This window comes from Cyanobium gracile UHCC 0281, from assembly GCF_034931305.1.
Classification (GTDB): Bacteria; Cyanobacteriota; Cyanobacteriia; order PCC-6307; family Cyanobiaceae; genus Cyanobium; species Cyanobium gracile_A.
Genome location: NZ_JAYGHY010000011.1, coordinates 1 through 56,472 on the forward strand (window position 1 = coordinate 1; position 56,472 = coordinate 56,472).

The 56,472-nt window shown below is 69.2% G+C and carries 49 protein-coding genes and 1 tRNA gene (1 of these 50 only partly in view); 21 read left to right on the plus strand and 29 right to left on the minus strand.

Going from position 1 to position 56,472, the window contains the following annotated elements; all coding sequences use genetic code 11:
* Positions 1–224 (minus strand): hypothetical protein (locus tag VB739_RS05260; protein ID WP_323356061.1); only part of this gene is annotated, 224 nt, incomplete at its 3' end.
* A gap of 67 nt (positions 225–291) precedes the next feature.
* On the opposite strand from VB739_RS05260, the gene VB739_RS05265 reads away from it, so the two are divergent.
* Positions 292–1,299, plus strand: a complete 1,008-nt coding sequence (locus tag VB739_RS05265; RefSeq protein ID WP_323356062.1) for a ribose-phosphate pyrophosphokinase — start codon at positions 292–294, stop codon at positions 1,297–1,299.
* Between the two features lie 11 nt (positions 1,300–1,310).
* Entirely contained in the window at positions 1,311–2,564 is a 1,254-nt protein-coding gene (locus VB739_RS05270) for a glycoside hydrolase family 10 protein (RefSeq protein ID WP_323356063.1), read from the plus strand.
* Here the strand turns inward: VB739_RS05270 and pepN are convergent.
* From pepN to VB739_RS05285, 3 genes are all read right to left on the minus strand, one after another.
* Positions 2,561–5,287, minus strand: coding sequence for an aminopeptidase N (gene pepN, locus VB739_RS05275; RefSeq protein WP_323356064.1), 2,727 nt, complete (start codon positions 5,285–5,287; stop codon positions 2,561–2,563). The two genes, VB739_RS05270 and pepN, sit on opposite strands and share 4 nt — an antisense overlap.
* Before the next feature lie 7 nt (positions 5,288–5,294).
* Positions 5,295–5,711 (minus strand): cAMP phosphodiesterase, encoded by a 417-nt coding sequence (locus VB739_RS05280; protein WP_323356065.1) that lies wholly within the window; start codon positions 5,709–5,711, stop codon positions 5,295–5,297.
* A gap of 113 nt (positions 5,712–5,824) precedes the next feature.
* Complete coding sequence (locus tag VB739_RS05285; RefSeq protein ID WP_323356066.1) at positions 5,825–6,382, minus strand: hypothetical protein; 558 nt, start codon at positions 6,380–6,382, stop codon at positions 5,825–5,827.
* A gap of 145 nt (positions 6,383–6,527) precedes the next feature.
* Between VB739_RS05285 and VB739_RS05290 the strand changes: the two genes are divergently transcribed.
* On the plus strand, positions 6,528–7,712 hold the full coding sequence (locus VB739_RS05290) for a histidine kinase (RefSeq protein WP_323356117.1): 1,185 nt from the start codon (positions 6,528–6,530) through the stop codon (positions 7,710–7,712).
* A gap of 64 nt (positions 7,713–7,776) precedes the next feature.
* Positions 7,777–7,849, plus strand: a tRNA-Glu gene (locus VB739_RS05295).
* Positions 7,850–7,966: 117 nt separating this feature from the next.
* Here VB739_RS05295 and VB739_RS05300 read toward each other — a convergent pair.
* Positions 7,967–8,437 carry an SRPBCC family protein gene (locus VB739_RS05300; RefSeq protein ID WP_323356118.1) on the minus strand — a complete coding sequence of 157 codons (471 nt, stop codon included), beginning with the start codon at positions 8,435–8,437 and terminating at the stop codon, positions 7,967–7,969.
* Between the two features lie 287 nt (positions 8,438–8,724).
* On the opposite strand from VB739_RS05300, the gene petH reads away from it, so the two are divergent.
* From petH to VB739_RS05330, 6 genes are all read left to right on the plus strand, one after another.
* On the plus strand, positions 8,725–9,897 hold the full coding sequence (gene petH / locus VB739_RS05305; RefSeq protein WP_323356067.1) for a ferredoxin--NADP reductase: 1,173 nt from the start codon (positions 8,725–8,727) through the stop codon (positions 9,895–9,897).
* Positions 9,898–10,060: 163 nt separating this feature from the next.
* Positions 10,061–11,584 carry a glucose-6-phosphate dehydrogenase gene (zwf, locus tag VB739_RS05310; RefSeq protein ID WP_323356068.1) on the plus strand — a complete coding sequence of 508 codons (1,524 nt, stop codon included), beginning with the start codon at positions 10,061–10,063 and terminating at the stop codon, positions 11,582–11,584.
* 70 nt (positions 11,585–11,654) lie between these two features.
* Positions 11,655–12,953 (plus strand): glucose-6-phosphate dehydrogenase assembly protein OpcA, encoded by a 1,299-nt coding sequence (locus VB739_RS05315; protein ID WP_323356069.1) that lies wholly within the window; start codon positions 11,655–11,657, stop codon positions 12,951–12,953.
* Positions 12,954–12,986: 33 nt separating this feature from the next.
* Positions 12,987–14,450 carry a cobyrinate a,c-diamide synthase gene (locus VB739_RS05320; protein WP_323356070.1) on the plus strand — a complete coding sequence of 488 codons (1,464 nt, stop codon included), beginning with the start codon at positions 12,987–12,989 and terminating at the stop codon, positions 14,448–14,450.
* Entirely contained in the window at positions 14,447–14,731 is a 285-nt protein-coding gene (locus tag VB739_RS05325) for an acylphosphatase (protein WP_323356071.1), read from the plus strand. The genes VB739_RS05320 and VB739_RS05325 overlap by 4 nt, the downstream gene beginning before the upstream one ends.
* Before the next feature lie 57 nt (positions 14,732–14,788).
* The gene (locus VB739_RS05330; protein WP_323356072.1) at positions 14,789–15,475 is read left to right on the plus strand and encodes a GAP family protein; all 687 of its coding nucleotides are present in this window, start codon (positions 14,789–14,791) and stop codon (positions 15,473–15,475) included.
* Between the two features lie 2 nt (positions 15,476–15,477).
* Here the strand turns inward: VB739_RS05330 and VB739_RS05335 are convergent, their stop codons facing one another.
* From VB739_RS05335 to crtE, 4 genes are all read right to left on the minus strand, one after another.
* Complete coding sequence (locus VB739_RS05335) at positions 15,478–15,795, minus strand: hypothetical protein (protein WP_323356073.1); 318 nt, start codon at positions 15,793–15,795, stop codon at positions 15,478–15,480.
* Positions 15,796–15,877: 82 nt separating this feature from the next.
* Positions 15,878–17,338, minus strand: a complete 1,461-nt coding sequence (locus tag VB739_RS05340) for an ATP-dependent DNA helicase (protein ID WP_323356074.1) — start codon at positions 17,336–17,338, stop codon at positions 15,878–15,880.
* On the minus strand, positions 17,335–17,880 hold the full coding sequence (locus VB739_RS05345) for a divergent PAP2 family protein (protein WP_323356075.1): 546 nt from the start codon (positions 17,878–17,880) through the stop codon (positions 17,335–17,337). Before VB739_RS05345 ends, VB739_RS05340 begins: the two co-directional genes overlap by 4 nt.
* The gene (gene crtE, locus VB739_RS05350) at positions 17,877–18,779 is read right to left on the minus strand and encodes a geranylgeranyl diphosphate synthase CrtE (protein WP_323356076.1); all 903 of its coding nucleotides are present in this window, start codon (positions 18,777–18,779) and stop codon (positions 17,877–17,879) included. Before crtE ends, VB739_RS05345 begins: the two co-directional genes overlap by 4 nt.
* Before the next feature lie 364 nt (positions 18,780–19,143).
* Here crtE and VB739_RS05355 point away from each other — a divergent pair, with 364 nt between their 5' ends.
* The gene (locus VB739_RS05355; protein WP_323356077.1) at positions 19,144–21,810 is read left to right on the plus strand and encodes an EAL domain-containing protein; all 2,667 of its coding nucleotides are present in this window, start codon (positions 19,144–19,146) and stop codon (positions 21,808–21,810) included.
* Here the strand turns inward: VB739_RS05355 and folD are convergent.
* The gene (folD, locus tag VB739_RS05360) at positions 21,790–22,668 is read right to left on the minus strand and encodes a bifunctional methylenetetrahydrofolate dehydrogenase/methenyltetrahydrofolate cyclohydrolase FolD (protein WP_323356078.1); all 879 of its coding nucleotides are present in this window, start codon (positions 22,666–22,668) and stop codon (positions 21,790–21,792) included. The genes VB739_RS05355 and folD overlap by 21 nt on opposite strands.
* Before the next feature lie 82 nt (positions 22,669–22,750).
* Between folD and VB739_RS05365 the strand changes: the two genes are divergently transcribed.
* Entirely contained in the window at positions 22,751–24,841 is a 2,091-nt protein-coding gene (locus tag VB739_RS05365) for an HDIG domain-containing metalloprotein (protein WP_323356079.1), read from the plus strand.
* On the opposite strand, the gene VB739_RS05370 is transcribed toward VB739_RS05365, so the two are convergent.
* From VB739_RS05370 to VB739_RS05380, 3 genes are read right to left on the minus strand one after another with little or no spacing between them, the layout of a single operon-like run.
* Positions 24,831–25,277 carry a CrcB family protein gene (locus VB739_RS05370; protein WP_323356080.1) on the minus strand — a complete coding sequence of 149 codons (447 nt, stop codon included), beginning with the start codon at positions 25,275–25,277 and terminating at the stop codon, positions 24,831–24,833. The two genes, VB739_RS05365 and VB739_RS05370, sit on opposite strands and share 11 nt — an antisense overlap.
* Positions 25,278–25,286: 9 nt before the next feature.
* Entirely contained in the window at positions 25,287–25,670 is a 384-nt protein-coding gene (locus VB739_RS05375) for a CrcB family protein (protein ID WP_323356081.1), read from the minus strand.
* Position 25,671: 1 nt separating this feature from the next.
* Positions 25,672–25,977 (minus strand): SemiSWEET transporter, encoded by a 306-nt coding sequence (locus VB739_RS05380; protein ID WP_323356082.1) that lies wholly within the window; start codon positions 25,975–25,977, stop codon positions 25,672–25,674.
* A 51-nt stretch (positions 25,978–26,028) separates the two neighbouring features.
* Between VB739_RS05380 and VB739_RS05385 the strand changes: the two genes are divergently transcribed.
* A complete protein-coding gene (locus VB739_RS05385) occupies positions 26,029–27,561 on the plus strand; it encodes a peptide ligase PGM1-related protein (protein WP_323356083.1) in 1,533 nt (510 codons plus the stop codon).
* Positions 27,562–27,605: 44 nt separating this feature from the next.
* Positions 27,606–28,100, plus strand: a complete 495-nt coding sequence (locus VB739_RS05390) for a hypothetical protein (protein WP_323356084.1) — start codon at positions 27,606–27,608, stop codon at positions 28,098–28,100.
* Positions 28,101–28,112: 12 nt separating this feature from the next.
* On the opposite strand, the gene VB739_RS05395 is transcribed toward VB739_RS05390, so the two are convergent.
* The gene (locus tag VB739_RS05395) at positions 28,113–28,949 is read right to left on the minus strand and encodes a carbohydrate ABC transporter permease (protein WP_323356085.1); all 837 of its coding nucleotides are present in this window, start codon (positions 28,947–28,949) and stop codon (positions 28,113–28,115) included.
* Positions 28,946–30,571 carry a 2-isopropylmalate synthase gene (locus VB739_RS05400; protein ID WP_323356086.1) on the minus strand — a complete coding sequence of 542 codons (1,626 nt, stop codon included), beginning with the start codon at positions 30,569–30,571 and terminating at the stop codon, positions 28,946–28,948. Before VB739_RS05400 ends, VB739_RS05395 begins: the two co-directional genes overlap by 4 nt.
* A 97-nt stretch (positions 30,572–30,668) precedes the next feature.
* Here VB739_RS05400 and VB739_RS05405 point away from each other — a divergent pair, with 97 nt between their 5' ends.
* The gene (locus VB739_RS05405; RefSeq protein WP_323356087.1) at positions 30,669–32,234 is read left to right on the plus strand and encodes a glycoside hydrolase family 57 protein; all 1,566 of its coding nucleotides are present in this window, start codon (positions 30,669–30,671) and stop codon (positions 32,232–32,234) included.
* A 7-nt stretch (positions 32,235–32,241) separates the two neighbouring features.
* Here the strand turns inward: VB739_RS05405 and VB739_RS05410 are convergent, their stop codons facing one another.
* The 10 genes from VB739_RS05410 to VB739_RS05455 all read right to left on the minus strand — a co-directional run bounded on the left by VB739_RS05410 (position 32,242) and on the right by VB739_RS05455 (position 45,477).
* Positions 32,242–32,991, minus strand: coding sequence for an amino acid ABC transporter ATP-binding protein (locus VB739_RS05410; protein WP_323356088.1), 750 nt, complete (start codon positions 32,989–32,991; stop codon positions 32,242–32,244).
* Positions 32,992–33,039: 48 nt separating this feature from the next.
* Positions 33,040–34,251: an amino acid ABC transporter permease gene (locus VB739_RS05415; RefSeq protein WP_323356089.1), complete on the minus strand. Its 1,212-nt coding sequence runs from the start codon at positions 34,249–34,251 to the stop codon at positions 33,040–33,042.
* 1 nt (position 34,252) lies between these two features.
* Positions 34,253–35,275, minus strand: a complete 1,023-nt coding sequence (locus tag VB739_RS05420; RefSeq protein ID WP_323356090.1) for an ABC transporter permease subunit — start codon at positions 35,273–35,275, stop codon at positions 34,253–34,255.
* The gene (locus tag VB739_RS05425; RefSeq protein WP_323356091.1) at positions 35,275–36,336 is read right to left on the minus strand and encodes an amino acid ABC transporter substrate-binding protein; all 1,062 of its coding nucleotides are present in this window, start codon (positions 36,334–36,336) and stop codon (positions 35,275–35,277) included. The genes VB739_RS05420 and VB739_RS05425 overlap by 1 nt, the downstream gene beginning before the upstream one ends.
* 68 nt (positions 36,337–36,404) lie before the next feature.
* Complete coding sequence (locus VB739_RS05430; RefSeq protein ID WP_323356092.1) at positions 36,405–37,454, minus strand: amino acid ABC transporter substrate-binding protein; 1,050 nt, start codon at positions 37,452–37,454, stop codon at positions 36,405–36,407.
* A complete protein-coding gene (locus VB739_RS05435) occupies positions 37,451–37,852 on the minus strand; it encodes a fasciclin domain-containing protein (RefSeq protein ID WP_323356093.1) in 402 nt (133 codons plus the stop codon). Before VB739_RS05435 ends, VB739_RS05430 begins: the two co-directional genes overlap by 4 nt.
* A gap of 10 nt (positions 37,853–37,862) precedes the next feature.
* Positions 37,863–39,173, minus strand: a complete 1,311-nt coding sequence (locus VB739_RS05440; RefSeq protein ID WP_323356094.1) for a CO2 hydration protein — start codon at positions 39,171–39,173, stop codon at positions 37,863–37,865.
* Positions 39,170–40,666: an NADH-quinone oxidoreductase subunit M gene (locus VB739_RS05445; protein WP_323356095.1), complete on the minus strand. Its 1,497-nt coding sequence runs from the start codon at positions 40,664–40,666 to the stop codon at positions 39,170–39,172. Before VB739_RS05445 ends, VB739_RS05440 begins: the two co-directional genes overlap by 4 nt.
* Positions 40,666–42,540: an NAD(P)H-quinone oxidoreductase subunit F gene (locus VB739_RS05450; protein ID WP_323356119.1), complete on the minus strand. Its 1,875-nt coding sequence runs from the start codon at positions 42,538–42,540 to the stop codon at positions 40,666–40,668. The genes VB739_RS05445 and VB739_RS05450 overlap by 1 nt, the downstream gene beginning before the upstream one ends.
* A 171-nt stretch (positions 42,541–42,711) precedes the next feature.
* The gene (locus VB739_RS05455; RefSeq protein WP_323356096.1) at positions 42,712–45,477 is read right to left on the minus strand and encodes a cation-transporting P-type ATPase; all 2,766 of its coding nucleotides are present in this window, start codon (positions 45,475–45,477) and stop codon (positions 42,712–42,714) included.
* A gap of 184 nt (positions 45,478–45,661) precedes the next feature.
* Between VB739_RS05455 and VB739_RS05460 the strand changes: the two genes are divergently transcribed.
* Positions 45,662–47,542, plus strand: coding sequence for an APC family permease (locus VB739_RS05460; protein ID WP_323356097.1), 1,881 nt, complete (start codon positions 45,662–45,664; stop codon positions 47,540–47,542).
* Positions 47,543–47,616: 74 nt separating this feature from the next.
* Entirely contained in the window at positions 47,617–49,437 is a 1,821-nt protein-coding gene (locus VB739_RS05465; protein ID WP_323356098.1) for an SLC13 family permease, read from the plus strand.
* A 21-nt stretch (positions 49,438–49,458) separates the two neighbouring features.
* Here VB739_RS05465 and VB739_RS05470 read toward each other — a convergent pair whose 3' ends face one another.
* The 3 genes from VB739_RS05470 to VB739_RS05480 are packed head-to-tail and all read right to left on the minus strand — an operon-like array spanning position 49,459 to position 52,016.
* Entirely contained in the window at positions 49,459–50,124 is a 666-nt protein-coding gene (locus VB739_RS05470) for a DedA family protein (RefSeq protein WP_323356099.1), read from the minus strand.
* A gap of 24 nt (positions 50,125–50,148) precedes the next feature.
* The gene (locus VB739_RS05475) at positions 50,149–51,156 is read right to left on the minus strand and encodes a polysaccharide deacetylase family protein (RefSeq protein ID WP_323356100.1); all 1,008 of its coding nucleotides are present in this window, start codon (positions 51,154–51,156) and stop codon (positions 50,149–50,151) included.
* The gene (locus tag VB739_RS05480) at positions 51,153–52,016 is read right to left on the minus strand and encodes a formyl transferase (protein WP_323356101.1); all 864 of its coding nucleotides are present in this window, start codon (positions 52,014–52,016) and stop codon (positions 51,153–51,155) included. The genes VB739_RS05475 and VB739_RS05480 overlap by 4 nt, the downstream gene beginning before the upstream one ends.
* A gap of 85 nt (positions 52,017–52,101) precedes the next feature.
* On the opposite strand from VB739_RS05480, the gene def reads away from it, so the two are divergent.
* The 4 genes from def to pyrC are packed head-to-tail and all read left to right on the plus strand — an operon-like array spanning position 52,102 to position 55,823.
* Positions 52,102–52,596 carry a peptide deformylase gene (def, locus tag VB739_RS05485; RefSeq protein WP_323356102.1) on the plus strand — a complete coding sequence of 165 codons (495 nt, stop codon included), beginning with the start codon at positions 52,102–52,104 and terminating at the stop codon, positions 52,594–52,596.
* The gene (locus VB739_RS05490; protein ID WP_323356103.1) at positions 52,589–54,160 is read left to right on the plus strand and encodes an NCS2 family permease; all 1,572 of its coding nucleotides are present in this window, start codon (positions 52,589–52,591) and stop codon (positions 54,158–54,160) included. Before def ends, VB739_RS05490 begins: the two co-directional genes overlap by 8 nt.
* 41 nt (positions 54,161–54,201) lie before the next feature.
* Positions 54,202–54,747: a YqhA family protein gene (locus VB739_RS05495; protein WP_323356104.1), complete on the plus strand. Its 546-nt coding sequence runs from the start codon at positions 54,202–54,204 to the stop codon at positions 54,745–54,747.
* 2 nt (positions 54,748–54,749) lie between these two features.
* Entirely contained in the window at positions 54,750–55,823 is a 1,074-nt protein-coding gene (pyrC, locus tag VB739_RS05500; RefSeq protein WP_323356105.1) for a dihydroorotase, read from the plus strand.
* 27 nt (positions 55,824–55,850) lie between these two features.
* On the opposite strand, the gene VB739_RS05505 is transcribed toward pyrC, so the two are convergent.
* On the minus strand, positions 55,851–56,472 hold the 3' portion of the coding sequence (locus tag VB739_RS05505) for an META domain-containing protein (RefSeq protein ID WP_323356106.1). Its footprint extends 362 nt past the window's final position; 622 of the gene's 984 nt are visible here — the last part of the coding sequence; its start codon lies off the right edge, out of view; the stop codon is at positions 55,851–55,853.

The following is a 56,472-nucleotide window of genomic DNA, read 5'->3' on the forward strand; positions in this document are numbered from 1 at the left end:
CCCGGATCCAGGGGCAGGGCGGCCAGCCACGGGCCCGTGACCGCCGTCAGGGCCGCCAGGCTGGTATCGGGATCCTCGGCGCCGGCCAGCTGCCGCAGAGGCACGCCTTCGGCGGCGGCCAGCCGCTCCGCCACCGCCGCCAGGCCTTCCAGCTCCTGCCGCAACCCCAGTCCCACCAGCAGCAGGCCGCCGCCGGGCTGCGTTTCGGTCCCTGAAACCGACATGGTTGTTTGCACTGCGCGGGCCGGGTCGCTTCTACCATCGTGCTGCGAAGCAACGCCGCCTGCGCCCTTGTCCACTTTCTCGACCGCTGAACGGGTGGAGCAGAGCGGGCAGCCGCCCCTCACCAGCCACGACCCTCGCCGGTTGCGGTTGTTCAGCGGCAATTCCAACCCCGGCCTGGCGCACGAAATCGCTGCCTACCTCGGCGTGCCCGACGGCCCGAGGGTGATCAAGCGTTTCGCTGATGGTGAGCTCTACATCCAGATCCAGGAGTCGATCCGCGGCTGCGACGTCTTCCTGATCCAGCCCACCTGTGCTCCGGTGAACGATCACCTGATGGAGCTGCTGATCATGGTGGATGCCTGCCGGAGGGCCTCGGCCCGCCAGATCACGGCCGTCATCCCCTATTACGGCTACGCCCGCGCCGACCGCAAGACGGCCGGACGGGAATCGATCACGGCCAAGCTGGTGGCCAACCTGCTGGTCAAGTCCGGTGTCGAGCGAGTGCTGGCCATGGACCTGCACTCCTCCCAGATCCAGGGCTACTTCGACATCCCCTGCGACCACATCTACGGCTCACCGGTCCTGGTCGACTACCTCTCCACCCGGGATCTGGGCGAGGTGGTGGTGGTCTCCCCCGACGTGGGCGGTGTGGCCCGGGCCCGGGCCTTCGCCAAGCAGATGAAGGATGCGCCTTTGGCGATCATCGACAAGCGCCGCTCCGGCCACAACGTGGCTGAAAGCCTCACCGTGATCGGTGACGTGGCCGGCAAGACGGCGATCCTGATCGACGACATGATCGACACCGGCGGCACGATCTTCCAGGGCGCCCAGTTGCTGCGCGCCCGGGGGGCCGCCCGGGTGCTGGCCTGCGCCACCCACGCCGTCTTCTCCCCGCCTGCCGTCGAGCGGCTCTCCACCCCGGGCCTGTTCGAGGAGGTGGTGGTGACCAACAGCATCCCCCTGCCCCCCGACCTGCACTTCCCCCAGCTGCGGGTGCTCTCGATCGCCAACATGCTGGGGGAAACGATCTGGCGGATCCACCAGGAGAGCTCGGTCAGCTCGATGTTCCGCTGAGCAACACCGGCATGGTCGCCTCTCCACCGCCTGTCCAGCGGGTGCCGCTCAAGCGCTTCGCCCATCTCAAGCGCCGTCTGCCGGTACCGCTCACCGTTCTGGTCACGGCCCTGCTGGCCCTGACGGTCGGTGCCCCCCGTCCGGCCGACGCGCAAGGCCGCCTGCCGAAGGGGTTCGAGCGACGCATCGGCGTCTGGCTCACCAACAGCCCCAGCCCCCTCTACTACGACGCCAAACGCATCGAGACCGCCGTGGCGCAGCTCGACGCCGCCGGCTTCAACACCCTCTATCCCAACGTCTGGAGCCGGGGGGCCACCTTCCACCGCAGCCGCTGGGCACCGCTGGAGCCGGCCCTGGCCCGCTCCAACCTCGGCCTCGACCCGATCTGCCGCTTCACCAAGGCCGCCCATCGCCGCGGCATGCAGGTGATCCCCTGGTTCGAGTACGGCCTGATGGAGCCCGGCGATGCCGAGGTCGTCCAGAAGAACCCGGAATGGGTGCTGCGCCGCGCCGATGGCAGTGCCCTGTACGCCATGCACGGCGCCAACCTGAAAACGTCCCCGCTCAAGGACCTGCGGGTGTGGCTGAACCCGGCCCACCCGGGGGTGCGGGCCCGCTTCATCGGCCTGATCAGCGAGATCGTCCAGCGCTGCGGCGTGGACGGCATCCAGCTCGATGACCACTTCGCATGGCCGGTGGAACTGGGCTACGACCCCTACACCCGCGCCCTTTACCTGGCGGACACCGGCCGGGAGCCGCCCGCCAATTTCAACGACCGCTACTGGATGAAGTGGCGCCGCCAGCAGCTCACGGGCCTGCTGCGGGAACTGCGGGGCACCCTGCGGGAGGTGGGCGGCCCGCGGCGCACCGTGATCAGCCTGTCGCCGGGCCCGTTCCGCTTCGCCTACAACCACTGGCTGCAGGACTGGGAGCTCTGGGCCCTGGGTGAACTGGTCGACGACTTGATCGTGCAGAACTACGCCTATTCGGTCAAGGGCTTCGAGCGCGACCTCGACCAGCCGGCGCTGGTCAAGGCCCGCCGCTGGGGCATGCCCGTGGAGATCGGCATCCTGTCCGGTTTCGGTGGCCGCACCCCCGACATGGCCACCCTCGCGCAGAAGGTGCGCCTCTCCGCCGCCCGGGGCCACGGCGTGATCTTCTTCTACTGGGAGGGGCTCTGGGGCCAGCACGCCGGGCCGGAGGGGGCGGCCTTCCGCCAGGCTGCCTTCCGGCGCCTCAACAAAGAGGTGTTCGGCAGCCGCTAGGCGTTCTCGCCAGCCGCGCCGAGGCACTGCCCCACGACCTCGCGGGTGTTGGTGGAGAGGTCGGCCGCCGCCAGCTGGTTGAGGGCCTCCAGCATCCGCTCCCGGCGCCCGGGGCCGTAGCTCTGCCAGCGGCTGAACACCTTGGCCAGGCGCGAGGCCGTGATCGGATTGCGCTGGTCCAGGGCAGCGATCTGGTCGGCCATGAAGCGGTAGCCGCTGCCGTCGGCGGCATGGAACACCGGTGGATTGCCCGCCAGTCCCCCCAGCACCGCCCGCACCGAATTCGGTGCCGCCGGATCGAAGCGGGGATGGTCGAGCAACCGCTGCACCCGCTGCAGGCCATCGGCGAAGGGGGCTGAGGCCTCCAGGGCAAACCAGGAATCGAGGATCACCGGCTTCTGCTCCCAGCGGGCATAGAAGGCCTCCACCGCCTCCTGGCGGGCGGCGATCGGGTGGTCCTGCAGCGCCCGCAGGCCCGCCCGGGCCAGGGTCATCGAGGGTCCGTCCACCGCCGCCCGCGCTGCGGCGATCACCGACGCGTCGCCGGCGGCCACCCGCCAGCTCCAGATCGAGGCGGTCAGCATCCGGTCGCCCACCCCCTCCGGCCAGGCCAAAGACCACTGCGCGCTGACCCGCTCCAGGGCCCGTTGCAGCGGTTCGGCCAGGGCCTCCCCGAAGCGGCCGCGCAGGGCCTGCAGGGCGGCGAACAGGGCCGGCGGATCGGGCTCTGGCGCCGCATCCTCCAGCTCGGCCAGGCCCGGCAGGGCCAGCAGCACGCTGCGGCTGGCCTCCGACAGGGAGGGATCGGCCAGGATCCGCTCGAAGGCGGCGATCAGCGCCTCTTCCAGGGCCATGTCCACCCGTCCGGCGGCCCGGCGCAGCACGGCCCGGCGCAGCAGCAACTGGCCCGCGTCCCAGCGGGCGAAGGGGTCGCTGTCGGCGGCCAGCAGATGCACCAGCTCACTGGAGGGCCGCCCCAGCGCCACCTTCACCGGCGCCGAGAACTGGCGCAGCAGGGAGAGGGCCGGCGGCGGCGCCTGGGCCGGCAGTCCCTCGAAGCGGAAGACCTGCTCCTCCTGATCGATCAGCAGCAGGCGCGTCCCCGCCCCCCAGCGTCGCGGCAGCAGCGGGGCGGCGCCGTGGTCGGGGTCTTCGGCCACCAGCCGCATCGGCAGGGGCTGGCCGGCCTGGCTCACCAGCCCCACGGCCAGCGGAATCACCAGGGGCTGCTTGTGGGGCTGGCCGGGGGTGGCGGGGGTCGACTGGCGCACAAACAGCTCCAGGGTCCCGGCGGCCTTGTTCCAGCGGCGCCGCACGTGCAGCACCGGGGTGCCCGCCTGGTGATACCAGCGGCGAAACTGCACGAAATCGAAGGGCGGCAGGCGGCAGCTGTCGGCCACCTCACCGGCCGCGTCCTGCATCGCCACCACGAAGTCCTCGCAGGTGGCGGCGGTGCCGTCGTGGCGCTGCACATAGAGCGCCATGCCGCGCTGGAAGGTCTCTTCCCCCAGCAGGGTGTGCAGCACCCGGATCACCTCCGAGCCCTTCTCGTAGATCGTGGTGGTATAGAAATTATCGATCGCCTGATAGTGATCCGGTTGCACCGGATGGGCCGTCGGACCCGCATCCTCCCGGAACTGGGTGTTGCGCAGCATCGCCACGTTCTCGATCCGGTTGAGGGCATGGCCGTGCAGATCAGCCGAGAAGCTCTGGTCGCGGAAGACCGTGAGCCCCTCTTTCAACGACAGCTGGAACCAGTCGCGGCAGGTGATGCGGTTGCCCGTCCAGTTGTGGAAATACTCATGGGCGATCACACTCTCGATGCGTTCCAGTTCGCCGTCGGTGGCCGTGGCGGCATCGGCGAGCACCAGCTTGGAGTTGAAGATGTTGAGGCTCTTGTTCTCCATCGCGCCCATGTTGAAGTGGCGCACGGCGACGATGTTGTACTCGTCGAGGTCGTACTCCAGGCCATAGACGCGCTCATCCCACTGCATCGCCCGCTTCAGCGACGCCATGGCGTGGGCGGTGAAGGGGGCATCGCCGGGCTCCACATGCAGGCGCAGCTGCACCGTGCGGCCATCGGCGGTGACGAACGTGTCGCGCACCTCCTCCAGCCGGCCGGCCACCAGGGCGAACAGATAGGAGGGTTTGGGGAAAGGGTCGTCCCAGACGGCGTAGTGGCGGGCTTCCCCGCCGGGCCCGGGCGGCAGGTCGCCGCTCTCGATGCCGTTGCCGTTGGAGAGCAGCACCGGGCAGCTGTCCCTGTCGGCCTCGATCCGCACCCGGAAGCGGCTGAGCAGGTCGGGCCGATCCGGGTGGTAGGTGATGCGGCGGAACCCCTCCGCCTCGCACTGGGTGGTGACCATCCCCCCGCTCACGTAGAGCCCTTCGAGGCTGGTGTTGGCCCGCGGATCGAGCCACACCGTGCTGGTGATCACGAAGGGTTGCTGGGGCGGCTGCAGCACCAGCAGGCGGTCGTCCTCCAGCTGGATGGCTTCAGCGGGCAGGGGAAGGCCGTCGAGTTCCAGGCAGCGAAGCTCCAGATCCACACCTCGCAGCTCCAGCGGCGCGATGGCCTGCTCCGGCGCGTCGGCGCCAGCCCCGGGGAGGAACCCCAGTCGCGCCTCCACCAGGGCATGGTCAGCGAAGAGGCGCACCGTGAGATCGGTGCGCTCCAGCAGGTAGGGCGCCGGCCGGTAGTCGGCGAGGTGCACGACGGCCATCAGAGGCTCACTTGGGGGCTGGCTTGGCGGCGCCCTGCTGCTTGATGGCGTCCTGAACCTTCTTCATGACGTCGGCGGGAACCTCCTTGGGGCAGATCTCCGCGGCACCGAGCACAGCCGAGTTGATGGCGCCGCGGCGCAGTTCTTCGATGGTCAGGGCCTTGGTGCCCACTTGCTGGATTTCCCCCTTGTGCTGGCCGAGGATCAGCTGGGCGATGGTTTCGCCGGCGATACCCACCGATTTCTCGAAGTCGATGCCGGCGGCGCGGGAGATGCAGACGTTGACGGCGCCGATGCGGGTGTAGAGGCCCATCTCAGCGGGGGTGGCTGGGGCCGCGTGGGCCGCCACCGGTGCCAGCAGCAACGGCATGGCCACCAGGGGTGCCACCAGCAGCGGCCGGGTGCGGCGGAGCAGGAGAGACAAAGGGGTAGGAATCCGTGAACCCCCATCGTGATGCATCGCAGCAGCCGCCACACCCGCCAAAGAGTCCGCTCCGCGAGGCGGCCCTGCGGCCGGGGTCCCGGCGCCGAGAGCGCTTAACCGATCGGTTCTCCGGCGGCTTCCAGCCGGATCTCGTGATGGAGCTCCACCAGTTCCAGGTTGCCGTGGCGCCAGGTGTGGATCGAGCGGGAGCGGTAGCGGTCCTCATCCACCAGGCGGATCTGCTCCAGCACCTCCCAGTCGTCGTCGTTGGACTGGAAGGCCATGGTGTGCTCATCGATCTGGCGGATCTGGCTGACGGTGGGGGGACCCGCCAGGAAGCCGCAGCTGCGTCGCAACTGGTGGCCACACAGCCACGCCTCCATGGTTCCCTCCGGCCTGTAGTCGGGCTTGCTCTCGAAGAAGGGCTGATGCCCCTCCGCCCACCAGGTGAACCGGTAGCCCTCATCCCCGTCCACCAAGGCGCTGTGGACCTCGATGCGCAGGTTCATGTCGACCTGCAGAACTTCATCGCCCTCGGTGAAGAAGTAGGTGCGGCGTGACCGCCACAGCCCCAGGTTGCGGGCGAACCAACGCCGCAGGCTGGTGTCGAGGCGGATGCGGCTCTGCACGGGAGCTCCTCCAGCAAGGCCCGGCTGGGTTGATGTGGTCATGGCTGGCCCACGCCGACACAGACGGTCAATCCCCGAAGTCCTAGCGACGTTCACGGGGTTGTGCCCAGAACCCCATAAGGTTGGGTGTATTGCCGCATGCCTGCCGTTGCCGGTCTTGGGGGAGTCCGAGTTCCCGTCGTCGGCGGTGGCAGCCGCCACCACCGACGCCAGCGCTGCCGGCGTTGAGGCCCAGAAACCGCTGCGGTTGCTGCTGGTTGCGGCGCGCCACCACATGGCGTCGGCGGATCTGCGTGCCCTGATCGGGTTCATGAATTCCGAGGAGTGCACCTGCAAGGTGTCGCTGCAGGTGGCCGATCCGGCCGACCACCCCGAGCTGCTCGAACTACACCGGCTGGTGGCCACCCCGGCGCTGATCAAACTCGACCCCTTGCCGAAGCAGGTCTTCGCCGGCAACACCCTGGCGGAGCAGCTGCGCACCTGGTTGCCCCGCTGGCAACAGATGGAGGTGGTCACCAGCCTGGGCCTCAGCCTGCGGCCGGCGGAGATCGACGGCAGCCGCAGCCAGAGGGAAGTGCAGCTCGAGGACCAGCTGCTGGTGCTGCGGCAGGAGAACGAAACCCTGATCGAACGCCTTGGGGTCCAGGAACGGCTGCTGCGCATGGTGGCCCATGAGCTGCGCACCCCCCTCACGGCCGCCAAGTTGGCCCTGCAGAGCCATGCCCTGGGCCAGATCGACGAGAGCCGCTTTCGCGACGTTCTCAACCGCAGGCTGGATGACATCGAGGCCCTCTCCAGGGACCTGCTGGAGGTGGGCACCACCCGCTGGGAAGCCCTGTTCAATCCCCAGCGCCTCGACCTGAGCCAGGTGGCTGCCGAAGCCATCCTGGAGCTGGAGAAGCTCTGGCTGGGTCGGGGGCTGCAGCTCGTCACCGATATCCCCGCCGACCTGCCCGATGTCCATGCCGATCAGCGGCGCATGCGGCAGGTGATGCTCAACCTGCTGGAGAACGCCCTGAAGTTCACCCCCGACGGCGGCAAGGTGAGCCTCAGCCTCATGCACCGCACCAGTCAGTGGGTGCAGGTGAGCATCTGCGACAGCGGCCCGGGCATTCCCCGCCAGGAGCAGCACCGCATCTTCCAGGACCGGGTGCGGCTGCCCCAGACCTCCGGCACCACCTCCGGCTTCGGTGTGGGGCTGTCGGTGTGTCGTCGCATCGCCGAGGTGCACGGGGGCCGCATCTGGGTGGTGTCCGAACCCGGGGAGGGCGCCTGTTTCAACTTCACGGTGCCGGTCTGGACCGGCCAGAGCTCCCTCGAGCCCGATCGCGCCGTCGGCAGCGCACCACCCGCCGCCAGCGACCTTTCTTGACGAAGGGTGCCTCCGGCCCGTAGCGTCCATCACATCAGATCGGCTGCAAGCCGGCTGTGGCCTCGCCCCCATCGTCTAGAGGCCTAGGACACCTCCCTTTCACGGAGGCGACAGGGGTTCGAATCCCCTTGGGGGTATCCATCGGTTCCGGGTCCGAGGCGACAACGCTTGGGCCCGAGTTCCCACTCAAGCTGTGCCAAAGCTGCGCTGCCGGGGTGCTCAGACGGTGAACAGACGTCGAGCCGCCGAGGACGTCAGCCTGCTTCGAAGCGTCGCTGGGCTTCCCGCTGCACGCCCCGCAGGTTGCTGGCCAGGTCCTCCTTGAGACGCTGCTCGATCAGACCGATCGGCATGCCCGGTTTGCCCTGCACGGTGAGGTCATAGAGGAGCCAGGTGCTGGTGTCGTCGATGCCCACTTGCCAGAGGCCCTGGAAGCAGCGGAAATCGCCCTCCAACATGCGGAAGGCGAGGCGGCCCTGGTCAGGCTCTTCAATGAGCTCCAGCTGCACGCGGGCACTGAAGCGCAGGCCGCAGAACTGCTGGGTGCCCACCTGCTCGAGGGCGACCTGGTTGCCGCGACGCCAGAGCTGGCGGGAACTGGCCAGGTTGGGGATGAAGCTGTCGAGGTGGTCGTAGTCGGTGAGCACCGACCAGATCCACTCGGGGGCGAGGCTGAGCCGCAACTGCACCGCCAGACGGCGGGTGCCGTGGGGGAGCCGCTCCATCTCCTGCTGGATCGTGTCGAGGGCACAACAGGCCTCTCTGGCGACCAAGGCCTCGGGGGACGGGAGGGTCACGGGGCTGGGAAACAACGCCAGAGGCTGTGCCAAGACGGATCGGAGCTCGCTCGGGGCTTGGGGGAGGGTGGCAGCGGACGGCACCGCCAATGGTGCGTCGGAACACAAACTAGCCCGTGTTTCCGCTTTCCGGTCAAAGAAGGCTGCCCAGGCTGCCCGAGGAGGCGTGAGGCGAGTTCTCTATGATCGGCCCGATTTTCGGCACCGTCGCCCGCATGCGCGTTTCCACCGGCAAGGCCACCCAGTCCGACGGCCGCATGTTCACGGTTGTCGTCGAAGGCTTCGGCGTCGGTCTGCAGCGGCGGGCGGAACGCCGTCTCACCGTGCCCTTCAGCCAATTGCAGCGGCTGATGCAGACCATCGCCCTTCAGGGTGGTCGGATTCGGGCCATCAACGCTGAGGAGGTCCCGGCCGGGTCCGAGCCCCAGGCCCCCTCCACCGAAGCTGCAGCCGACGCCCCGGCCGCCCCACCCACCCCCGCCAGGAAAGCCCCCGTGAGCCACGCCGACGTTCCGGTCAATCTCTACAAACCCAAGGACCCCTTCATCGGCACGGTCACCGGCAACTACAGCCTCCTGGCCGAGGGGGCCATCGGCCGGGTCAACCACATCACCTTCGACCTGTCCGAAGGCAACCTGCACTACGTCGAGGGCCAGAGCATCGGCATCATTCCCGATGGCACCGATGCCAACGGCAAGCCCCATAAGCTGCGCCTCTATTCGATCGCCAGCACCCGCCACGGCGACAACTGCGAGGGCGGCACGGTCTCCCTCTGCGTCCGCCAGCTCCAGTACGAGAAGGACGGCAGCACCATCAACGGCGTCTGCTCCACCTTCCTCTGCGACATCGAACCCGGCGCCAAGGTGAAGATCACCGGCCCGGTGGGCAAGGAGATGCTCCTGCCCCCCGATGAGGACGCCAACGTGATCATGCTGGCCACCGGCACGGGCATCGCCCCGATGCGGGCCTACCTGCGCCGCATGTTCGAGCCGTCCGAGCGCGCCAAGAACCCCGAGTACCAGTTCCGCGGCAAGGCCTGGCTGATCATGGGCGTCCCCAAGACCCCCAACCTCCTCTACGAGGACGACTTCCAGCGCTATCTGGCCGAGTACCCGGAGAACTTCCGCTACACCAAGGCGATCAGCCGTGAGCAGCAGAACCCCAGCGGCGGCCGCATGTACATCCAGGACCGTGTCACCGAGCACGCCGATGAGATCTTCTCCCTGATCGAGGACCCCAAGACCCACGTCTACATGTGTGGTCTGCGCGGCATGGAGCCCGGCATCGACGAGGCCATGACCGCCGCCGCCGCTGCCAAGGATCTCAACTGGAGCGAACTGCGGCCTCAGCTCAAGAAGGCCGACCGCTGGCACGTCGAGACCTACTGATCCCGGCGGCGACCCAGCCCTTTGCCTCGCCCCCAAGCCCGCTTCCGGCGGGCTTTTTCATGGGCGACGATCCGAGAATGCACACACCGGCAGGCTCCCTGCGGCGGCGATGCAGCGGGATGCCGGAGCAGCCGTTAAACCAGGGTGACCGGACGTCCTGCCCATGACCGCCATCCTCACCAATCCCCTGCGGGTGGGTCTGCGCCAGGAGCGGGTGATCTCGCCCCAGTGCATCGTCATCTTCGGGGCCAGTGGCGACCTCACCCACCGCAAGCTGATCCCGGCGCTGTTCGAGCTGTTTCGCCAGCGGCGATTGCCCAGCGAGTTCGCGGTGCTCGGCTGCGCCCGTCGCCCCTGGAGCGACGAGGAGTTCCGCGACAAGATGGGCGCGGCGCTCTCCGATGAGATCGCCGCCCATCGCACCGCCTGGGACCAGTTCGCCCAGGGGCTCTTCTATGAGCCGGTGGATCTGCAGCAGCCCGACCACCTGGTGCGTCTCGGCCAGCGGCTCGAGGGCATCGACCGGTTGCGGGCCACCCGCGGCAACCGCACCTTCTATCTCTCGGTGTCGCCGGAGTTCTATGGCAGCGGCTGCCGTGCCCTGGCCGGGGCCGGCCTGCTGGCCGATCCGGACCGCAGCCGGGTGGTGATCGAGAAGCCCTTCGGCCGGGATTACGCCAGCGCCCAGGCCCTCAACAAAGTGGTCCAGGCCTGCGCCAAGGAAAGCCAGGTGTTCCGCATCGACCATTACCTGGGCAAGGAAACGGTCCAGAACATCCTGGTGTTGCGCTTCGCCAACACGATCTTCGAGCCGATCTGGAACCGCAACTACATCTCCAGCGTCCAGATCACCGCCGCTGAAACCGTGGGGGTGGAGGAACGGGCTGGCTATTACGAGTCGTCCGGCGCCCTGCGGGACATGGTGCAGAACCACCTCACTCAGATCCTGGCCCTGACGGCCATGGAGGCCCCCGGCCGCTTCGATCCGGAGGCGATCCGCAACGAGAAGGCCAAGGTGCTGCAGTCGGCGCGCCTGGCCAACGAGGAGGAGGCCTGGAAGTGCTGCGTGCGGGGCCAGTACGCCGCCGGCGGCAGCATGACCAAGCCCCTGTCCGGCTACCGCCAGGAGCCGGGGGTGAACGCCAACAGCACCACCGAGACCTACGTGGCCATGAAGGTGGCCATCAACAACTGGCGCTGGCAGGGCGTGCCCTTCTATCTGCGCACCGGTAAGCGGTTGCCGAAGCGCCTCAGCGAGGTGGTGCTCACCTTCCGCGAGGCCCCGGTGCACCTCTTCGACGCCGCCGGTGGCGCCCCCACCCCCAACCAGCTGATCCTGCGTATCCAGCCCGATGAGGGCGCCGAATTCAAGTTCGAAGTCAAGGCCCCCGGCTCCGGGATGCGCAGCCGCCCGGTCGACATGGCCTTCAGCTATGACGAATCCTTCGGTGAACCCTCCGATGAGGGCTACGTCCGGCTGCTGGCCGACGCCATGCTGGGAGATCCCACCTTGTTCACCCGCAGCGATGAGGTGGAGGCGGCCTGGCGTTTGTACACCCCGCTGCTGGCCCTGATCGAGGAATCCCCCTGGCAGCTGCCGGTCCACCCCTACGAAGCCCGCACCTGGGGGCCGGCCGCCGCCGACGGCCTCCTGGCCGATGACGGCCTGATCTGGCGCCGCCCCTGAGGCCCGGGTCAGGCCCCCTATCACCTTCCAGCTCCGCCGACCAGCGATCTCCGCCCCCTCCCGCGTCCCAATGGCTCCCCAGCTCACCCTCCAGGCCCCCCTTGATCTGCCGCCCGAGGAGGTCCATCCCTACCTCCAGCGCCTCTGGACCCATGACCTGGAGGGGTCCATCGGGGCGGCCACCTTCACCCTGGTGGTCTGGGAACCCTCCTGGCTGGAGCAGCAGATGGTGCGCATCGGCCGGGTCGACGGGCCGATCACCGGCCTGCTGCGCCAGGAGCTTCTCGAGGCGGCCCGCCTGGCCCTGCCGGACACCGACCTGCCCCTCAGTACGGCGCCCATGGATCCCCGGCTGGCCTGGGCCATCGGCCAGAAGGATGGCCACCACAAGAGCCAGGACCTGCGCGGCCAGTTCGTGGAAAGCGCCATCAGCGCCCACATGCCGCGGCGGTTGATCACCCTGGCCCCCACCCTCGACCCCGGCCATCCCCTCGAGACCCTTGTGGCCGCCTACTGCCCGCTGCCGGAGGAGGGCGGCGCTGGTGCCGCCTGCGGGGATGTGGTGGTGCTGCGCGGCGGCATGGGAGCGCTGCAGCAGAGCCTCGACCTGTTCCAGACCCTGGTGGACGAGAGCTTGCCCTGCTGGGTGTGGTGGAACAGCAGCCTGGATGAGCCCTCCGAGATGCTGGAGGCGCTGGCACCGGTTCCCCGGCGCCTGGTGATTGACAGCTCCCTGGGCGAACCGCGCCGCTGCCTCGACCTGATGCTGGCCCGGATCAGCGCCGGCCAGGCCGTCAACGATCTCAACTGGCTGCGGCTGCGCACCTGGCGGGAGTCCCTGGCCATGGTCTTCGACCCCCCGTCCCGTCGGGACGCTCTCGGCCATGTGGTGCAGCTCGACATCGACGTGGAGGGGGACCACCCGGTCAAGGGCCTGCTGCTGGCCGCCTGGATCGCCGACCGCCTGGGCTGGCACCTGGTGAGCAGCTACATGGTGGAGGTGGATGGACCGGGCCAGGGCATCACGGCGGAATTCGAACGCACCGACGGGGTGGCGGTCCAGTTCACCCTGATGCCGGTGCCCATGGGCGTACCCAAGACCCATCCCGGCGCCATCGTCGGCATGCGGCTGATCTGTGAACCGGTGCTCCGGCCGCCCCTGTGCGTGATCCTCTGCTCGGAATCAGGGGGCTGCATGCGGCTGGAGTCGGGGGGCATGGCGAGCATGGAACTGGCCGAGGGGGTGGTCCCCCTGCCCGAAGAGAGCGAGGAGATGGAAATGGCCCGCCTGCTGTCCGGCGGCCACGATTCCACCGCTCCGCTGCTGGCGGCGGCCGTGCCCCTGGCGGCCACCCTGCTGCCAGGCTGAAGCGCCCCTCCCCCCCGGCGAGCCACCCACCGCATGAGTTGCCTGATCGCCGCCCCCTGCAGCGGCAGCGGCAAGACCCTGCTGAGCCTCACCCTGGCGGCCGTGGCGCGGGCGCGGGGGAAGAGCATCCAGCCCTTCAAGGTGGGGCCCGACTACCTCGACCCCCAGTTGCTGGGGGCAGTGGCGGGGCGCCCCTGCCGCAACCTCGACCCTCTGCTCTGCGGCGAGGAGTGGGTGCGGCGCTGTTATCGCTGGCATGGCGGCCGGGCCGGGCGGGTGTTGGTGGAGGGGGTCATGGGCCTGTTCGATGGCCGTGGCTCCGGCAGCGAGGGCAGCTCCGCCGCCGTGGCCGATCTGCTGGGGCTGCCGGTGGTGCTGGTGGTGGAGGCATCACGCCAGGCCGGCAGCCTGGCGGCCCTGGTGCGCGGCTTCCGCGACCATGGCCCACCCCGGGTGACCCTGGCCGGGGTGGTGCTCAACCGGGTCGGCAGCGACCGGCACCACCGCCTGCTCGCCGAAGCCCTCGAGGCCATCGCGGTTCCCCTGCTGGGGGTGCTGCCCAGCCACCCCAGCCTGGAACTCCCCTCCCGCCACCTGGGCCTGCTCACCCCGGGCGAGCTGGGCGACCTGGGCGAGCGCCAGCGGATCTGGGCCCGCCTGGCCGAAGAGCACCTCGATCTGGACCGGCTCTGGCCCCTGCTGGCACCACCGGCCGGCCCGCCGGAAGGCCAGGATCCGATTCGCTGGTGCCTGGGGCAGGTCGCGCCGGAGCCACCCACCACCGTCTCCACCGCCACCCCGGCCCCCGGCCCCCTGCCCGTGGCGATCGCCAGCGACGCCGCCTTCCACTTCCGCTACCCGGAAGCCCAGGAGCTGCTCTCGGCCTGCGGCCTGCGGCCGGTGCCCTGGAGTCCCCTGACCGATGAGCCCCTGCCGGCGGACTGCCGGGCGGTGCTGCTGCCGGGCGGCTATCCCGAGCTGCATGCCAGCCAGCTGGCGGCCGCCCGCCGCAGCCTGGAGTCCCTCGGCACCGCCGCCCGCGCCGGTGTGCCGATCGTGGCCGAATGCGGCGGCTTGTTGCTGCTGGGCCGGGAGCTGGAGGATGGCGACGGGAACCGTCACCCCATGGCCGGCCTGCTCCCCTTCAGCGCCCGTCGGGGTGCCCTCAGCCTCGGCTACCGCCAGGCCCTGCCGGGCGCGGATGGGCTGTTGGTGCGCCGAGGTGAAGTCCTCAGCGGCCATGAGTTCCATCGCTGGCAGCTGGTGGCCCAACCACCCCTGGCCGATGAGTTGGCAGCGGGGGAGGGCCTGTGGCAACTTGAAGGCTGGGGAACACCAGCGAGGATTGAAGGATGGACCACCCGGACCGTTCACGCCAGCTGGCTGCACCTCCACTGGGCTGGATGCCCGGCGATTCCCTCGAGAGTGGCGAGAGCCGCCGCCAGCGCCGTGCCGCTGCCGAGGAACGCCGTTTCGTTCAGCCCAGTCTCCGGATGAGTGCCACGCCCCAAGAGCGCTGGCGGATGAACGTGCGGGGGCTGGTCCAGGGGGTGGGCTACCGGGTGGGCTGCCGCCAGAAGGCCATCGACCTCGGCCTCAGCGGCTGGGTGCGCAACCGCTCCGATGGCTCAGTGGATCTGGAGGCCGAGGGGCTTCCGGACCGGCTGGAGGAGCTGCGGCTCTGGTGCGAGAAGGGGCCCCAGGGGGCCCAGGTGAGCGGTGTGAGCAGCGGCCAGGTGGCGGTGGCGGGCACCGACTGGTTCGAGATCCGCTCCTGAACGCTGGCCCGCCGGCGGCGGGACGGCACCGGAGAATGGGGGCCCCTCCCCGCAGCGATGCCGACCACCAGCCTCTGGCGTGAACTGTTCGGATTCGGCCTGGCGATCAGCTTCAGCCCGCTGCACATCGGCCTGCTGCTGCTGATCCTGGTGGGACCCAGTCCGCTGCGCCGGGGAAGCTGGTTCGTGCTGGGGTGGCTGCTCACCTCCGCGGCGGCCATGGCCCTGCTGCTGAGCGTGGGCCATGGCCTGCTGCTCACCATGGAGCAGGGCACCGATCAGCGCACCGGCCTCGACCTGCTGGGGGCTGGCGGGCTGCTGGCCCTGGGCCTCAACGGCCTGCAGGGCAGCCGCGAGGAGGCTGGCCCCCCCGGCTGGACCCGCCGGCTGGACGGTTTCTGCGCCTTGCCGCTGCCGCTGCTGCTCGGCCTCAGCGCCGCCGTTCAGGTGTCCAGCCCGGATGATCTGTTTCTTTACGCCAAGTCGGCCGCCAGCCTGCTGGAGGCGGGGTTGAGTCGGCCCCGGGAGGTGCTCACCACGGGGGTGTTCAGCCTGTTCAGCGGCATCCTGCTGCTGCTGCCCCTGGCGGGGCTGGCACTGGTGGGCCAGGAGCGCCTGCGTCCCGTGCTGCAGGCGGGCAAGGACTGGCTGTTCGCCAACGCCGAGCTGATCGTGGCGACCATCTGTTTCGTCCTGGCCGCCTACCTCGGCTGGCAGGGGATCGAGGGGCTGCGGGCCGGCTGAGCTCAGGGACCGGCCGGGGGGTCCTCAGCCTCGAGGATCCGGCCGAGATACTTGGGATCGTGGATGGTGCCGTGCCGGGAGACGCGCAACACCCGCTCCCGTGGCAGTCCCGGCATTGACGGCCGTGAGCGCAGCCTCAGCCAGCGCCGCACCAGCACGATCACCCCCATCAGGACCGCCGCGACGAGCAGGGCTCCCACTTCGCTGCTCAGCTCGCCGCTGCCACCGGACGCACTGGCTGCGCTCGGATCTGGAGAACCCTTGCCCGCCGGTTGGGAGGTGGCCAGCACGGGGACTGGTGCCGCCCGGGGAAGCGTCATGCCGAGAAGAAGACTCAGGGGAGGGGATCAAGACAAGAACCAACGCCCAGAGGGTAGGCGGTGGGCACGCATCAGCGCCACCTCACGGAGCCATTGTGCCAGCGTCGACCTCCCGCAGCCAGCGTCCCCAGTGCTCCCGCTCGGCGTCATCCCCTGCCCCGGCCATCAGGGTCACGGCCTGGCTGGCCCGGCTCACCGCCACGTACACCAGCCGTTGCCGCAGCTGCAAGTCCCTGGGCCAGAAGACGTCCTCATCGATGAAGACCTCGCCGAAGGTGCTGCCCTGGCTGCGGTGGACGGTGAGCACGGCCGCCGGTCCCAGGGAGGCGAAGGCGTCACGCACCAGGAAGTAGCGGCGCCAGAAGGGCTTGCCATCTTTTTTGCCTGCCTCGCGGGCCTGCTGCCGCAGCCCCTCCATCACCCCATCCAGGCTGGCGCGGGGGCCGCTGCCCAGGGGCGGCAGCAAGCGCAGGTTCAGCTGGGCCTCCCCCGCCTCGACGGTGGCGGTGAGGGTGTCGATCACGGGGGCGCCAAGGGAGGCCTCCACGCCGAACTCGGCCAGATCACAGCGTTCGGGGCGCACGTCGCGCACCACCAGCTCCCGGTTGCTGCCCAGCAGCAGGTCGGGCTCCTCGGCGGCGGCGTCCCCTTCGCGGCAGGCCGGCGCCATCACGGCTGTGCGGGTGATCAGCACCTCGCCGGGGAGCACGGGCAGCTGGTCGGCCATGGCGCCGTGCAGGGCGCGGCGGGCGATCGGCACCAGCCGCTCCAGGGAACGGTTGGTGTAGCAGAGGATCCGGGCCAGGTCGGGATCGTCGGCGGCGGCGCTGCGACGCAGGCCCTCCTGGGCAGCCGCCAGCCAGTCGCTTCGTCCCAGCAGCGACACCCGCCCGGTGGCGGTGCGGACCGGCGCCAGCACAGGTGGCCGCTGGCAAGGGAGGTTCCCCTGCCGCAGGCCGCCGGCAAGGCGCAGCACCGGTCCCTGGTGGCGGACGACCTGGGTCAGGGCCACCCGCTGGGCGCGGCCCATGGCGAACACCGGACTCTGCTCCTCCCCCACCGGCGGCAACTGGGCCGGATCTCCCACGAACACCAGGCGGGTGCGGTAGGCCTGGGCGCAGCGAAGGGTGATCTCCAGCAGGCTGCCATCCACCATGGAGGCCTCATCGACCAGCACCAGCCCGAGGTTCTCGAGTGCCAGGGCGGTCTGCGCCGTTTCCTCGCAGCGTTCCCGATCCCCCTCCCGCTTCAGCTTCAACCGCAGCAGCCGGTGGATGGTGGAGGGGTACCAGGTGGGTTGCAGTCCCGCCAGGGCGAGGTGATGGCGCAGCACGCCCACCGCCTTGTGGGTGGGTGCGACCACGGTCCAGCAGAGGCCGGCCCGCTCCGCCTGGGCCAGGAAGCGCATCGACAGGAACGTCTTGCCGGTGCCGGCATAGCCCTCCAGCACGAACGGCACGCCGTCGGATGGGGCCGACAGCCAGGCGGCGAAGGCGGTGACGGCGCTCTGCTGGTCGTCGCTCAGGCCGGAGAGATCGCTCACCCCAGCGGCAACCAACCGGCGTGGAGGGCGATCTGCCAGGGCGATCCCAGCAGGGCCAGCCCCGGCAGGGCCACCAGGGGGCCCATCAGGCTGCCCACCAGCACCTCCGCTCGGGTGTGGCCGAGGTTTTCCTTGAGGGGACGCAGCACGGGTTCGGCGCTGGTCTGATCGGTGGTGGGCTGCGTGTCCCAGAGGCCATCGGGGAGACCGTTGACCCGCTGGGCCGTCAGCCCGGCGGCCCGCCGGACGCCGCTGGCGTCGTACAAGACGACGAAGCAGAGCACGGCCGCCAGGGCGAACAGGGGATCGGCAAAGCCCAGTTCCCAGCCGAGGCCCGCGGCCGTGCCCGTCATCAGGGCGGAATGGCTCGACGGCATCCCGCCGGTCTCGACCAGCACCGCCGGCCGCCAGCGCCGGTGCAGCACCAGTTCGATCACCAGCTTGGAGAGCTGGGCCACGCCGCAGGCGGCCAGACCCCAGGCGAGCACACCATTGGCAAGGAGCTGACCCAGGGCATCGAGCGCGCCGACGGCTTCGCTCATCGGTCGCGACTGGTGATGTAGTCGGCCAGGGCCAGCAGGGGGGCGGCCTTGGTGGTCCAGGGGGCGAGCACCGCCTTGGCCTCGCACACCAGGGCCTCGGCCCGCCGGCGGGATTCCTCCAGGCCCAGCAGCTTGGGATAGGTGGTCTTGTCGGCGGTCAGGTCCTTGCCGGCCGTCTTGCCCAGCACGTCGCTGCTGGCGGTGACATCGAGGATGTCATCGATGATCTGGAAGGCCAGGCCGATGCCGCGGGCGTAGGTGCGCAGGGAGGCCAGCAGCTCCTCCGAGGCCCCGGCGATCAGGGCCCCGGAGATCACACAGGCCCGCAGCAGGGCGCCGGTCTTGTGCAGATGGATGTACTCGAGGGTGTCGAGATCCACCTGCCGGGCCTCGCACTCCAGGTCGACCACCTGACCGCCCACCAGGCCGGGGGCACCGGAGGCCAGGGCCAGCTCGCCCACCACCTGCAGCAGCCGGTCGGGGGGCACCCCCGGGCTGCGCAACGCCACCATCTCGAAGGCACGGGTCAGCAGGGCATCGCCGGCCAGGATCGCCTTGGCCTCGCCATACACCTTGTGATTGGTCGGCCGGCCGCGGCGCAGGTCGTCGTTGTCCATGGCGGGCAGATCGTCATGGATCAGCGACATCGTATGGATCATCTCCATCGCCACCGCCGTGGGCATGGCCAGATCGGCGTCACCGCCGGCCAGCTCACAGGCCGCCAGGGTGAGAATCGGCCGCAGGCGCTTGCCGCCGGCCAGCAGCGAGTAGCGCATCGCTTCCCGCAGTGATTCGGGGCGCTCCGGGCCCAGGGAGCCGTCCAGGGCGGTCTCCACCCGCCAGCGGGCCGCCTCCAGGTAGGCGGTGAAGTCGAACGCCGTGCTCACCGCCGGGGTCATGGGGTCCTGAGGGTTGGGGCGGATTCTCTCAGGCCGATGGTGGCAGGTGCTGGGTGTGCGCAACAGTTTGGGATCGGTTGCGATGCAGTGGGATGCATTGGAGAGGCTTTGGGGAGCAACCCCCTGAAAGCTCTCTAGGTTGATCTATCGACCCTTAGTGGGTTCTCAAGGTGAGACATTCCAGGGTGCTGCCGCCGATCCCCCAGGCGCCCGTGCGCCGCTTCGACGCTTCGCCGGGATGAGAGGTTTCGGCTGGGCCTGGCCGCAGGTCGCCCTCGTTCTTGGCCTGATCCTGGCCAGCGGGGGTGTGGTCGCGCTGTGGAGAGCAAGTCTGCGCAGGCAGGTGAGGCGCCGGACGGAGGCGTTGAGCCAGGACCGTGAGAACCTCAGCGCCATCATCCACTCCATTCCCGATCCCCTGATCGAGATCTCGGCGGCAGGGGAGATCCTGGCGATTCACAGTGCCCAACGGGGGCTGTTCCATCTGCCGGAGAACCCGGACGTACGCCCCCATCTGGAGGATGTTCTCTCCCCTGCGGCCGCTACCACGATGCAGGAAGCGCTGGCGCTGGCGGACGCGTCCGTGGACGGCCGCTCCCCCAGGCGGCAGATCGAGATGGGCAAGCCCGGAGGCGTCGCCTGGTTCGAGTTCTCGATCGCCCGAAAGGAACAGGAGAACCGGGACGGCCACCACTACCTGATGCTCTGCCGGGACATCACCGAGCGCAAAGGCTACGAAGCAGGGATTCTGCGCCTCAACCAGCTCTACGCCACCTTGAGCGCCTGCAACAAGGTGGTGGCCAGAGTTCGAGACGCTTCGGAGATGCTGGGGCAGATCTGCCGCCTGGCGGTCACCTCGGGGGAGATGCGACTGGCCTGGGTTGGGTTGATCGAACCGCTCAGCCGCCGCATCAGTCCGGTGGCCTGGTTCGGCGAAGACAGCGCCTACCTGGATGGATTGGAGATCAGCCTCGATCCGGAAGACCCTAAGGGGCAGGGCCCTTTCGCGATCGCCCTGCGGGACAACCACCCCTTATGGATCAGAGATTTCATGACGGATGCCTCGTGCGTGCCCTGGCACGAGCAGGCCCGCCCTTATGGATGGGGGGCCGCCGCTTTCCTGCCCCTGCATCGCGACGGGGTCGTGATCGGCGGTCTGGGGATCTACGCCAATGAAACCGATCGATTCGATGTCAAGAGCCAGCAGTTGCTGCTCGACTTGGTTGGTGGCATCGATGTCGCCCTCGATCGGCTCAGCCTCGAGTCCACCCGCGTGGCGCTCGAAGACGCGGTCAAGGCCAGCGAGGAGAAGTTCAGGGAGATCACTGAGTCCACCCATGAAGTGATCTGGTCATTGGATCCCGAGACCCTTCGCTACCTGTATGTGAGCCCCTCCGTGCTGCGGCTGCAGGGATTCACGGTCGAGGAGGTGATGGCCAGGCCGTTCGGTGAGTCCATCGGCGGGGATGCCGCCGAGCGGCTGAAACGGCAGATCAGCCAAGAGCTGGCCCAGTTCAGTGCCGGATTGCGCAGCAGCGACATTGTCTCGATTGACGAGACCGAACTCCTGCGCAAGGACGGCTCAACGGTCTGGACCGAATCGGTCACCAAGATGGTGCGCAACAAACGCACCGGCCGGGTGGAGCTCCACGGGGTGACCCGTGACATCACTGAGCGCAAGTTCGCCAAGGAGGAGATCGAGCGACTGGCCTATTTCGACCCCCTCACGGGCCTGGCCAATCGCACCCTGCTGCAGGATCGGATCCGCAACGGCCTTGATCTGGCCAGGCGTTCCAACCTGCCTCTGGCCCTGCTGGTCCTCGATCTCGACAACTTCAAGCACGTCAACGACAACCTGGGCCATGCCATCGGCGACCGGGTGCTGCTGGAGATGGCCAAGCGCCTGAAGGCTCACCTGGCGGACGGCGACACTCTGGCCCACACCAGTGGCGACGAATTCGTGGTGGTGCTGCCCGATTCGGATACCACGGCCACCCTGGCGATGACGGAACGGTTGCGTAATTCTGTCGCCAAGGCTTTCAGCCTCGGCGCCGACCCCCTCTTCCTCACCGCTTCAGTGGGCATTGCCAACTTCCCCGAAGATGGAATCACACCGGAGCTGCTGATGAGCAACGCCAACATGGCACTCCATCAGGCCAAGCTTGCCGGCCGCAACGGCCTCCAATTCTTCACGCCGAGCGTTCAGGAGAGGAGCATCCGCTCCCTGCGGCTCACCAACGCCCTGCACCAGGCCATCCAACGTGGAGAACTCAGCCTGGAATACCAACCCCAGCTCGAGCTCAACAGCAACCTCATCTTCGGGGCCGAGGCCCTGATCCGCTGGACCCATCCCGATCTGGGTCCGGTATCGCCGTCCGAATTCATTCCCCTGGCCGAAATGTGTGGCCTGATCTTGCCGATCAGCCAATGGGTGATGGCCGCCGCCCTCCAGGATGCCAGTGCCTGGAGGGCGCTTGGATCAACCCCTTTAACCGTCTCGGTCAACATCTCCGCCGTTCAGTTCGACCATGGCGATCTTGTCAGCATGGTGATCGATGAGCTTCACGCTGAAGGGTTCCCGCCCGATCGATTGGAGTTGGAGCTCACCGAGTCGGTGACGCTCGCGGATCCGGAGAAGGCTCTGGCTCAGATGGAGCAGCTCTACGCCCAGGGGATCCGCCTGGCGATCGATGACTTCGGCACCGGCTATTCATCCCTGAGTTATCTCAAGCGGATCCGTGCCCATCGGCTCAAGATCGACCAATCCTTCATCCGTGACCTGGTGATCAATGAAGACGACCAGGCGATCGTGTCGACGATCGTCGGCCTGGCCCGCTCCATGGGCATGCGTACGATCGCCGAAGGCGTGGAAACGCCTGAGCAACTGGCCCTGCTCCGCAAGCTCGGTTGCGATGAAATCCAGGGCTACCTGCTGAGCCATCCACTGCCCCAGGAGGCTTTCCTGGAGTTCATCAAGACCCCCGTCCCCTTCACCCTCCTTGAAGTGGATTCAGCTGAGCAGATCCCCTAGGTCATGCTCCAGCCCGTGGCGATGGCACCAGGCCACCACGGTGTTGACCAGCAGCATGGCCACGGTCATGGGCCCCACCCCACCCGGCACCGGTGTGATGGCGGCCGCCAGCGGCTCGACCGTCTCGTAATCGACATCACCGCAGAGCTTTCCATCCAGCCGGTGGATGCCCACATCCACCACCACGGCCCCCGGTTTGACATGCACCGCGCCGATCAGCTGGGGACGGCCGGCCGCCACCACCAGCAGATCGGCTTGGCGGGTCACCTCGCTCAGGTGATGGGTGCGGGAATGGGCCACGGTGACCGTGGCATCGGCCGCCTGCAGCATCAGGGCCATCGGCTTGCCCACCAGGATGCTGCGGCCGACCACCACCGCCTGGGTCCCGGAGATCGGCACGTCGGCGCTGCGCAACAGCGCCATCACCCCGGCCGGGGTACAGCTGCGCGGGCCCGGCTCCCCCTTCAGCAGCCGGCCCAGGTTGAGGGTGTGCAGACCATCGGCATCCTTGTCTGGATCGATCGCGGCCAGCAGCGGTTCTTCCGCCAGACCCTCCGGCAGGGGGAGTTGCAACAGAATCCCGTCAACCGTCGGGTCGGCGTTGAGGCGCCGGATCACAGCCAGCACCTCCTCGGCCGGGGTGTCCGCCGCCAGATGACCCCCGTGGCTGCTGATGCCGATGCGGCCACAGGCCTTTTCCTTGTTGGCGACATACACGCCGCTGGCGGGATCATCCCCGACCCGCAGCACCGCCAGGCCGGGAGCCCGACCCGCCTCCGGCAGGCCCTCGCTGATCACAGCGCTCAGGCGCCTTTCGATCTCCGCCGCCAGTCGCCGGCCGTCGAGAAGGGTGGCCATGGGGAGAACGTGCTGCCGACCACCAGCATGCACCGACAGCCCCCGAATGGAGCGACGTTGGGCATTGGCTAGCTTGGGTGGTATGAGATTGGGGCTGCGGCCGATCAGGGGACTCTGGCGCCAGCTGCTGCGGCTTGAGCGTCCCCGCCAGGCCCTGGTGGCCTGGCGTCCTGGGGGCGGTCTGCTGGTGCTGCTGCTCTGCCTCCTGGTGGCCCTGCTGTCCAGCTGGCCCTGGTTGGTCGAGCCGAGTCTGCGTCCGGGCATGGCGGCCCCCTTCACCGTCCGTGCGCCCGCCGAGGCCACGGTCATCGACAGCACCGACCTGGAGCAGCGCCGCAGTCAGATGCTGCCGCGCAGCCAGATCCAGGTGGTCGACCCCCTGGCCAGCGAGGCCTTGATGCAACGGCTGGAGCAACGTTTGCTGAACGTGCGCGAGAAGGTGGCCGACGACCAGCCCCGCCCTGATTCTCTCAACCTCACCGAAGAGGAGCGCCGCTGGCTGACCGGGCTGACCCCCCCCCGGCTGGTGGCCTGGAAGGTCTCCCTGCGCCAGGCCCAGCTGCGCATGCTCAGCCAGGGGGTGGTGGCGAGCCTTTCGGAGGGCCAGCTGCTGCAGGCTGCGGAGCTGCAACTCAACGATCTGCCACCTCCGGCCCGCAGCCTGGGCAGCCGCCTGCTGGCCAGCAGCCTGCAGGGACGCACCAACCTCCGCGGTGACAGCTTCCTCAGCCAGCGCCGGATCGAGGACCTGCTCACCCGCCAGGGGCTGCCGACGATCCGGGTGCGGAAGAACGATCTGATCACCCGGCAGGGCGAACCGATCAGTCCCCAGGCCTTCGATGTGCTGGAGCATTTCGACCTGGTCAACCATCGCCCCCGCCCCCTGGCCTGGCTGGCCCGCTTCAGTGAGGCCCTGGCAGCCTGCGGTGTGATGCTGCTGGTGATGCGCCGCTGGCGGGCCAGCCTCGAACCCCGCCAGGCCCTGCTGGCGCTGGCGATGCTGGTGCTGGTCCAGGGGTGCAAGCTCTGGCTCGGCAACCAGGTCAGTCCCCTGGCCCTGCTGGTTCCCCCCACCCTGCTGCTGTCCCAGGGCCTGGGCACAGCCGCCGGCCTGGCCTGGCTGGCTGTGGCTGCCATGCTCTGGCCGGAGCCGGTCCAGGGTCTGCTGGCGCCCCAGCTGGGGGTGGCGGCCCTGGTGGCGGCGATCGCGGCGGTGCTCGCCGGGCGGCAGCGCAACCGGGCCCAGCTGCTGCAATTGGCCCTGCTGCTCCCGGTCGGCGCCGTGCTGCTCCAGTGGCTGTTGATCCAGACGTTCAACCTGCGCGCCCTGGAAACCACTCCGGGACCGTTCAGCGGCAGCGACCTGCTCCAGGAGGCTCTTCTGGTGACGGGTCTGCTGATGGCGGGGTTGCTGCTGGCCCCGTTGGTGGAAGGCTTCTTCGGTCTGCTTACCCGGGCCCGGCTGATGGAACTGGCCGATCTGGAACGCCCGCTGCTGCGGCGCCTGTCGATGGAGGCGCCGGGCACGTTCGAGCACACTCTGATGATCTGCGGCCTGGCCGAGGAGGGGGCCCGCGCCATCCAGGCCGATGTGGATCTGATCCGTACCGGTGCCCTCTACCACGACGTCGGCAAGCTGCACGGCCCCCAGTGGTTCATCGAGAACCAGGAGCAGGGCGCCAACCCCCATGACGAACTCGACGATCCCTTCGCCAGTGCCGCCATCCTCCAGGCCCATGTCGACGAGGGGCTGAAGCTGGCGCGTCGCTATCGGCTCCCCCGACCCCTGGCCGATTTCATCCCCGAGCACCAGGGCCGGCTCAAGATGGGGTACTTCCTGCACCAGGCCAGGGAGCGGGATCCTGCCGTCTCCGAAGAGCAGTTCCGCTACCGGGGCCCCGCCCCCCGCAGCCGCGAGACGGCCATTCTGATGCTGGCCGATGGCTGCGAGGCCGCCCTGCGCTCCCTGCCTCCGGGCACCACGGAGGCGGAGGCCCAGGCGATGGTGCGCCGGCTGGTGGAGGCTCGTCAGAACGATGGCCAGCTCGACGGCAGCGGCATCTCCCGGGCGGAACTGGAACTGGTGATCCGGGCCTTCGTGCGGGTCTGGCGGCGCATGCGCCACCGGCGCATTCCCTACCCCATCTCCCCCCGCAAGGCCTTCAGCGCCTGAGGCGCCCGTGTCCAAGCCAGCGGCCAAGCCAGCGGCCCACCGCCAGGCCCACACTCACCGCCACCAGCCCCCCCAGCAGACTGATCACCACCACGGTCAGGGCTTCATCGGGGCGACCGCGGCGCAGGGCCAGGCTGATCTGCAACATCCAGCTGCTGAAGGTGGTGAGCGACCCGCAGAAGCCGATGCCCCCCAGCAGCATCAGCCGCGGCCGGGGGGGCGGCAGCGCCGCGATCACGCCGATCAGGAACGTGCCCAGCATGTTGGCGATCAGATCGGACTCGATCAGTCCGGCGTGGCCTCCCACCAGGCCCTTGCCCAGGTCCTCCAGGCGCCAGCGCAGCAGGGCACCGGGCACGGCGCCGGCGGCGACCAGCAGCAGGTCCCGTGCCTCGCGGCGCAGGCTGGATGGGCCACCGATCGGGGAGGGTGCCATGGGTCTGTCCTAGGAGCTGCCCAGGGCCAGGCCGGCGCCCACGGCCAGCAGACCCCCCAGTACCGAACCGCCGCAGAGCAGGACGGCCTCCCGGCGCTGCTGCCGTTGCAGGGTGTCGTGCAGTTCGGCGATCCAGGTGGAAAAGGTGCTGAAGCTGCCCAGGAATCCCGTGCCCAGCAGCAGCAGGGTGCGGCCGGCCCCCAGGCCGCAGCTGGCCTGCAGACTCACCAGCAGGCCGATGGCGAAGCAGGCGATCAGATTGACACCGAAGGTGCCCCAGTGCTTGCGGGGCAGCATCGGCTCGAAATGGTTGACGACCCGGAAGCGCAGCCAGGCTCCCGGCACCGCACCGAGCGCCACGAACAGGGCGTCGTTAGTCACGGGTGCCGCCATCTCAGCCTCTCCCCCGGGGACCACGGCCCCAGCGTTCGCGCCCCTCCAGCAGGGCCCGCAGCTTGCGTTCCAGCACCACCGTCGCCGGCACCAGGGTGATCAGGTTGGCGACGATCACCGGTCCATCGGCCTTGAGCAGTCCGTAGGCGGCCCAGGCCAGGATTCCCAGGGTGAACAGGCCGTACATCCGCAGCGAGATGGCGCTGGTGTCGCCGCTGCGCACGGTCTTCACGGCCTGGGGGAAGAGGCTGAGGGTGGTCAACGTGGCGGCCCCATAGCCAAGGGCACTCACCGCGATGGACTCCATTGGCGCTGGCCGTTGTTGGGAGCAGCATGACGACATTCCGCCCATGGCGCCGTGGTCTTGAGCTTCCGTGAACTGCAGGGGCAGCTGCAGGCCCCCTGGGGCCGGGAGCATGGCGAGGCCGCTGCCGGCGGGCCCGTTGCGGACTTCGATCTGCTGATGGTGCCGTCGCTCACCATGGATCCCTCCCAGCTGGCCCTGGTGACCGGGGCCCATCACTACGAGGAGCGGCAGCTGTTCTCCCTGATGCGACTCCGCAATCCCGGGGTGCAGGTGGTCTATGTGACCAGCAAGCTGCTGCCGGAGCTGGTGGTGGATGCCGTGCTGGAGCTGATGCCCGGGGTCCCCACCTCCCATGCCCGCCGGCGCCTGCACCTGTTCGACACCGACGACGGCTCCGCCCGGCCGCTGACCCAGAAGCTGCTGGAGCGTCCGGCGCTGCTGGGGCGGATCCGGGAACAGCTGCGGCCCGGCCGCAGCTTCATCAACTGCTACGTGGTGACGGAGCTGGAGAAGACGCTCTCTGAACGGCTGCAGGTGCCCCTGCTGGGCACCGATCCGGCCCTGGGCTACTGGGGCACCAAGGCGGGCAGCCGGGAACTGTTCGGCCGCTGCGGCGTCCCCCATCCCCCCGGCACCGGGCTGGCCCACAGCCCCGCGGAACTGGCGGAGGCGGTGGCCGATCTCTGGGACTCCCACCCCGAGCTCGGCGGTTGCGTGATCAAGCTGAACGAGGGCTTCAGCGGCGAAGGCAATGCCCGGCTGGATTTCACGCCCCTGGTCCTGGCTGGCCTCTCCAGGCGGGAGCGGGTCGCCCGGCTGGCCGCGGCCCTGGAGGCGCTGGCGATGCCGGCGGCGGCCTGGAAGGAGCTGCTGGCCCAGCAGGGGGCGCTGGCAGAAGCCTGGCTGGAGGGTGGGGACGTGCTCCGTTCCCCCAGTGTGCAGGGCACGATCCATCCGGGGGGGCTGGTGGAGGTGCTCTCCACCCACGAGCAGATCCTTGGTGGCCCTGGCGGCCAGACCTACCTCGGCTGCTGCTTCCCCGCCGCCGAGCCCTACCGGGTGGCGCTGATGGAGCACGGCCGGGCCGTCGGCCAGGCCCTCGCCGCCGAAGGGGCCCTGGAGCGCTACGGCGTTGACTTCATCGCCCGCCGTTTCGGCGAGATGTGGGATCTCCAGGCCATTGAGGTCAACCTGCGTCAGGGCGGCACCACCCATCCGTTCATGGCCCTGCGGGCGATCACCGCCGGCAGCCTCGAGCCCGCCACGGGCCGCTTTCTCTCCCCCACCGGCCAACCCCTGCACTACCGCGCCACCGACAACTTCAGCGACCCCCGGCTGCGGGGCCTGATGCCCCTCGACCTGATCGACATCGTCGCCGAGGCTGGCCTCCACTACGACCCCGCCCGCCTGCAGGGCAGCGTCTTCCATCTGCTGGGCTGCCTCTCGGAGTTCGGCAAGCTGGGCATGACCTGCATCGGCCGGGATCCGGAGCAGGCCTCGGCTGTCTACCGCTCCACCGTGGCGGAGCTGCTGGCCGGAGCTAGCGCCCGCAGTGGGGCCCCCCTTCCCCTGTCGGTCGGCTGACGGCCCGGGCCATGCAGGGCAGGATGGGGCAGCACAGGGGGCGCATGGTTTCGATCACCGACCGCGACGACGACGCCAGGCGCCCCCCAACGGCACCTCTCGGGCCGCCAGTCTGGACCGGCTGGCTGCAGATCGGCCTGAGCACCATGCTGGCGGTGCTGTTCCTGGTGATCCTGAGCAAGACGCAGGAGCAGAACCAGCGACTGATGCGGTTGGAGCAGCGCGTGCAAGGACTGGAGAACAGCCGTGCCCTCGATCGCACCTCTGTACTGGAAGAGCAGCAGCGGGCCATGGTGGGACGCCTGCAGACGCTCGAGAGCGGCGCCCAGCGGCTGGAAGCGCTCGAGCGCCAGCAGGAGCAGTGGCGTTCCGCCCTGGCCGACATGCAGGGCCGTGCTGTGCGACGCCCCCAGGTGGAACCAGACCTCTTCCCCGCCGCGCCGCTGCCGTCGTCAGGCTCCGGCGGCCGCCCCAGCCCCCCTGCGTCCGACCGCAGTGCTGGCGGCGTTCTCCGCCCGCCAGCGCCCGGCAGCCCCTGAGATCGCTCCTCCTCAGCCCTTCACGGCATCGCCGCTGGCGCTGGGCAGGATGTAGCGCTGCAGCAGCACGAACAGCAGCAACACCGGCAGGATCGAGACCACCGACCCTGCCGCGACCAGGCGCCAGTCGAGGGAGAAACTGCTGGCCAGCTGCTGCAATCCCAGGGGCAGGGTGTAGAGCTTGGGGTCGTCGAGAATGATCAGCGGCCAGAGGAAATCACTCCAGGTGCCGATGAACACGAACATCGCCAGGGTGATCAGGTCGGCACGGGCCGCCGGCAGCATCACGTTCCACCATTCACCGACGGGGGTGCAGCCATCAATGCGTGCCGCCTCCTCCAGTTCCACCGGCACCGCCAGGAAACTCTGGCGCAGCAGAAAGATGCCGAAGGCCGTGGCCGCCTGGGGCACAATCAGGGCCCAGAGGGAGTTGCGCAGCCCGATCTGCACCATCAGCAGGTAGAGGGGAATCATCACCACCTGGAAGGGGATCAGGATCGTGGCCACCACCAGGGCCAGCACCAGCCCGCGGCCGCGGAAGCGCATCCGCGCCAGCGGGTAAGCCGCCAGGGAGCAGAACAGCAGGTTGGCGGCCACCGCCAGGGCGCTGACGATGGTGCTGTTGAGCAGGTAGGTGCCCATGGGATTGGCGGCGAACAGGCGCCCGTAGGCCTCCAGGCTCGGCTGGCTCGGCAGCAGGGCCGGGGGGCTGGTGAAGATGTCCTCCGCCGGCCCCTTCAGGGAGGTGCTGACCAGCCACAGCAGGGGCAGCAGCAGCAGCACCGCCACCAGCAGCAGCAGGGCGAGCTGCAGGCCTGTGGCCAGCGAGGAGCGGTTGGGGGCGTTCACAGACGCGGCAGTTCCGCCACCGGAAGGGCCGTCTTCTGGGGATGGAGCGGGGCGCGCTGGCTGCCGGTGACGAGTCGGTTGAGGGCGTTGACGAAGGCCTGGGCCGCCGCCACGACGATGTCGGTGTCGGCCGCATGGCCCGAATAGAGCACCCCCTGGTGGCGCAGGCGGATGGTCACCTCACCCATGGCGTCGATGCCTTCGGTGACGGACTTGATGCTGAACTCCACCAGCTCGTTCGGCACCTGGGCCAGGTGGTTGAGCGCCTGGCAGACCGCATCCACCGGACCAGTGCCGATGGCCGCCTCGGTCAGGTCGATGCCGTCGCCATCCCGCAGGGTGACGGTGGCGGTGGGCTGCAGGTTGGTGCCGCAGCTCACCTGCACCGACTGCAGGACGTAACGGGGCCCGTCCTGTTGCTGCACCTGTTCGCTGACGATCGCTTCGAGATCCCGGTCGGTGATTTCCCGCTTGCGGTCGGCCAGCTCCTTGAAGCGGGCGAAGGCATCGTCGAGGTCGTGGCGCTCCAGGCTGTAGCCGAGCTCTTCCAGCCGGGCGCGGAAGGCGCTGCGGCCCGAGAGCTTGCCGAGGGAGATTCGGTTGTCGGCCAGGCCGACGGTGCGGGCATCGATGATCTCGTAGGTGAGCCGGTTCTTGAGCACGCCGTCCTGGTGGATGCCGGATTCGTGGGCGAAGGCATTGGCCCCCACGATCGCCTTGTTGGGCTGCACGGCCATGCCGGTGAGGTTGGAGACCAGTCGGGAGGTCTTGGTGATCTCCTCGGTGCGCACGTTGGTGAGGGGATCGCGTTGCTCCGACGGCCGGCCGAGGAAGGGGTTGAAATAGCTGCGCCGCACATGCAGCGCCATCACCAGCTCCTCGAGGGAGGCATTGCCAGCCCGTTCGCCGATGCCGTTGATGGTGCACTCCAGCTGACGGGCCCCGTGCTTGACGGCCTCGAGGAAGTTGGCGACGGCCAGCCCCAGGTCGTTGTGCCCATGCACCGAAATGACCGCCTGGTCGATGTTGGGCACCGAGCGGTTGATGCCGGCGATGATCGCGCCGAATTCCGACGGGGTGGTGTAACCCACCGTGTCGGGGATGTTGATGGTGGTGGCCCCGGCGTTGATCGCCGCCTCGATCACCTCGTGCATGAAATCGGGGTCGCTGCGGCCGGCGTCCTCGCAGGAGAACTCCACGTCGTCGACCAGGGAGCGGGCATAGGCCACCATCTCCGCAGTGATGGCGATCACCTCGGCGCGGCTCTTGCGCAGCTTGTGCTCCAGGTGGATGTCGCTGGTGGCGATGAAGGTGTGGATGCGCCGGTGGGCCGCCGGGGCCACGGCCTCGGCGCAGGCCTTGATGTCGCCGCTGGCGGCACGCGCCAGGCCGCAGATCACCGGCCCCTCCGGGGTGCCCACGCTGGCGGCGATGCGCTGGACGGCGTGAAAATCGCCGCTGCTGGCGAAGGGGAACCCGGCCTCGATGATGTCCACCCCCAGGCGGGCCAGCTGCTGGGCGATCGCGAGCTTTTCCTCCAGGTTGAGGCTGGCGCCAGGGGACTGCTCCCCGTCGCGGAGGGTGGTATCGAAGATCAATACCCGGCCGGGATCGCGGGCCATGGAGTTAAGCGGAATAGCTATGAGTTAGGCCCACTCTAGGCGCCCGACGGCCCTGCTCCGGGAGTGGAACGTACAGTGGCCCCACAGAGGTTTCCCCATGGCCGCAGGCGATCTGGCCCTGGTGTTGCATGCCCACCTCCCCTACGTGCGATCGGGAGAACCGGGTTCGCTGGAGGAGGACTGGTACTTCCAGGCCCTGCAGGAATGCTATCTGCCGCTGCTGGCCGTTCTGGAGCGGGCCGCCGCCGACCCGGAACAACGGCCGAAACTCACCCTCGGCCTCTCCCCCACCCTGCTGTCGCTGCTCAGCGACAGGGCCCTGAACAGCCGTTTCCCGACCTGGCTGGCCCTGCGCCGGACCCTGCTCGACCAGGTGGAACCGGAACTGGCGCTGCCGGCGCGCCAGCTCCAGTCCACGCTCGCGACCATCGAGGCCCAGTGGCGCCAGCTGGGGGGAAGCCTGCTAGCCGGGTTCCGCCGCCTCCAGGAGCAGGGGGTCCTCGATCTGATCACCTGCGGCGCCACCCACGGCTACCTGCCGCTGCTGCGGGATTCGCCGGAGGCGGTGCGGGCCCAGCTGCTCACCGCCGTGCGTGAGCATCAGCGCCTGCTCGGTGTGCGCCCCCTGGGGATCTGGTTGCCGGAGTGCGCCTATTACGAGGATCTCGACCGTCTCCTGGCTGAGTGCGGCCTGCGCTACTCCCTGCTCGATGGCCACGGCCTGCTCCATGGCCTGCCCCGTCCCCGCTACGGGGTCTATGCGCCGATCTGCTCCACCGCCGGTGTGGCTTTCTTTGCCCGCGACAGCGAATCCACCCTGCCGGTGTGGAGTGCCAGCCAGGGCTATCCCGGCGACGGCGCCTACCGGGAGTTCCACCGCGACCTGGGCTGGGACCTGCCGGAAGCGGACCTGGAGGCCCAGGGCATCCACGACCGTCGCCCCCTCGGGCTCAAGTTGCACCGGGTCACCGCCCAGGGCTGCCCCCTGGAGCTCAAGCAGCCCTACGACCAGGAGCGGGCCGCGGACAAGGTGAAGGAGCATGCGGCGGCCTTCCTGCGGGGCCGCTCCGAGCAGATTTCTCACCTGGCCGCCACGATCGAGCCGCCACCCCTGCTGGTGGCCCCCTTCGATGCCGAACTGTTCGGCCACTGGTGGTTCGAAGGGCCCCAGTTCCTGGCCGAGCTGTTCCGCCAGGGCCCCGCGATGGACGTGGGCTTCACCCACCTGCGCGATGTGCTCAGCCAGAACCGGGCCCTGCAGGTCTGCCGGCCGGCCCCCTCCAGCTGGGGCCAGGGGGGCTACCACGACTACTGGCTGAACGACACCAATGCCTGGGTCGTGGCGGAATGGCAGCGTGCCTCCCGCGCCATGGTGCAGCGGGTCAACCGGGGTGTGGGCAGCACCGAGCAGCGCGCTCTGCTCACCCAGGCGGGACGCGAACTGCTGCTGGCCCAGAGCTCCGACTGGAGCTTCATCCTGCGGGCCGGCACCACCACCGGCCTGGCCCGCGAGCGGATCCGCCGCCACCTCGACCGTTTCTGGCGCCTGATCGATGCCCTCGAGCACGGCACCGACCTGCCCAGGGAATGGCTGGTGGGGGTGCAACGCGAGGACGGGCTGTTCCCGGAGCTGAACGCGGCCGACTGGGCGACGCGGGCCTGAAGGCAATTCAGAGGATCTGATCCAGAAACCGCCGGGTGCGCTGGTGGCTGGGGTTGGTGAAGAACACCTCCGGTTCGGCCTCTTCCACCACTTCGCCATCGGCCATCAGCACCACCCGGTGGGCCACATGGCGGGCGAACTTCACCTCGTGGGTCACCACCACCATGGTGATGTCGTCGTCGGCGAGGTTCTGCATCACCTCCAGCACCTCCCGCACCATCTCCGGGTCGAGGGCGCTGGTGGGTTCATCAAACAGCAGGATGCGGGGCTCCATGCAGAGGGCCCGGGCGATCGCCACCCGTTGCTGCTGGCCTCCTGAGAGCTGGCCGGGATACTTGCCCGCCTGTTCGGCGATGCCCACCCGCTCCAGCAGGGCCCAGGCCTGCTTCTCCACCTCGGCCTTCGGACGCTTGCGGACGAGCACCGGAGCCAGGGTGAGGTTGTCGAGCACGGAGAGGTGGGGAAACAGGTTGAACTGCTGGAACACCATCCCCACCTCCCGGCGCACGGCATCGATGTTGCGCAGGTCGTTGGAGAGCACGATGCCGTCGACGGTGATACGGCCCTTCTGGAAATCCTCCAGCGCGTTGAAGGTGCGGATGAAGGTGCTCTTGCCCGAGCCCGAGGGGCCCATGATCACCACCACCTCGCCGCGGCGCACCGTCAGGCTGGCCCCGCGCAACGCCTGGAATCCGTTGGGGTACCACTTCTCAACGGCCCGCGCCTCGATCATCAGTTCGTTGCTGGGTTGGCTCATGGGGCAGGAAGAGGGAACGGAGCGGGGGAGAGGGAAGTGGGAAAGCGGTCAGGTGGCGGAGGGCACGGCGTGGGGATCGAGGCGACGCTCCAGGGCCCGGCTGCCCAGTCCGAGGGCAGCGCAACAGCACCAGAACAGCACCGCCAGGGTCAGATAGACCTCGGCGTTCTTGCCCAGGAAAGCCGGATTGGCCATCACGGTGCGGGCCGTGCCGAGCAGTTCCAGCAATCCGATCAGCGACAGCAGGGTGGTGTCCTGCAGGAGCGAGATGAACTGGCCCACCATCGCTGGCAGGGCCACCCGCAGGGCCTGGGGCAGCACCACGTGCTGGAGAGCCTTTGGATAGGACAGCCCGAGGGAGCGGGCGGCCTCCAGCTGGCCGCGGGGCACGGCCGCCAGGCCGGAGCGCACCGCCTCCGCCAGGTAGGCGGCGGCGAAGAAGGTGAGCACCCAGGCCGCCCGCCAGACCCGATCCGGCGCCAGGCCGCCGGGAAGCAGGAAACCGAGGATGTTCTGGCCCAGGAACAGCAGGGTGATCAGGGGGGCTCCGCGGATGAACTCGATGTAGAGCACCGAACCCCAGCGCAGCAGGGGCAGTTCGCTGCGGCGACCGAGGGCCAGCAGCACCCCGATCGGGAAGCACAGCAGGATGGCGAAGCTCGAGGCCAGCAGGGTGAGCAGCAGACCGCCCCATTCCGATGGGGACACGGCCACCAGGCCCAGTCCGCCGCTGATCAGCACCATGCCCACCAGATAGAGCACCGGCCACATCAGGGCCACCAACCGCAGGCCCAGGGGGCCGAAGCGGGGACCGAAGCGTCCGGCCAGCCAGCGGACCAGCAGCAGCAGGGCCACCAGCCCCCACCAGCGGGCCTGAATGGAGAGGCTGAGCCCCATGGCCAAAGGCCTCCACAGTCCCAGGACCACCAGCAGCGTCGCTGCGATCCGGTCGTTGCGGGGCCAGAGGGCGCCGCTGCGGTCGCGTCGGGGATGGCTGCGCAGCACTCCCCAGCTCAGGCCGGTGGCGGCGAACAACAGCCAGAGCAGCAGCCAGAGCCGCCACTGCTCCTCGACGGGGTAGCGCCCCACTGCGAACAGGGTGCTGTTCACCCGGATCACGGCCCACTGCGCCTGGGTGAAGGCCCAGCGCAGGACTCCGAAGGCCGCCAGGGACAGCACCGCGATCAAGCCCGTGCTGAGCACCGCATCAGCGGGGGTGGCGAACAGTTCGGCGCGCAGTCGCCGCAGCACGGATTTCATTTCAGCGCTCCCGGATCTGAACCAGCCGGTTCAGACCGTTCATCAGGGCCGAGATCAGCAGGTCGAGGGTCAGGTAGGCCCCAAGCAGCACCAGAATCACCTCCACGGCCCGGCCGGTCTGGTTGAGGGTGGTTTCGGCCACCGAATAGAGGTCGGTGTAGCCCACGGCCACCGCCAGGGAGGAGTTCTTGGCCAGGGAGATGTACTGGGTGTTGAGCCCGGGCACGATCACCCGCAGCGACTGGGGCAGGACGATGCGGCGCAGGGTGGCGAACCAGCTCAGCCCCAGGGAGGAGGCCGCCTCCCACTGTCCCTTGGCAACGGCGGCGATGCCGCCCCGCACCACTTCGGCGATGAAGGCCCCCGAGTACACGATCAGGCCGGTGAGCAGGGCACCGAATTCGACGCTCAGGCGCACCGGGGCCTGCCAGACCCCGTTCACCAGGGTGGGGCCCATCCAGCGCAGCCCCTCGCCCAGCCCGGCGATGTAGAGCCCCGACTTGGCGAGCACCACCCCGGGGAGCTGGATCGCCTGCAGGCCGTTGGGCAGGGTGAGAAACACCACGAAGTACCAGAACACCAGCTGCAGCAGCAGGGGGATGTTGCGCACCACCTCCACGTAGACCCGCGCCAGCCGCCGCAGCAGGCCGTTGTGGCTGAAGGAGGCCATCCCCACCAGGGTGCCCAGCAGGGTGGCTCCCACGATGGATACCAGCACCGCCCGGATCGTGTTGACCAACCCGGCCGCCAGGGCGCGCCAGTAAGGCAGCTGGGCGTTGAAGGGAAGCACCGATTCCGAGATGTCGAAGCCGGCCGGCTGCTGCAGCCAGCGCCAGCTCAGCAGCAGTCCGGCCGCCGTGAGGTTGCGGATCAGATTGCCCATCAGGAAGGCGATCAGCAGCAGCACCAGCAGACCCACCACGGCCTGCACCACCCAGGGAACGACGCGGCGGTCGCGCCACCAGGGCGGTTTGGGGGCAGGCTTGGGCGATGGGGTCAGGTCGGCGGGGGGGACCGGCGCCATCAACGGAAGGGCGGGGAGTAGATCAGGCCGCCATCCTTCCACTGGCGGTTGAGGCCCCGGTCGAGCTTGAGGGCGGAGGCGGGGCCCACGTTGCGATCAAAGATCTCGCCGTAATTGCCCACGGCCTTCACCGCCTTGACCACGAAGTCGGGCGGCAGGCCGAGCAGCTTGCCGAAATCACCCTCCACCCCCAGGAAGCGGCGCAGGTCGGCCTGGTTGGTGTTGGCCTTCGCCTCGGCCAGCTTGGCGTCCACATTCGCCTGGGTGATGCCGCTCTCCTCGGCCTGCATCAGGCCATAGACAATCCAGCGCACGGCATCGGCCCAGGCGGGATCGCCGTTGGTGGTGGCGGGGGTGAGGGGCTCCTTGCTCATCACCACCGGCAGCAGGGTGTGGGCATCGGGGTTGGGGAAGCTGGTACGTTTGCCGGCCAGCTGGGAGCGGTCGCTGGTGACGGCCACGCAACGGTCGCCGAGGTAGGCGGCGAAGGTCTGGTCGCTGGTCTGGAACTTCAGCGGTGTGTAGGGGATGTTCTGCTCCCGCATCCGGTCGGCCAGGTTGAGCTCGGTGGTGGTGCCGCTCTCGACGCAGATCGGCTTGCCGGCCAGGCCCTTGAGGTCCTTGATGCCGCTGGCCACGGGCACCAGCACCCCCTGACCGTCATAGAAGGTGGTGGGGGCGAAGCTCAGACCGTTGCCGCCGGGAGCATCGCGGCTCAGCGTCATGGTGGTGTTGCGGGACAGCAGGTCCACCTCGCCGCTGGCCAGGGCGGCGAAGCGCTCGCTGGAGTTCAGATCCCGGTACTCCACCTTGGCCGGATCCCCCAGCACCGCGGCGGCCACCGCCTTGCAGACGTCCACATCGAGGCCCAGATACTTGCCGTCGGGGCCCACGAAGCTGAAGCCGGGCAGCTTGCCTTCCACGCCGCAGATCAGCTTGCCCCGTCCCGTGATCGTGGAGAGCTTCTGGCTCTGCACCCCACCGTCTTCCCCGGCGCAACCGGCGAGCAGGCCAGCTGCCAACAGGGACGCCCCAAGGGTGCGGGTCCGGTTCCAGAGCATGCTTGCGTCCTTAAGTGGCCGCATTGTTGCAGGTGCGGGCCAGTGCAGGTAGGCCGCCCGGAACCTCCTCAGCGGAAGGGCGGGGCGACGTGCAGGCCGCCGCGGGTCCAGAGCTGGTTGAGGCCCCGCTCGAGGCCCAGGGGCGTGGCCGGGCCGAGGTGGCGCTCGAACAACTCGCCGTAGTTGCCCACCGCCTTCACCACCTGCACCGTGAAGTCGGCGGGCAGGCCCAGCTGGCGGCCGAAGTCCCCCTCGATCCCCAGGAAGCGGCGCTGCTCCGCCTGGTTGGTGTCGGCCCGGGCCGCCCTGCGGCGGGCTTCGACGTTGGCCTGGGTGAGGCCGCTCTCCTCCGCCTGGACCAGGGTGTGGGTGATCCAGCGCACCGCATCGGCCCAGGCCGGATCCGCCTGCACCGTCACCTTGGCGCTGGGTTCCTTGCTGAGCTGGTCGGGGAGCAGCACGTGGTCCGACGGCGTCCGGAAGCCGCTGCGCTTGCCCGCCAGCAGGGAGCTGTCGCTGGTGATGGCGGCGCAGCGGCCCTGCTCGTAGGCCGGGTAGGCCTGCTCGCCGGACTGGAAACGCAGCGGCTGGTAGGCGATCCCCAGTTCCCGCATGCGATCGGCCAGGTTGAGCTCGGTGTTGGTGCCGCTCTCCACGCAGATCGGCTTGCCGGCCAGATCCCCCAGGCGACGGATGCCACTGGCCTTGGGCACCATCACCCCCTGGCCGTCATAGAAGAAGACAGGCCCGAAGCTGAGCGCATTGCCGCCTGGAGCGTCCCGGCTGAGGGTGTGGGTGGAGCTGATCGAGAGCAGGTCCACCTCGCCGCTGCTCAGGGCCACGAAGCGCTCGCCTGCGGTCACCGGCCGGAACTCCACCTTGCGGGGATCCCCGAGTACCGCGGCAGCCACCGCCCGGCAGAAGTCGGCGTCGATGCCCACGAAGGCGCCGCCGGGGCCCACCGTGCTGAATCCCGGCACCGCCCCATCGACGGCGCAGACCAGCCGTCCCCGTTCGCGGATCCTGGCCATGGTGGGGCTGACGGGGGCCTCGTTGCCAGCGGCGCAGCCCACCAGGCCAAAGAGTGCAGCCAGCGCCAGCAGCCCCGTTTTGGTCATCCGGGCAGGATCACCCGGTCGATCACATGCACGATGCCGTTGTCGCAGACGATGTCGGCGGAAACAACGGTGGCGTTCTTCACCTCAAAAGGCTCAGCCCGGCGGATCGCCACCGGCGCCCCCTCCAGGCTTTCCCATTCCGTCTGCTCAATCAGTTGCTCCCGCCGGTAGGCCCCGGAGAGCACATGGAATTTGAGGATCCTGGCCAGCTGGGGGACGTTGTCCACCAGGGTCTGGACCGTGCCGGGGGGAAGGGCCGCGAAGGCGTCATCGACCGGGGCGAAGACGGTGAAGGGGCCGGGGCTTTCCAGGGCACCCGTGAGCCCGGCCACCTCGACGGCGGTGAGCAGGGTGGCGAAGCAGCCGGCGCCCTTGGCGGTTTCGATGATGTTGGCCATGGGGGATCTCCTAGCGGTAGTCCTGGGTCTGGATCTGGGGCAGGCGGGCCTCAGGCCTTATGAAGCGGTCCATCTGGGCCTCGAAGAAGCGCCGGTTGGCCATCAGGTGCTCGGGGTCGTTGTCATCGAGGGGGTAGAGCAGGGCACAGCGCAGGGCCTGGATCACCGCCGAGGTGACGTTGTACATGGAGCGCTGGAAGGTGACGCCCAGCTGGTTGAGGATGTCGCCCTCGCCCCGTTTGTGCTTGGCATAGAGCTCGGTGAGGTAGGGGGGCAGGAAGTGCAGCATGTCCTGCATCAGCAGGGTGGGGGGGATCCCCGCTGAACCCACCGGAAAGACATCGGCATAGAGGATGCCGTAGTGGAAATCAGCCTGCTCGGAGGGCACCTGGCCGGCCTGGGCGTTGTAGCTCTTGGTGCCCCGGAAGGGGGCGGTCCGGTAGAACACGGCTTCCACATAGGGAAGGGCCGCCTCATAGAGCCAGGTGAACCCCTCTGATTTGGGAATGATCTCGAGGCATTCGCCGCCGATGTAGACGTGGTGGTAGATGGGCCGGCCCGCCACGGCGAAGATGCCATTGACCAGGAAATCCATGGCGGCGGGAACGCCGGAGAAGCCGCCCTCGTCGTAGATGTCGCTCATCTCGAAGAACACCGGCGCCATCACTTCCCAGAACAGGCCGAGATTGGCGTAGTAGCTCATCTTGCGCACCTGCTCCAGGAACATCTCCGGGAACAGGGCGTAGAGCCCCAGCATCAGGGGATTGCCCCTGAAGTAGGCCTTGATCGCCCGATCGGCATTGGCCTTGTAGGCGTCACACTCCAGATAGTCGTAGAAGCGACCGCCCATGCCCTGGTGCCAGAACATGGCCTCCATGCAGGCCTCGGCAAACTCCATGTTGATGCGGTCGTGCCAGAGGTGATGCAGCAGCTTCGGCATGGCCGTCGTCTCGCCCTTGGCCATGAACTCCAGCAGTTCCGGGTGGGCCGTCGCACCGCCGCGCCAGATGCGCAGCTTCGACTGCTCGCCGGCGTAGGAGTTGGGCAGATCCAGGTACTCCTGGGAGGGGAAGTACTTGAAGGCCGGCAGGGGATCGAGAAACACCCGTTCGGCGATGTAGAGCAGATCGCGCCAGTAGAAATCCATCGGCACGGCATAGGCCTTGTAGATGCCGATGATCTGCATCAGGTTCTCGGGCGTGTCCGGCAGCATCGAGCCGCCCGCCTCGAGCCGGTGGATCACCTCGGCGTAACGATGGGTCGAGGGGGGGATCAGGGGCTGACGCAGGGTGTCCGGAGCGGTGGCGGTGGGGGGCGTCATGAAGGGATCTGGCGGGGGGACGCGGAGGGGGCGATGGCCACGAGGGCGGTGAACGGTTCACGGCGCAGGGCCAGGGCCGTGGTGGCGGATTCACTCCAGCCCACCAGCAGGCCCGGCCACAGGCCGCCCACCACCACCAGGGACGCAAGCAGGACGGCGGGGAACCGTTCGCTCCAGACGGTGGCGGGGTAGTCGACACGGTCGTTGTCGAGGCGGCCGAAGCCGACCCTGTTGAACAGGCGCACCGCATACACGGCGGTGAAGCCCGAGGCGATCAGGCAGAGCAGGGTGGCCACCGGGAAGGGGGTCCAGCTGGCCTCGAACATCAGGAACTCGGGCACGAAGCCCGCCAGGCCGGGGATGCCGGCACTGGCCATCAGGGCCAGCAGGAACAGGCCCAGGGTGAAGGGCAGCCCCCGGTAGGGGTTGAGCAGGCCGGCCAGCTCGGGGATCTGGATCGAGCCGGTCTTGGCTTCGATCAGCCCGACGAGATGGAACAGCAGGGCCGAAATCAGGCCGTGGGCGATCAGCTGGGCCACCACCCCCTGCAGGCTCAGGGGCGTGGCGGCGGCCAGGGCCACCACCAGCAATCCCATGTGGCCGAGGGAGCCGTAGGCCACCAGGCGACGGATGTCGCTCTGGACGATGGCGTTGAGGGCGCCGTAGGCGGCGGTGAGGGCCCCCACCCCGGCGATCCATGGTGACCAGAGGATCCACTCGTCCGGCAGGAAGCCGATGGCGAAGCGCAGCAGGCCATAGCCACCGAGGATGGAGACACCACCGCTGAGCAGCATCGCCACCGGACTGGAGGCCTGGCCGTAGGCCAGGGGCTGCCAGCCATGCAGCGGCACCACCGGCAGCTTGAGGCCGAAGGACAGCACCAGCAGGGCGAACACCCAGTGGCTGGAGCCCGTGGGGAGCTGCATGGCGGCCAGATCGGCGAAGGCGAAGCTGAAGCCATCGCCGTTCAGCCAGCCCAGGGCCAGCACGCCCCCCAGCAGGGCCAATCCGGAAGCGGCGCCGTACATCACGTACTGGATCGCGGCCTGGGCGCGGCGCGGGCCGCCCCAGACCGCCAGCAGCAGGGTGGTGGGGATCAGCACCAACTCGTAGGCCAGCAGGAACAGGAGCGCGTTGCGGGCCAGCACCGCCCCCATCAGGCCAACGTCGGTGGCCAGCAGCAGGCTGAAGAAGAGCCTGGGCCGGGCCTGGTCGGCGGGGGTGGCCAGCACCGTGACCAGGACGATCAGGGCGATCAGAACGGCCAGCGGCGCCGACAGGCCATCGAGCCCGAGATCGAGGGCGAGGCCGATGCGGGGCAACCACACCTGGTGCAGCTCACTGGGGGGGTGGCCCAGCTGGCTGAGGCCGATGGTGAACTGCAGCAGCGCAGGCACCAGGGCCACGCGGCGCAGCAGCCGCTGGCGCTCCGGCAGCAGGGGCAGCAGTCCGGCTCCGAGGGCCGGCAGAAGCAAGAGCAGGAGGAGGGCCATCAGCGCAGCAGGGTTGTGGGAACGATCGTCAGCAGCCAGGCGGCCATGAGCACCACGCCGATCAGCAGGGTCAGGGTGTAGGTCTGGGTGCGGCCGGAGGTGGTGAAGCTGAGGCGGCGGGCGCTCTGGAGCGCGGCCTCCCCGGTGGCGCCTGTGAAGCCATCCACCAGCTGGTGATCCGTCCAGGAGCTCAGGCGGGCCAGGCCGACCACAAGAGCCACAACCGAACGCTGGTAGAAGTTCTCCGTGTTCATGTCGTGGGCCAGCCAGTGCTGCAGACCGCCCAGGGCGGAAGGCAGCTGGGCCAGGGGATGGGGACGCAGATAGAACACCGCCGACACACCGCCTCCCAGCAGGGTGGACACCAGCAGCGGTACCGCCTGGGGACCCCAGCCCAGCAGGGGCGTGGTGGCGAAGACGCCATAGCGGGCCAGCAGGATCGGCAGGTGCAGCACCACACCCATGAGCACCAGGGTGGGCAGCACCATCAGCCACAGCACCTCGGCGGAGCGCCTTGTGAAAACGCTGGGGCGCCCGCCCCAGATCAGGCCGAACACCCGCACCAGACCGGCCGCCATCAGGCCATTGGTGACCAGCACGAACCCGCCCAGCAGCAGCGGCTGGGAGCTGGCGCTGCACAGTTCCAGCAGCTCGCGGATGGCGGCGAAGCCACCGAAGGGCGGCAGGGCCATCAGCCCGCCGGCCCCGGTCAGGAAGGCCAGGCCCACCAGCGGCCGTCGGCTCCAGAGACCCCCCAGCTGGGTGAGGTCCTGGGTGACATTGCTGACGATCACCGTGCCCACCGCCATCAGCACCAGCGCCATCGGCAGCGGGTAGACCAGCAGCAGGTGGCCGGCCACGGTGGGATCACCGAGGCCCACGGCGAGAAACAGCAGGCCCATCCAGCTGCTGGCCAGGAAGGACAGGGCCCGCTTGATGTCGATCTGGGCCAGGGCGATCAGCGCCCCCACCAGGGCCGTGGTGCCTCCAACCACCACCAGAACCGTGGTGACCAGGGGGCTGAGGGCCAGCATGGGCTGCAGCTTCAGCAGCACCCAGGCGCCACCGGCCACCACCACGGAGTTGCGCAGGACGGTGGAGGGCAGCGGACCCTCCATGGCCTCGTCGAGCCAGAGGTGCAGGGGGATCTGGGCGCATTTGCCCATGGGGCCGGCCACCAGGGCCAGCAGGATCAGCTCCTGGCTCAGGGGCAGGCTCCCGGGGGTCTGGGCGGCGGCCCAGCTGGCGATGGCACCGAAGTTCCAGGTGCCGGTGACCGGCAGGATCGCCACCAGGCCGGCCAGGAGGATCAGGTCACCGATGCGCTTGGTGAGGAAGGCATCCCGCGCCCCTTTCACCACCAGCGATTGGTTGTACCAGGTGCCCACAATCAGATAGGTGCCGAGCGTGAGTAGCTCCAGAATCACATAGCTGAAGAACAGGGAATCCGTGAGTAGAAGGGCACACAGACCAGCCTCGAAAAAGCTGAGGGATCCGAAGAAGCGTGGCCAGCCCCAGTCCATCTCCAGATAGCCGATGGCGAAGATCTGGGCGAGCACGTGCACCCCGGTGACGAACAGGGTGGCGATCAGGGCCGGCTGGGTGATCGAGCCGTCGAAACCGATCGACAGGCCAGCGGTCTGGAGCCAGGTCCAGCCGAAGTGCAGAGGCAGCGCTTCGGGATGGGCATTGGCTGCCAGCAGGGCCAGGAGGCTGTGGGCAAAGGCCACGCTGACCATGGTCAGGTTGAAGTAGCCGCAGGGCCTTGGTCCCGTCTTCCAGATGAACCCAGGCGACCAGGCCAGGGACACCAGGGCCGCCAGCAGGGGGTAGAGGGGGACCAGCCAGGCCGTCTGGGCGAAGAACAGGGTCATGGCGGGAGAACAGTCGGGACCGGGGATGGCCCGCGTGGTGGCGAACACTAAGATCACCGGCGCCTAGTGGTGGGCTTTCCGAAAAGGAAAGTCCTATGGGATCTGCAAGCTTTCGTTATCAGTCCGCCGTCTTCTGTGGCCGCCGCCCCCCTGGGCAAGGCGGTACAGGCTTCAGGCGTTGGCGCTGCGACGGCGGCGCCACAGCCGCCATACTTTCTCGAGTTCCAGATAAAGGAAGAACACCAGACTGAAGCCCACGCAGAGGCCCAGATCACGGGCCGAGAGTGGCACGGTGCCGAAGAACTGCGAGAGCACGGGGACGTAGAGCAGCGACAACTGCAGCAGGCTGGTGAACACCACCGCTCCCAGCAACCAGGGGTTGCTGAAGGGATTCACCTGCACCAGCGGACGGTCGCTGCGCGCCGCCAGGGCATGACCCATCTGCGCCAGGCACAGCATCGTGAACACCATCGTCTTCCAGGGAGCGCCGGAGCGGGAGGCGTACAGCATCATCGTGATCGTGATCACGGCGAACACCACGCCGATGCGCAGGATGTAGCTGCCGATTCCCCGGGCGAAGATCGATTCACCGGGCTCGGCAGGCGGGCGCTGCATCAGGCCGGCCTCGCCGGGCTCCAGGGCCAGGGCCAGGGCGGGCACCCCGTCGGTCACCAGGTTCATCCAGAGGATCTGGATCGGCGTCATCGGCACACCCGCCAGCCCCAGCAGCGGGGCTGAACCGATCGTGATCAGTTCACCCACGTTGCTGCCGAGGATGTACTTGATGAAGCGGCGGATGTTGGCGTACACCAGCCGGCCCTGCTCCACCGCATTGACGATCGTGGCGAAGTTGTCGTCGAGCAGCACCATGTCGGAGGCCTCCTTGCTCACCTCAGTGCCGGTGATGCCCATGGCCACGCCGATGTGGGCCTGCTTCAGGGCCGGGGCATCGTTGACGCCGTCGCCTGTCATGGCCACCACCTGGCCCAGACTCTGCAATGCCTTGACGATGCGCAGCTTCTGCTCGGGCGGCACCCGGGCATAGATGTTGCAGCGAGCCACGATCGCAGCCAGACCGGCCGCATCGGCCTCCTCCAGCTGCCGGCCGAGCACGACTTCGGCGCCGGGGTCCACCAGGCCGATGTTGACGCCGATGGCGCGGGCGGTGAGGGGGTGGTCGCCGGTGATCATCACCGGGCGGATGCCGGCCTCCCGGCAGCGGGCCACCGCCAGGGCCACCTCGGGACGGGCGGGATCCAACTGGGCCATCAGCCCGAGAAGCACCTGGTGCTCCAGTTCATTCTCGGGGCTGGGGTGGTGGGGGGCGCAGGCGAAAGCAAGCACCCGCAGGCCGGACGCCGCCAGCCCCCGGGCCTGCTCCAGCCACCACTGGCGCTGGTCGTCGCTGAGGATGGCCACACCGGAGGCGTCGAGCCAGCGATCACAGGTGCCGAGGATCACCTCGGGGGCCCCCTTGCTGATCATCAAGGTGGTGGAGCCGGCGGCCGTGTCCCCCAGGGGGGCCTGCAGGCTGCCGTCGTGGTCGTCCACCCAGACCGCCATCAGCTGGCGCTCGGAGCTGAAGGGGATCTCGGCGTCGCGCTTGTAGTGGCTGCGCAGGGCGAAGCCATCCAGGTCGGCCTTCGCCGCTGCCACCACCAGGGCCCCCTCGGTGGGATCGCCGAGGATGTCCCAGCGGCCGTCGGGCTCCTGCTTGAGTTCGGCGTCGCTGCACAGCACACCGGCCTGCAGCAGCAGATTGCGGCCCCCTGGGGCCAGACCAGCCGTGGCTTCAGCGGGGACGGGAAGCTCGGTGGCCTGAAACTCGCCGTGGGGGTCGTAGCCGTTGCCGCTGACTGCCAGCGCCGTGGTGCCGCTGCGCAGCTCCTGCACCACCTGACGGTTGAGGGTGAGGGTGCCGGTCTTGTCGGTGCAGATCACCGTGACCGAACCCAGGGCCTCCACCGCCGGCAGGCGCCTGATCAGGGCGGAGCGCTGCACCATCCGCTGGGTGCCGATCGCCAGGGTCACCGTGATCACCGCCGGCAGCCCTTCCGGCACGATCGCCACCGCCATCGATAGGGCCACCTCCAGCAGATCGAGCAGGCCCTGGCCCAACAGCCAGCCCAGCAGCACCACCACGGCCACCAGGGCCAGCGCGGAGACCACCAGCACGTTGGCGAGCCCGTCGAGGCGTTCCTGCAACGGTGTGGTCTCCCCACCCGCCGTGTTGATCATCTGGGCGATCTTGCCCAGTTCGGTGTCCATGCCCGTGGCGCTGACGACGGCCAGACCCCGGCCGCGTACCACTTCGGTGCCCTGGAACAGACAGTTCTGACGCTCCAGGACGGGGGTGGAGGGTTCAAGCAACAGCACGGCCAACTTGTTCACCGCTTCGGCCTCGCCGGTGAGGGCCGCCTCGCGCAGGCCCAGTTCGGCCACCTCCAGCAGGCGGGCATCGGCCGGCACCCGGTCCCCCGCCTCGACCCGGATCAGGTCCCCTGGCACCAGCTGCTCGCTCGGCAGCCGCTCCCAGATCCCGTCACGGCGCACGGTCACCAGGGGCTGGGCCATGTCGCGCAGGGCCTGCAGGGCCTGCTGGGCGCGGCTTTCCTGCAGGTAGCCGAGCAGGGCGTTGAGGCCCACGATCAGCACGATGGCGATCGCATCCTTGGGGAACCGCTGGGCGGCAAAGGCGACAGCGGCCGACACGGCCGCCACCGCCAGCAGCATGATCAGCATCACATTGCTGAACTGATCCCAGAGGATGCGCAGATTGCTGCGCCCGGCCTTGAGCTCCAGCCGGTTCAGTCCCACCCGCGCCAGGCGTTCGGCGCACTGGGCCGTGCTCAGGCCGTCGCCGCTGGCCTCCAACCGTTGCAGGCACTGCTCAGGAGTCAGGGCATGCCAGGGACTCGCAGCAGCAGCAGGATTCAACGGGATGGTTTCCCACTCGGACAAACCCTAGCCTTCCTCTCCGTTGGCACCTGCCCGGGGTGCACGCCTGTTGGGCCGTGCAGCCGGCAGGATCTGAACGGTGATCGGCGGCGTCTGGCGCTGAGGGGGGGCAGGTCCACGGCGCCTAGCGTTCCGATTGATCCAGCGGCAGTTCCGACGACGCATGCCCCGTCTCGACAGCCTGCGGCGCCGCCTCATCGGCACTCCCCTGCCCACCAGCGCCCACCACGAGGAGCGCTACAGCAACGCCGAGGCCCTGGCGATCCTGAGCTCCGACGCCCTCTCCTCGGTGGCCTACGCGACCCAGGAAATCGTTCTCGTGCTGGGGATGGGCGGGGCGACGGCCCTGGTGTACACCCTGCCGATCACGGGCCTGATCGTGGCCCTGATGCTGATCGTGGCCAGCAGCTACCGGCAGACGATCAAGGCCTACCCCCAGGGGGGCGGCTCTTACCGGGTCTCCCAGCAGAACCTCGGCCAGGGGGCGGGTCTGGTGGCCGGAGCCTCCCTCTCGATCGACTACGTGCTCACGGTGGCGGTGAGCGTGGCCGCCGGCATCGCTGCCCTCACCTCCTACGTGCCGGCGTTGGATCCTGAGCGGGTGCCCCTCTGCCTGCTGGCGGTGCTGCTGGTGATGCTCGCCAACCTGCGCGGCGTGAGCTCCAGCGCCCGGTTGCTGAGCCTGCCCACTTATCTGTTCATGGCGGCCGTCGTGACGTTGCTGGTGGCGGGGGCGATCAAGACAGGCCTGGGCCAGCTCCCTCCCCTGCCGGCGGCGGAGCAGCAACGATTGCTGGCGGCGGCCCACCAGGGCAGCCAGGGCCTTCAGGCCATCGGCCCCCTGTTGCTGATGCGGGCCTTCAGTTCCGGCTGCGCCGCGCTCACGGGTATTGAGGCGATCAGCGACAGCGTCGCCGCTTTCCGGCCCCTGGAGTGGCGCAACGCCCGTCGGGTGCTGGTGGTGATGGTGCTGATGCTGGCCCTGATGTTCAGCGGCATCAGCGCCCTCGCCAGCCAGAGTGGGCTGGTGGTGGAGGACAACGGTCCCACGCTGCTGTATCAGCTGGGCGAGAGGATCTTCGGCGATGGCCCGCTGCTGTTCGTGCTGCAGCTGGCGACGCTGCTGATCCTGCTGCTGGCCGCCAACACGGCCTATGCGGATTTCCCCCGCCTGGCGGCCTTCCTGGCCCAGGACGGCTTTCTGCCTCGCCAGCTCTGCTCCCTGGGGGACCGGCTGGTGTTCAGCAACGGCATCTTTGCCCTCAGCGGCCTGGCTGGCTTGTTGCTGGTGCTCGTCGACGGCAGCGTCAGCCGGCTGATTCCGCTCTATGCCGTGGGGGTGTTCATCAGTTTCACCCTGTCCCAGTCGGGGATGGTGATGCACTGGTGGAAGCTGCGCGAACGGGGCTGGCACGCCAAGGCCCTGGTCAACGGCGTGGGTGCGGGGATCACCGCCGTGGTTGGCGTGGTGCTGCTGGTCAGCAAGTTCACCCAGGGGGCCTGGGTGGTCGTGCTGGCGATCCCCCTGCTGGTGGTGATGTACAGGCGCATCCGCAGCCACTACGACCGCGTGGCCAGGCGCCTGCGCCTGGCTTCCGACGTGCGCCTCCACCTGCCGTCCTCCCCTCCACCCGGTGGGGGCCTTCCCACGGTGGTGCTGGTGGGCCAGCTGCACCGGGGCAGCTACGAAGCCCTGTGCTTCGCCCGCAGCGTCGCCAGCGACCTGGTGGCCGTGCACGTGGATCTCATCGGTGACCGCGCCGAGGGCTTGAGGGAACAGTGGCGCCTCCAGCTGCCGGACGTGCCGCTGGAGGTGCTGCCATCGCCCTACCGCTCCCTGGTGGACCCGGTGGCGGACTTCGTGAAGCGCTTCGAGCAGGCGCACCACAAGGATCGTCAGGCCTTCTGCATGGTCGTGCTGCCGGTGTTCGTCACCCGGCACCGCTGGGAGAACCTGCTGCATAACCAGTCGACGATTCGCCTGCGGCGGGCTCTGCGGGAGCGGGGCACCCGCGTGGTGACCACGGTGGGGTTTTACCTCTAGGGGCGGAGATTTCAGGCGTCAGGGAAAGCGGCAGCGGGACTGACCTGCTAAACCCCTGACATCAGGCCATTGCCATGTCAAGTTTCCTCGCCGTTGCCGGCACCGGTCCGGGTCTGATCACGCTCGGCGTGTTCATCGGGGCGATCGTCCTGTTTGTCAGCGGCAAGCTGGCGCCGGAGGTGACGGGCCTGCTGGCGGCCGCCCTGCTGGTGACCTTCGGGGTGCTGAGTCCCGAGGAGGCGGTCAAGGGCTTCGGCAGCCCTGCCCTGATCACCCTGATGGGCCTGTTTGCGGTGGCCTCAGGCCTGTTCCGCAGCGGTGGTCTCGACCGGCTGCGGGCCCTGATCGGCTCCGATGTGGTCCGCAGTCCGAAGCGGATGATCGCCCTGATGGTGGGCGTGGTGGCGCCGATCTCCGGCTTCATTCCCAACACCCCGATCGTGGCCACCCTGTTGCCGGTGCTGGAGGGCTGGTGCCAGCGCCGCGGCATTTCCCCTTCCAGGGTGCTGTTGCCGTTGTCCTTCGCCACGATTCTGGGCGGCACGATCTCCCTGCTCGGCACCTCCACCAACCTGCTGGCCAGCGATGTCAGCCGGCAGCTGGGTTTCGGCTCCCTCGACCTGTTCAGTTTCACGGCGATCGGCCTGCCGATCTGGCTGATCGGCAGTACCTACATCTTTTTCTTTTCCGACCGTCTGCTGCCCGATCGGGGCTCGGGCGACGAAGACATGCTGGTGAGCCTGGCCCGGGAGGGCTACATCACCGACGTGCTGATTCCGCAAGGGTCGGAACTGATCGGCAACTCCCTTCACGACAGCCGCCTGCAGCGCCGCTTCGATGTCGACGTGCTGGAACTGCACCGGGGGGGGGACAGCTTCAGCGCCCCCCTGGCCGACCTGCAGCTCCAGGCCGGCGACCGGCTGCTGCTGCGCTGCAACCGGGACAACCTGCTGCGGCTGCAACAGGAGCACACCGTCACCCTCGCTCCGGTGGGCGATCAGGAGGACGACATGCGCGAGCTCAGCGGGGCCACCGAATCGCCCCAGCGGGTGGTGGAGGTGTTGCTGCCCAACGGCTCCTCCCTGGTGGGGGCCAGTGTCCGGGACCTGCGTTTCCGGCAGCGCTACAACGCCACCATGCTGGCGGTGCGGCGCGGCAACCAGGTGTTGCGGGAGCTGCTGGGGCGGGTGGTGCTGCAGGCCGGCGACGTGCTGCTGCTGCAGGCCCCCCTCGATGCCATCCGCGGGATGCAGGCCAACAACGATCTGGTGCTTCTCGACGAACTGGAGAAGGACCTGCCCACCACCGATCGAAAATTCACTGGCATGGCCATCACGGCCCTGATGATCCTGCTGCCGATGTTCAAGCTGCTGCCACTGATGGCGGCGGTGCTGCTGGCCATGGTGGCGATGGTGGCGACCGGCTGTCTGCGGCCGGGGGAAGTGCAGCGATCAGTCCGCTGGGACGTGATCCTGCTGCTGGGTTCCCTCTCCTGTTTCAGCGTGGCGATGCAGAAGACCGGCCTGGCCGAAGCCCTGGCCCAGGACCTGTTGCGGGCCCTGCAGGGATGGCCGGCCTACGCCGTGCTGCTGGTGGTGTTCGTGCTGGGCCAGGCCTTCACCGAAGCCCTCAGCAACGGCACCACGGTGGTGCTGCTGCTGCCGATCGCCACGGAACTGGCCAAGGGACTGGCGCTGCCGCCGATGGCCTTCATCTTTGCGATCACCTTCGCCGCCAGCCAGAGCTTCCTCACCCCGATCGGCTACCAGACCAACCTGATGGTGTTCGGCCCCGGTCGCTACCGCTTCCTCGACATGGCCCGTTACGGCGCCCCACTCACGCTCACGCTCGCTCTCACGACCCCCTGGCTGATCTGCCGTTACTTCGGCCTCTAGGTCGGCGCCCGGCCATTCACCTCAGACAGGAGGCTCCTTGGCCTCCAGCTCAAGCTGCCGCTCTTCGAAGCGGGCCACCAGCTTCGGCACCACCAGCACGATCACCAGCAGCACCAGGGCGCCGAGGCCGAACTCCACGACGCCCTTCACCATCTGATCGAAGGGAATCCAGCGGCCGCCGAGCCAGGCCAGGCTCACCATCGTTGAGGCCCAGAGCACGGCCCCCAGCATGTTGAACAGCAGGAAGCGGCGGTAGGGCATGCGCACCGCCCCGGCGATCGGGCCCGCCAGCACCCGCAGCACCGCCACGAACCTCCCCATCAGCACCGACTTGCCGGCGTGGCGCAGGAAGCGCTCCCGCAGGGCCTCCATCTGCTCCGGAGTCCGGCCCAGCAGCCGCCCGGCCCGCAGCAGCAGCCCCCAGCCCGCCTGGCGTCCCACCCAGTAGCCGATGTTGTCCCCCAGGATCGCCCCGCCGGCCGCCGCCCCCATCACCCCGAGCACCTGCAGCTGGCCGCTGCCGGCCGCATAGCCCGCCAGCAGCGTCACCGTCTCGCCCGGCAAGGGCACACCGGCGTTCTCCAGCAGCATGGCGCCGAACACCACCCAGTACCCCCAGTCGTGCAGGAGGGATTCCAGGGTGGTGAGGCTGATGGTCCCGTCGAACATGGCCAGGGGCCAGGCCATCGCAGCGTGGAAGGAAACCAGACCCTATCTCCCTGGCCAGGCCAGTGTTCCGGTGCAGAGCCAGCGGCGGCGGCGCAGCCGGTTGGGATGGGGCCCCGGCCAGGTGAAGCGGGGCAGGGCCAGGGCTGGCGTCGACGCGGTGAGCAGGGCCCCATCGACGGTGGCCACCTGGCGGAAATGGCGTCCGCAGATCTGGGCGTCGCCGGGCAGATGGCTGTTGAAGGGGTAGGAGAACGACTGGGGTGCCTCCCCCAGCACCCGGCCGAGTACCGCGCTTGATCGGACCAGTTCCTGCTCGAACTCCGCTGGGCTGATGTTGCAGCGGGGGACATGGTGGTGGCCGTGGCTGCCCACCTCGTGGCCGGCGTCCCGGGCCCGGCGCAGGTGGGCCTCGCTGGGGTAGAGGCGATCGGCCGCCGCCACCAGCTCGGCGGCCGTGCCCCAGCGCTCCGCCAGCTCCGCCAGCAGCTCCCGCACTTGCGCCACGGGGGTGGCATCCCGCAGCCGGGCGATCAGGGCCGCACCCTCCAGATCGGCCGGCAGATCCAGCCGCTGCCGGGCCAGCTCCGCCAGCCGGGGCGCCAGGGTGGGGTGGGCGCCATACCAGTAAAGGGCGTGCTCCCAGACCAGTTCCCCGCCGGCGAGCATCCCGGACGACTGGAAGAACACGGCGGGGATGCCCAGTGCCTGCAGCACGTCCATCCCCTCCTCGTAGTTGCAGCGCAGGCCGTCATCGAAGCTGACGATCACCGCGAACTCCTCAGCGGAGGGAAAGCGGCCAGCCCGCAGATCGGCGTAGGTGAGGAAGCGGGCGCCGCGGCGCTGCAGGACGCCCAGTTCCGCGGCCAGCGCGGCGGGGGGGATCGGTGGCACCCCGAAACTGTCCAGGAACGGCACCCGGCCCGGCTGGTCAACCCGGTGATACAGCAGACACAGCACCTTCCCTTGCAGGCGCCGGCGCCAGAGCCGATCCAGGGGCGGCAGAAACAGCAGGTCCGCCGCCCGGTTGGCGATGCGCCCCAGGCGGCTCATGGCTGCACCACCCGCACGGCTGCGTCCCGGCGCGCCTGGTCGGCCAGGTAGGCGCGCACCAGGCCCCGGGCGATGCGGCGGTTGGCCACGAGCCGCTGCCAGGGCTCGTAGACGTAGCCGGTGCGCCGCAGGAACAACTTCCCTTTCTCCCACTGGGGCACCCGCGGGGCGGTGCCGGCCTCGAGCCGGCGGGCCGCCTCGATCAGCAGTTCGATGCCCACCTGGAAGCTGCGCACGTCGATGGTCTCGACATCGTCCTCGGGCTGCATCGGCACGTGGGCCGACAGGATGATGTCGCCGCTGTCGATGCCGGGGTCGATGTGGTGCACCGTGACCCCCACCAGCTCCGGATGCCCCTCCATGAGCATGTAGAGGTTGCAGTTGGCGCCGCGCGAGTAGGGCGACAGCCCGGTGTGCAGATTGATCAGGCCGTGGCGGATGGCGGGGATCAGCTCCAGCACCGGCGCCCGCAGCAGCTGGGTGCCGTTCACCAGGACGATGTCGGGGGCGACCTGGCGCAGGAAGTCGGCGGTGCGCTGCTCGTTGATGGCCGACGTGACCAGCACGGGCACCCCCTCCGGCAGCTCGGGCGGGGCGCCGTCGTGGTGGAACAGCTGCCGCTGCAGGGCGGCGCCGCGGCGGTCGTGGGGCCGCAGCAGCACGCGGGCGATCAGCTGGCGCAGCAGCCGCAGGGGCCGGCGGTATCTCGCCAGTCGGGCCGGCCAGCTGCGGCTGTCGGGCGGCGACACCTGCAGCACCACGCCCACCAGGGTGAACGCCTCGTCCGCCCGCCGCACCAGGTGGCGCTGGTAGAGGCCGTCGCAGCAGAGCACGGCCACCCGCAGGGAGCTCACGGCCATGGATCCGCCGATCGCAGCATCATCTGCGGATGGTACGGACGGGGCGGCCGGAAGGCGGCACAGTGGGACCGATCCAGAGGCGCCCATGGCCGTCCGTGACGTGCTGACCATCGGAGATCCCCGCCTGCGCCAGCTGAGTGCGCCGCTGGAACGGTTCGACGACCCCCTCCTGCCGGCCCTGCTCCAGGACCTGCGCGACACCATGGCCGCCACCGACGGCGCCGGCCTGGCGGCACCCCAGATCGGCGTGCCCCTGCGGGTGGTGATCTTCGGCATCACCCACAACCCCCGCTACCCGGAGGCGCCCCCCATCCCGGAAACGGTGCTGATCAATCCCGTCCTCAGGCCCCTCGGCGAGGAGATTGACGATGGCGCCTGGGAGGGCTGCCTGAGCGTGCCGGGGTGGCGTGCCCTGGTGCCCCGCTGGCGCCGTCTGCACGTCCGGGCCTTCGACCCTGCGGGCTATCCCTTCGAGCGCCGGGTGGAGGGCTTCCAGGCCCGGGTGGTGCAGCACGAGTGCGACCACCTCGATGGGGTGCTGTTTCCGGATCGGGTGGCGGGGGGGCTGCCCCATGGCTGAGCTGGCGTCATCTCCCCGCTGGTGGGTGCGCGGCGACCTGGACGGCTTCCTGGGCCTGGGGCTCGACAACCTGATCCAGATCCTGTTGATCGTGGCTCTCTGCCGCGGCGTGCTGGGGTATCCCGATGGCCTCATCTTCGGCACGATCCTGCCGGCCACCGGCGTCAGCCTGGTGGTGGGCAACGTGGCCTATGCCATTCAGGCCCACCGCCTGGGGCGGCGCGAGGGCCGTGACGACCGCACCGCCTTGCCCTATGGCATCAACACGGTCAGCTTGTTCGCCTACGTGTTCCTGGTGATGCTGCCGGTGAAGCTGGCGGCCACCAGCCAGGGCCTGGATCCCCAGGCCGCATCCCTGTTGTCCTGGCGAGCCGGCCTGCTGGCCTGCCTGGGATCGGGGCTGATCGAAGCGGGCGGCGCCTTCCTGGTGGCCCCCCTGCGGCACTGGCTGCCCCGGGCGGCCCTGCTCTCCACCCTGGCCGGCATCGCTCTCGGCTACATCGGGCTGGGGTTTCTGCTGCGCACCTATGCCGTCCCGGTGGTGGGGCTGGCGGTGCTGGCGGTGATCCTGCTGGCCTACTTCGGCCAGGCCCGGCTGCCCCTGCCGGGGGGTGTGCTGGCGGTGCTGGTGGGCATCGCCCTGGCCGCGGCCACGGGTCTGCTGCGGCTGGATGGCCCCACCTGGCAGACCAACCTGGCCCAGGTGGGTCTGCACCTGCCCGTGCCCCAGGTGGGCGCCCTCTGGGCTGGCCGCGATGAGCTGTTGCCCTGGCTGGGGGTGACGGTGCCGATGGGCCTGTTCAACCTGCTGGGGTCGCTGCAGAACCTGGAAAGCGCCGAGGCGGCCGGCGATGCCTACCCGGTGAAAAGCTCCCTGCTGATCAATGGCATCGGCACGGTGGCCGCCGCCCTGCTGGGCTCCTGCTTCCCCACCACCATCTACATCGGCCACCCGGGCTGGAAGGGCATGGGGGCCCGCATCGGTTACTCCTGGCTCAACGGCCTGGTGATGGGCCTGGGCTGCCTGCTGGGGCTGTTCGGGGTGGTGGGCCAGCTGGTGCCGATCGAGGCCGGCATGGCGATCGTGCTCTACATCGCCCTGGTGATGGCGGCCCAGGCCTTCCAGGCCACACCCCCGGCCCATGCCCCCGCCGTCGCCCTGGGGCTGCTGCCCGGCCTGGCCGGCTGGGGGTCCCTGATGCTGAAGGCGGGGCTGCGGGCCGGGGGCAGCGGCACCCCGGCCAATCCCTTCGGTCCCCAGCTGCTGCCGCCGCTGCAGCAGGCCGATGTGTGGGCCGCCGGGGCCTTTGCCCTCGAGCAGGGCCAGATCCTGGCGGCGATGCTGCTGGCGGCGATGCTGGTGTATGTGATCGAGCAGCGCTTCCTCGCCGCCGCCCTCTGCGCCCTGGTGGCGGCGGCCGCCTCCTGGCTGGGGCTGATCCATGCCTGGAGCTTCACCCTGGCCGACACGGTTCTCGACCCCGGCTGGGGCAGCGGCAGCCCCTGGGCCCTGGGCTATCTGGCGATGGCGGTGGTGTTCCTTCTGGGACGTCCGCAGCGCTGAACCGGGCGCTGCCTAGGGTTGATCGATTGCATCAGCGCCGCATGGCTTCTGCGCTCAAGGGACGCCTCAAGCGGATGGAACAACGCTTCGAGAGGGTGCTGTGGCGGCTGCGCCTGATCGCCATCCTGCCGGTGATCATGAGCCTGGTGAGCACGGTGGTCTCCTTCGTGCTGGGCACCCTGGAGATCGGCAAGGCCCTGGCCGCCTTCGGCAAGGTCGACCAGCTCGACAAGAAGTTCGTGGCTGAACTGCTGGGGGCGATCGTCTCGGGGATCGACCTCTACCTGATCGGCATCGCCCTGCTGATCTTCGGCTACGGGGTCTATGAGCTGCTGATTTCCCCGATCGAGGCGGCTCGGGAGCACGACCAGGGGGGCGGCGGCCTGCTGGACATCCGCAGCCTCGACCAGCTCAAGGAGAAGCTGGTCAAGGTGCTGGTGGTGGCCCTGATCGTGTCCGCCTTCAAGGCCATGCTCACCCTGCCGATCAAGGACGGCCCTTCCCTGGCGTTCTTCTGCCTGAGCGTTCTGCTGCTGGCCCTGAGCGGCTATCTGGTCACGGCCAATGCCAACCGGTCGCTGCTCTGATCATGGGAGCCGCTTCGCTGCAGCCGAACGCCACCCCCCAGCGCCTGCGGCTGCGGCGCCCCGACGACTGGCATGTGCATCTCCGCGACGGTGCCCTGCTGCAGGCGGTGGCGCCGGCCACGGCCCGCTCGTTCGCCCGGGCGATCGTGATGCCCAACCTCAGCCCGCCGATCACCACGGTGGCGGCGGCCGAGGCCTACGGCGCCCGAATCCGGGCCGCCCTGCCGGACGGCAGCCGCTTCACCCCCCTGCTCACCGCCTACCTCACCGACACGATCGATCCGGCGGAGATCGAGCGCGGCCATGCCGAGGGGGTCTTCACCGCCTGCAAGCTCTACCCGGCCCATGCCACCACCAACGCCGCCGCCGGCGTCACCGACCTGGCCCGGATCGAGCCGGTGCTGGCCGCGATGGAGCGGATCGGCATGCCCCTGCTGATCCACGGGGAGGTGACCGACGCGGAGATCGACATCTTCGATCGCGAAGCCGTCTTCATCGAGCGCCACCTGGCGCCGCTGCTGGGGCGGCATCCGGGCCTGAAGGTGGTGCTGGAGCACATCACCACCGCCGAGTCCGTCGCCTTCGTGCGTCAGGCGGGCCCCAACCTGGCCGCCACCATCACCCCCCACCACCTGCACATCAACCGCAACGCAATGTTCCAGGGCGGCCTGCGGCCGGACTTCTACTGCCTGCCGGTGGCCAAGCGCGAACGGCATCGGCTGGCCCTGCGCCAGGCGGCCACCTCGGGGGAGCCCTGGTTCTTTCTGGGCACCGACTCAGCTCCCCATCCCCGCTCGGCCAAGGAAAGCGCCTGCGGCTGCGCGGGCATCTACAACGCCCCCTTCGCCCTGGAGAGCTACGCGGAAGTGTTCGAGCAGGAGGGGGCCCTCGATCACTTCGAGGCCTTCGCCAGCCTGCATGGGCCCGCCTTCTACGGGCTGCCCCTCAACGACGGCCACATCACCCTGGTGCGGGAGCCCCATACGGTGCCGGCGCGCCTGCACGGGGGCGACACCACCCTGGTGCCCTTCCATGCCGGCCAGGTGCTGCACTGGCGGCTGGCGGAGGAGGGCTGAGTCCCTGCCCATGGCGGCCGGGATGGATCAGGGGCGCGTCACCAGCGGCGCCCCATCCGCCAGGGAGGGATCGCCGCCCAGCACAACGGTGCCGGCCGGTGCTGCGCCGGCCGCAGGGATCCGCTCCTTGCTGCGGTAGCCCCGCCCGTCGAACACTTCGCGCACCCAGGTGGCCGGGGCCCCGCCGCCGGACTGCCGCCGCCACAGATCACGCCAGCCGTTGCGGCGCGTCTCCGAGACGATGACCGGCAGCCGGCTGGTGGGGAAGCTGGAGACGAGTCGGTAGCCCCGGGCCCCCTGCTGGAACACCTGCAGCGTGCAGCCACCGGTGCCGCAGACGTAGGGACCCATCAGGTAAACGAGCACCTCCTGACGGCCATCCCCATTGAGGTCGGTGCGGGCGTGCACGTAGCTGATCCGCCCCATGCCGCCGCCGGCGCTCCCCAGGGCGCGGCGGAGGTCCGGGGAGGCCGCCAGGATTGCCGCCTCCAGCGCTGGATCGGGCCGGTTGCTGTAGGCGGGTCCGGCGACGGGGCGGGGTTCCCAGATCAGGATGCCGCCATCGGCCAGCAGACTCAGGTTCAGCCGGCCGTCCCGCAGCAGGTAGCCCCGCACGAAGGGAAGCTGCCGGGCCAGGGGTTCCCCCAGG

What these genes read in the sequence shown, in the direction of transcription:
- VB739_RS05440 (WP_323356094.1), bottom strand. Translation starts at nt 39,173, where the DNA reads ATGACGCCCCCCACCGCCACCGCTCCGGACACCCTGCGTCAGCCCCTG.
- VB739_RS05380 (WP_323356082.1), bottom strand. Translation starts at nt 25,977, where the DNA reads ATGGAGTCCATCGCGGTGAGTGCCCTTGGCTATGGGGCCGCCACGTTG.
- VB739_RS05330 (WP_323356072.1), top strand. Translation starts at nt 14,789, where the DNA reads ATGCCGACCACCAGCCTCTGGCGTGAACTGTTCGGATTCGGCCTGGCG.
- def (WP_323356102.1), top strand. Translation starts at nt 52,102, where the DNA reads ATGGCCGTCCGTGACGTGCTGACCATCGGAGATCCCCGCCTGCGCCAG.
- VB739_RS05435 (WP_323356093.1), bottom strand. Translation starts at nt 37,852, where the DNA reads ATGGCCAACATCATCGAAACCGCCAAGGGCGCCGGCTGCTTCGCCACC.
- VB739_RS05480 (WP_323356101.1), bottom strand. Translation starts at nt 52,016, where the DNA reads ATGGCCGTGAGCTCCCTGCGGGTGGCCGTGCTCTGCTGCGACGGCCTC.
- pyrC (WP_323356105.1), top strand. Translation starts at nt 54,750, where the DNA reads ATGGGAGCCGCTTCGCTGCAGCCGAACGCCACCCCCCAGCGCCTGCGG.
- VB739_RS05370 (WP_323356080.1), bottom strand. Translation starts at nt 25,277, where the DNA reads ATGGCACCCTCCCCGATCGGTGGCCCATCCAGCCTGCGCCGCGAGGCA.
- VB739_RS05490 (WP_323356103.1), top strand. Translation starts at nt 52,589, where the DNA reads ATGGCTGAGCTGGCGTCATCTCCCCGCTGGTGGGTGCGCGGCGACCTG.
- zwf (WP_323356068.1), top strand. Translation starts at nt 10,061, where the DNA reads ATGACCGCCATCCTCACCAATCCCCTGCGGGTGGGTCTGCGCCAGGAG.
- VB739_RS05465 (WP_323356098.1), top strand. Translation starts at nt 47,617, where the DNA reads ATGTCAAGTTTCCTCGCCGTTGCCGGCACCGGTCCGGGTCTGATCACG.
- petH (WP_323356067.1), top strand. Translation starts at nt 8,725, where the DNA reads ATGCGCGTTTCCACCGGCAAGGCCACCCAGTCCGACGGCCGCATGTTC.
- VB739_RS05270 (WP_323356063.1), top strand. Translation starts at nt 1,311, where the DNA reads ATGGTCGCCTCTCCACCGCCTGTCCAGCGGGTGCCGCTCAAGCGCTTC.
- VB739_RS05420 (WP_323356090.1), bottom strand. Translation starts at nt 35,275, where the DNA reads ATGGCGCCGGTCCCCCCCGCCGACCTGACCCCATCGCCCAAGCCTGCC.
- VB739_RS05470 (WP_323356099.1), bottom strand. Translation starts at nt 50,124, where the DNA reads ATGGCCTGGCCCCTGGCCATGTTCGACGGGACCATCAGCCTCACCACC.
- VB739_RS05405 (WP_323356087.1), top strand. Translation starts at nt 30,669, where the DNA reads ATGGCCGCAGGCGATCTGGCCCTGGTGTTGCATGCCCACCTCCCCTAC.
- VB739_RS05390 (WP_323356084.1), top strand. Translation starts at nt 27,606, where the DNA reads ATGGTTTCGATCACCGACCGCGACGACGACGCCAGGCGCCCCCCAACG.
- VB739_RS05495 (WP_323356104.1), top strand. Translation starts at nt 54,202, where the DNA reads ATGGCTTCTGCGCTCAAGGGACGCCTCAAGCGGATGGAACAACGCTTC.
- VB739_RS05460 (WP_323356097.1), top strand. Translation starts at nt 45,662, where the DNA reads ATGCCCCGTCTCGACAGCCTGCGGCGCCGCCTCATCGGCACTCCCCTG.
- VB739_RS05425 (WP_323356091.1), bottom strand. Translation starts at nt 36,336, where the DNA reads ATGCTCTGGAACCGGACCCGCACCCTTGGGGCGTCCCTGTTGGCAGCT.
- VB739_RS05415 (WP_323356089.1), bottom strand. Translation starts at nt 34,251, where the DNA reads ATGAAATCCGTGCTGCGGCGACTGCGCGCCGAACTGTTCGCCACCCCC.
- VB739_RS05375 (WP_323356081.1), bottom strand. Translation starts at nt 25,670, where the DNA reads ATGGCGGCACCCGTGACTAACGACGCCCTGTTCGTGGCGCTCGGTGCG.
- VB739_RS05365 (WP_323356079.1), top strand. Translation starts at nt 22,751, where the DNA reads ATGAGATTGGGGCTGCGGCCGATCAGGGGACTCTGGCGCCAGCTGCTG.
- crtE (WP_323356076.1), bottom strand. Translation starts at nt 18,779, where the DNA reads ATGACCCCGGCGGTGAGCACGGCGTTCGACTTCACCGCCTACCTGGAG.
- VB739_RS05410 (WP_323356088.1), bottom strand. Translation starts at nt 32,991, where the DNA reads ATGAGCCAACCCAGCAACGAACTGATGATCGAGGCGCGGGCCGTTGAG.
- VB739_RS05300 (WP_323356118.1), bottom strand. Translation starts at nt 8,437, where the DNA reads ATGGAGCGGCTCCCCCACGGCACCCGCCGTCTGGCGGTGCAGTTGCGG.
- VB739_RS05335 (WP_323356073.1), bottom strand. Translation starts at nt 15,795, where the DNA reads ATGACGCTTCCCCGGGCGGCACCAGTCCCCGTGCTGGCCACCTCCCAA.
- VB739_RS05345 (WP_323356075.1), bottom strand. Translation starts at nt 17,880, where the DNA reads ATGAGCGAAGCCGTCGGCGCGCTCGATGCCCTGGGTCAGCTCCTTGCC.
- VB739_RS05475 (WP_323356100.1), bottom strand. Translation starts at nt 51,156, where the DNA reads ATGAGCCGCCTGGGGCGCATCGCCAACCGGGCGGCGGACCTGCTGTTT.
- VB739_RS05450 (WP_323356119.1), bottom strand. Translation starts at nt 42,540, where the DNA reads ATGACCCTGTTCTTCGCCCAGACGGCCTGGCTGGTCCCCCTCTACCCC.
- VB739_RS05285 (WP_323356066.1), bottom strand. Translation starts at nt 6,382, where the DNA reads ATGACCACATCAACCCAGCCGGGCCTTGCTGGAGGAGCTCCCGTGCAG.
- pepN (WP_323356064.1), bottom strand. Translation starts at nt 5,287, where the DNA reads ATGGCCGTCGTGCACCTCGCCGACTACCGGCCGGCGCCCTACCTGCTG.
- VB739_RS05445 (WP_323356095.1), bottom strand. Translation starts at nt 40,666, where the DNA reads ATGGCCCTCCTCCTGCTCTTGCTTCTGCCGGCCCTCGGAGCCGGACTG.
- VB739_RS05325 (WP_323356071.1), top strand. Translation starts at nt 14,447, where the DNA reads ATGAGTGCCACGCCCCAAGAGCGCTGGCGGATGAACGTGCGGGGGCTG.
- VB739_RS05400 (WP_323356086.1), bottom strand. Translation starts at nt 30,571, where the DNA reads ATGGCCCGCGATCCCGGCCGGGTATTGATCTTCGATACCACCCTCCGC.
- VB739_RS05315 (WP_323356069.1), top strand. Translation starts at nt 11,655, where the DNA reads ATGGCTCCCCAGCTCACCCTCCAGGCCCCCCTTGATCTGCCGCCCGAG.
- VB739_RS05430 (WP_323356092.1), bottom strand. Translation starts at nt 37,454, where the DNA reads ATGACCAAAACGGGGCTGCTGGCGCTGGCTGCACTCTTTGGCCTGGTG.
- folD (WP_323356078.1), bottom strand. Translation starts at nt 22,668, where the DNA reads ATGGCCACCCTTCTCGACGGCCGGCGACTGGCGGCGGAGATCGAAAGG.
- VB739_RS05320 (WP_323356070.1), top strand. Translation starts at nt 12,987, where the DNA reads ATGAGTTGCCTGATCGCCGCCCCCTGCAGCGGCAGCGGCAAGACCCTG.